This window comes from Rhodococcus sp. ACPA1 (assembly GCF_002300195.1).
In the GTDB taxonomy this organism is placed as follows: domain Bacteria; phylum Actinomycetota; class Actinomycetes; order Mycobacteriales; family Mycobacteriaceae; genus Rhodococcus_F; species Rhodococcus_F opacus.
Window position 1 is genome coordinate 633,385 of sequence record NZ_NSDX01000003.1, and the last position, 56,991, is coordinate 690,375.

General features: G+C 67.9%; 53 protein-coding genes (2 of these 53 cut by a window edge). 30 read left to right on the forward strand and 23 right to left on the reverse strand.

Annotated elements, in window-relative coordinates; translation table 11 throughout:
* The 4 genes from CJ177_RS13440 to styD all read right to left on the reverse strand — a co-directional run.
* Positions 1–253, reverse strand: the 5' portion of a protein-coding gene (locus CJ177_RS13440; protein WP_095868223.1) for a TetR/AcrR family transcriptional regulator. It extends 317 nt beyond the left edge of the window; 253 of the gene's 570 nt are visible here — the first part of the coding sequence; the start codon lies at positions 251–253; its stop codon lies beyond the left edge, outside the window.
* Positions 254–305: 52 nt separating this feature from the next.
* Positions 306–626, reverse strand: coding sequence for a multidrug efflux SMR transporter (locus CJ177_RS13445; RefSeq protein ID WP_005250819.1), 321 nt, complete (start codon positions 624–626; stop codon positions 306–308).
* A 66-nt stretch (positions 627–692) separates the two neighbouring features.
* Positions 693–1,808: an NDMA-dependent alcohol dehydrogenase gene (locus CJ177_RS13450; protein WP_005250820.1), complete on the reverse strand. Its 1,116-nt coding sequence runs from the start codon at positions 1,806–1,808 to the stop codon at positions 693–695.
* Positions 1,809–1,847: 39 nt separating this feature from the next.
* Positions 1,848–3,335, reverse strand: a complete 1,488-nt coding sequence (gene styD / locus CJ177_RS13455) for a phenylacetaldehyde dehydrogenase StyD (RefSeq protein WP_095867902.1) — start codon at positions 3,333–3,335, stop codon at positions 1,848–1,850.
* A 170-nt stretch (positions 3,336–3,505) separates the two neighbouring features.
* Between styD and CJ177_RS13460 the strand changes: the two genes are divergently transcribed.
* Both CJ177_RS13460 and CJ177_RS13465 read left to right on the forward strand, forming a co-directional pair.
* Positions 3,506–4,171 (forward strand): XRE family transcriptional regulator, encoded by a 666-nt coding sequence (locus tag CJ177_RS13460; protein WP_005255983.1) that lies wholly within the window; start codon positions 3,506–3,508, stop codon positions 4,169–4,171.
* A 57-nt stretch (positions 4,172–4,228) separates the two neighbouring features.
* Positions 4,229–4,840 carry a transcriptional regulator gene (locus tag CJ177_RS13465; RefSeq protein ID WP_061697901.1) on the forward strand — a complete coding sequence of 204 codons (612 nt, stop codon included), beginning with the start codon at positions 4,229–4,231 and terminating at the stop codon, positions 4,838–4,840.
* 71 nt (positions 4,841–4,911) lie between these two features.
* On the opposite strand, the gene CJ177_RS13470 is transcribed toward CJ177_RS13465, so the two are convergent.
* Positions 4,912–6,264, reverse strand: a complete 1,353-nt coding sequence (locus CJ177_RS13470; protein WP_005250824.1) for an ammonium transporter — start codon at positions 6,262–6,264, stop codon at positions 4,912–4,914.
* Positions 6,265–6,456: 192 nt separating this feature from the next.
* Here CJ177_RS13470 and CJ177_RS13475 point away from each other — a divergent pair, with 192 nt between their 5' ends.
* Complete coding sequence (locus CJ177_RS13475) at positions 6,457–7,008, forward strand: HutD family protein (protein ID WP_061697902.1); 552 nt, start codon at positions 6,457–6,459, stop codon at positions 7,006–7,008.
* 45 nt (positions 7,009–7,053) lie between these two features.
* Here CJ177_RS13475 and CJ177_RS13480 read toward each other — a convergent pair whose 3' ends face one another.
* From CJ177_RS13480 to CJ177_RS13500, 5 genes are read right to left on the reverse strand one after another with little or no spacing between them, the layout of a single operon-like run.
* Positions 7,054–7,629, reverse strand: a complete 576-nt coding sequence (locus tag CJ177_RS13480; RefSeq protein ID WP_005250826.1) for a TetR/AcrR family transcriptional regulator — start codon at positions 7,627–7,629, stop codon at positions 7,054–7,056.
* A complete protein-coding gene (locus CJ177_RS13485; protein ID WP_061697903.1) occupies positions 7,626–8,624 on the reverse strand; it encodes a heme-dependent oxidative N-demethylase subunit alpha family protein in 999 nt (332 codons plus the stop codon). Before CJ177_RS13485 ends, CJ177_RS13480 begins: the two co-directional genes overlap by 4 nt.
* Positions 8,621–9,598 carry a PDR/VanB family oxidoreductase gene (locus CJ177_RS13490; RefSeq protein ID WP_061697904.1) on the reverse strand — a complete coding sequence of 326 codons (978 nt, stop codon included), beginning with the start codon at positions 9,596–9,598 and terminating at the stop codon, positions 8,621–8,623. Before CJ177_RS13490 ends, CJ177_RS13485 begins: the two co-directional genes overlap by 4 nt.
* A complete protein-coding gene (locus CJ177_RS13495; RefSeq protein ID WP_061697905.1) occupies positions 9,595–10,131 on the reverse strand; it encodes a dimethylamine monooxygenase subunit DmmA family protein in 537 nt (178 codons plus the stop codon). Before CJ177_RS13495 ends, CJ177_RS13490 begins: the two co-directional genes overlap by 4 nt.
* Before the next feature lie 6 nt (positions 10,132–10,137).
* On the reverse strand, positions 10,138–10,521 hold the full coding sequence (locus tag CJ177_RS13500) for an ethanolamine utilization protein (RefSeq protein WP_061697906.1): 384 nt from the start codon (positions 10,519–10,521) through the stop codon (positions 10,138–10,140).
* A 315-nt stretch (positions 10,522–10,836) separates the two neighbouring features.
* Here CJ177_RS13500 and CJ177_RS13505 point away from each other — a divergent pair, with 315 nt between their 5' ends.
* From CJ177_RS13505 to CJ177_RS13530, 6 genes are all read left to right on the forward strand, one after another.
* Complete coding sequence (locus CJ177_RS13505) at positions 10,837–12,030, forward strand: FAD-binding oxidoreductase (RefSeq protein ID WP_061697907.1); 1,194 nt, start codon at positions 10,837–10,839, stop codon at positions 12,028–12,030.
* A gap of 45 nt (positions 12,031–12,075) precedes the next feature.
* Positions 12,076–13,437, forward strand: coding sequence for a type III glutamate--ammonia ligase (glnT, locus tag CJ177_RS13510; RefSeq protein ID WP_061697908.1), 1,362 nt, complete (start codon positions 12,076–12,078; stop codon positions 13,435–13,437).
* Positions 13,438–13,461: 24 nt separating this feature from the next.
* On the forward strand, positions 13,462–14,358 hold the full coding sequence (locus tag CJ177_RS13515; protein WP_061697909.1) for a glutamine amidotransferase family protein: 897 nt from the start codon (positions 13,462–13,464) through the stop codon (positions 14,356–14,358).
* A complete protein-coding gene (locus CJ177_RS13520) occupies positions 14,346–15,044 on the forward strand; it encodes a protein glxC (protein WP_054245623.1) in 699 nt (232 codons plus the stop codon). Before CJ177_RS13515 ends, CJ177_RS13520 begins: the two co-directional genes overlap by 13 nt.
* A 10-nt stretch (positions 15,045–15,054) precedes the next feature.
* A complete protein-coding gene (locus CJ177_RS13525) occupies positions 15,055–16,371 on the forward strand; it encodes an FMN-binding glutamate synthase family protein (RefSeq protein ID WP_005250836.1) in 1,317 nt (438 codons plus the stop codon).
* Between the two features lie 105 nt (positions 16,372–16,476).
* Positions 16,477–17,706, forward strand: a complete 1,230-nt coding sequence (locus CJ177_RS13530) for an allantoate amidohydrolase (protein WP_061697910.1) — start codon at positions 16,477–16,479, stop codon at positions 17,704–17,706.
* A gap of 37 nt (positions 17,707–17,743) precedes the next feature.
* On the opposite strand, the gene CJ177_RS13535 is transcribed toward CJ177_RS13530, so the two are convergent.
* Positions 17,744–18,337: a TetR/AcrR family transcriptional regulator gene (locus tag CJ177_RS13535; RefSeq protein WP_025433327.1), complete on the reverse strand. Its 594-nt coding sequence runs from the start codon at positions 18,335–18,337 to the stop codon at positions 17,744–17,746.
* 80 nt (positions 18,338–18,417) lie between these two features.
* Between CJ177_RS13535 and CJ177_RS13540 the strand changes: the two genes are divergently transcribed.
* Together CJ177_RS13540 and CJ177_RS13545 are read left to right on the forward strand one after the other, a co-directional pair.
* Complete coding sequence (locus CJ177_RS13540; protein WP_095867903.1) at positions 18,418–18,804, forward strand: DUF1304 domain-containing protein; 387 nt, start codon at positions 18,418–18,420, stop codon at positions 18,802–18,804.
* Positions 18,805–18,830: 26 nt separating this feature from the next.
* Positions 18,831–19,838, forward strand: coding sequence for an NADP-dependent oxidoreductase (locus CJ177_RS13545; RefSeq protein WP_095867904.1), 1,008 nt, complete (start codon positions 18,831–18,833; stop codon positions 19,836–19,838).
* Positions 19,839–19,891: 53 nt separating this feature from the next.
* Here CJ177_RS13545 and xylB read toward each other — a convergent pair whose 3' ends face one another.
* From xylB to CJ177_RS13565, 4 genes are read right to left on the reverse strand one after another with little or no spacing between them, the layout of a single operon-like run.
* A complete protein-coding gene (gene xylB / locus CJ177_RS13550; RefSeq protein ID WP_095867905.1) occupies positions 19,892–21,274 on the reverse strand; it encodes a xylulokinase in 1,383 nt (460 codons plus the stop codon).
* A complete protein-coding gene (locus CJ177_RS13555; RefSeq protein WP_061697913.1) occupies positions 21,271–22,194 on the reverse strand; it encodes a carbohydrate kinase in 924 nt (307 codons plus the stop codon). The genes xylB and CJ177_RS13555 overlap by 4 nt, the downstream gene beginning before the upstream one ends.
* Positions 22,191–23,672, reverse strand: coding sequence for a mannitol dehydrogenase family protein (locus CJ177_RS13560; protein WP_095867906.1), 1,482 nt, complete (start codon positions 23,670–23,672; stop codon positions 22,191–22,193). Before CJ177_RS13560 ends, CJ177_RS13555 begins: the two co-directional genes overlap by 4 nt.
* Before the next feature lie 10 nt (positions 23,673–23,682).
* A complete protein-coding gene (locus tag CJ177_RS13565) occupies positions 23,683–24,687 on the reverse strand; it encodes an NAD(P)-dependent alcohol dehydrogenase (RefSeq protein WP_095867907.1) in 1,005 nt (334 codons plus the stop codon).
* A 150-nt stretch (positions 24,688–24,837) separates the two neighbouring features.
* On the opposite strand from CJ177_RS13565, the gene CJ177_RS13570 reads away from it, so the two are divergent.
* Genes CJ177_RS13570 through CJ177_RS13590 form a run of 5 tightly spaced genes read left to right on the forward strand, consistent with a single transcriptional unit; the run spans position 24,838 to position 30,215 of the window.
* Complete coding sequence (locus CJ177_RS13570) at positions 24,838–25,860, forward strand: sugar-binding transcriptional regulator (protein ID WP_095867908.1); 1,023 nt, start codon at positions 24,838–24,840, stop codon at positions 25,858–25,860.
* A 52-nt stretch (positions 25,861–25,912) separates the two neighbouring features.
* A complete protein-coding gene (locus CJ177_RS13575) occupies positions 25,913–27,238 on the forward strand; it encodes a sugar ABC transporter substrate-binding protein (RefSeq protein ID WP_095867909.1) in 1,326 nt (441 codons plus the stop codon).
* On the forward strand, positions 27,235–28,200 hold the full coding sequence (locus CJ177_RS13580; RefSeq protein ID WP_005250846.1) for a carbohydrate ABC transporter permease: 966 nt from the start codon (positions 27,235–27,237) through the stop codon (positions 28,198–28,200). The genes CJ177_RS13575 and CJ177_RS13580 overlap by 4 nt, the downstream gene beginning before the upstream one ends.
* Positions 28,200–29,078 (forward strand): carbohydrate ABC transporter permease, encoded by an 879-nt coding sequence (locus CJ177_RS13585; RefSeq protein WP_005250847.1) that lies wholly within the window; start codon positions 28,200–28,202, stop codon positions 29,076–29,078. The genes CJ177_RS13580 and CJ177_RS13585 overlap by 1 nt, the downstream gene beginning before the upstream one ends.
* Positions 29,079–29,129: 51 nt before the next feature.
* The gene (locus tag CJ177_RS13590) at positions 29,130–30,215 is read left to right on the forward strand and encodes an ABC transporter ATP-binding protein (RefSeq protein WP_095867910.1); all 1,086 of its coding nucleotides are present in this window, start codon (positions 29,130–29,132) and stop codon (positions 30,213–30,215) included.
* A gap of 8 nt (positions 30,216–30,223) precedes the next feature.
* Here the strand turns inward: CJ177_RS13590 and CJ177_RS13595 are convergent, their stop codons facing one another.
* Both CJ177_RS13595 and CJ177_RS13600 read right to left on the reverse strand, forming a co-directional pair.
* Positions 30,224–31,633, reverse strand: a complete 1,410-nt coding sequence (locus CJ177_RS13595) for an FAD-binding protein (RefSeq protein WP_095867911.1) — start codon at positions 31,631–31,633, stop codon at positions 30,224–30,226.
* A 9-nt stretch (positions 31,634–31,642) separates the two neighbouring features.
* On the reverse strand, positions 31,643–32,839 hold the full coding sequence (locus CJ177_RS13600; RefSeq protein ID WP_005250909.1) for an Ig-like domain-containing protein: 1,197 nt from the start codon (positions 32,837–32,839) through the stop codon (positions 31,643–31,645).
* A 260-nt stretch (positions 32,840–33,099) separates the two neighbouring features.
* Here CJ177_RS13600 and CJ177_RS13605 point away from each other — a divergent pair, with 260 nt between their 5' ends.
* Positions 33,100–33,555, forward strand: coding sequence for a MarR family winged helix-turn-helix transcriptional regulator (locus tag CJ177_RS13605; RefSeq protein ID WP_005250910.1), 456 nt, complete (start codon positions 33,100–33,102; stop codon positions 33,553–33,555).
* Positions 33,552–34,976 (forward strand): MFS transporter, encoded by a 1,425-nt coding sequence (locus CJ177_RS13610; RefSeq protein WP_005250911.1) that lies wholly within the window; start codon positions 33,552–33,554, stop codon positions 34,974–34,976. Before CJ177_RS13605 ends, CJ177_RS13610 begins: the two co-directional genes overlap by 4 nt.
* A gap of 8 nt (positions 34,977–34,984) precedes the next feature.
* Here CJ177_RS13610 and CJ177_RS13615 read toward each other — a convergent pair whose 3' ends face one another.
* Positions 34,985–35,563: a TetR/AcrR family transcriptional regulator gene (locus CJ177_RS13615; protein WP_095867912.1), complete on the reverse strand. Its 579-nt coding sequence runs from the start codon at positions 35,561–35,563 to the stop codon at positions 34,985–34,987.
* Positions 35,564–35,633: 70 nt separating this feature from the next.
* Between CJ177_RS13615 and CJ177_RS13620 the strand changes: the two genes are divergently transcribed.
* Complete coding sequence (locus tag CJ177_RS13620) at positions 35,634–36,104, forward strand: group II truncated hemoglobin (RefSeq protein WP_095867913.1); 471 nt, start codon at positions 35,634–35,636, stop codon at positions 36,102–36,104.
* Between the two features lie 25 nt (positions 36,105–36,129).
* Here the strand turns inward: CJ177_RS13620 and CJ177_RS13625 are convergent, their stop codons facing one another.
* From CJ177_RS13625 to mdlC, 3 genes are read right to left on the reverse strand one after another with little or no spacing between them, the layout of a single operon-like run.
* On the reverse strand, positions 36,130–37,587 hold the full coding sequence (locus CJ177_RS13625) for an aldehyde dehydrogenase family protein (protein WP_095867914.1): 1,458 nt from the start codon (positions 37,585–37,587) through the stop codon (positions 36,130–36,132).
* 27 nt (positions 37,588–37,614) lie between these two features.
* Positions 37,615–38,976 carry an aromatic acid/H+ symport family MFS transporter gene (locus tag CJ177_RS13630; RefSeq protein ID WP_082764969.1) on the reverse strand — a complete coding sequence of 454 codons (1,362 nt, stop codon included), beginning with the start codon at positions 38,974–38,976 and terminating at the stop codon, positions 37,615–37,617.
* A 47-nt stretch (positions 38,977–39,023) separates the two neighbouring features.
* Positions 39,024–40,610, reverse strand: a complete 1,587-nt coding sequence (gene mdlC, locus CJ177_RS13635; protein ID WP_095867915.1) for a benzoylformate decarboxylase — start codon at positions 40,608–40,610, stop codon at positions 39,024–39,026.
* 120 nt (positions 40,611–40,730) lie between these two features.
* Here mdlC and CJ177_RS13640 point away from each other — a divergent pair, with 120 nt between their 5' ends.
* Positions 40,731–41,645: a LysR family transcriptional regulator gene (locus tag CJ177_RS13640; protein ID WP_061046146.1), complete on the forward strand. Its 915-nt coding sequence runs from the start codon at positions 40,731–40,733 to the stop codon at positions 41,643–41,645.
* Here CJ177_RS13640 and CJ177_RS13645 read toward each other — a convergent pair.
* A complete protein-coding gene (locus CJ177_RS13645; RefSeq protein ID WP_025433304.1) occupies positions 41,613–42,743 on the reverse strand; it encodes a nitric oxide synthase oxygenase in 1,131 nt (376 codons plus the stop codon). The two genes, CJ177_RS13640 and CJ177_RS13645, sit on opposite strands and share 33 nt — an antisense overlap.
* A 141-nt stretch (positions 42,744–42,884) precedes the next feature.
* Between CJ177_RS13645 and CJ177_RS13650 the strand changes: the two genes are divergently transcribed.
* The 10 genes from CJ177_RS13650 to CJ177_RS13695 all read left to right on the forward strand — a co-directional run bounded on the left by CJ177_RS13650 (position 42,885) and on the right by CJ177_RS13695 (position 53,923).
* On the forward strand, positions 42,885–43,859 hold the full coding sequence (locus CJ177_RS13650) for an LLM class flavin-dependent oxidoreductase (RefSeq protein WP_095867916.1): 975 nt from the start codon (positions 42,885–42,887) through the stop codon (positions 43,857–43,859).
* Positions 43,860–43,972: 113 nt separating this feature from the next.
* A complete protein-coding gene (locus CJ177_RS13655) occupies positions 43,973–44,989 on the forward strand; it encodes a LacI family DNA-binding transcriptional regulator (RefSeq protein ID WP_005250920.1) in 1,017 nt (338 codons plus the stop codon).
* Complete coding sequence (locus tag CJ177_RS13660; RefSeq protein WP_095867917.1) at positions 44,990–45,994, forward strand: 2-hydroxyacid dehydrogenase; 1,005 nt, start codon at positions 44,990–44,992, stop codon at positions 45,992–45,994.
* Positions 45,991–47,208: a D-mannonate dehydratase ManD gene (gene manD, locus CJ177_RS13665; RefSeq protein WP_095867918.1), complete on the forward strand. Its 1,218-nt coding sequence runs from the start codon at positions 45,991–45,993 to the stop codon at positions 47,206–47,208. Before CJ177_RS13660 ends, manD begins: the two co-directional genes overlap by 4 nt.
* A gap of 5 nt (positions 47,209–47,213) precedes the next feature.
* On the forward strand, positions 47,214–48,749 hold the full coding sequence (locus tag CJ177_RS13670) for a mannitol dehydrogenase family protein (protein WP_095867919.1): 1,536 nt from the start codon (positions 47,214–47,216) through the stop codon (positions 48,747–48,749).
* 49 nt (positions 48,750–48,798) lie between these two features.
* Positions 48,799–50,178 carry an MFS transporter gene (locus CJ177_RS13675; RefSeq protein ID WP_005250925.1) on the forward strand — a complete coding sequence of 460 codons (1,380 nt, stop codon included), beginning with the start codon at positions 48,799–48,801 and terminating at the stop codon, positions 50,176–50,178.
* Positions 50,175–50,789, forward strand: coding sequence for a bifunctional 4-hydroxy-2-oxoglutarate aldolase/2-dehydro-3-deoxy-phosphogluconate aldolase (locus CJ177_RS13680; RefSeq protein WP_095867920.1), 615 nt, complete (start codon positions 50,175–50,177; stop codon positions 50,787–50,789). The genes CJ177_RS13675 and CJ177_RS13680 overlap by 4 nt, the downstream gene beginning before the upstream one ends.
* Positions 50,789–51,727 carry a sugar kinase gene (locus CJ177_RS13685; RefSeq protein ID WP_095867921.1) on the forward strand — a complete coding sequence of 313 codons (939 nt, stop codon included), beginning with the start codon at positions 50,789–50,791 and terminating at the stop codon, positions 51,725–51,727. The genes CJ177_RS13680 and CJ177_RS13685 overlap by 1 nt, the downstream gene beginning before the upstream one ends.
* Positions 51,728–51,762: 35 nt before the next feature.
* Positions 51,763–52,833 (forward strand): L-idonate 5-dehydrogenase, encoded by a 1,071-nt coding sequence (locus CJ177_RS13690; RefSeq protein ID WP_179443221.1) that lies wholly within the window; start codon positions 51,763–51,765, stop codon positions 52,831–52,833.
* An 88-nt stretch (positions 52,834–52,921) separates the two neighbouring features.
* Positions 52,922–53,923, forward strand: a complete 1,002-nt coding sequence (locus CJ177_RS13695) for an MDR family oxidoreductase (RefSeq protein ID WP_061046153.1) — start codon at positions 52,922–52,924, stop codon at positions 53,921–53,923.
* A 21-nt stretch (positions 53,924–53,944) separates the two neighbouring features.
* Here CJ177_RS13695 and CJ177_RS13700 read toward each other — a convergent pair whose 3' ends face one another.
* A protein-coding gene (locus CJ177_RS13700; protein ID WP_095867923.1) for a carboxyl transferase domain-containing protein crosses the window boundary here: on the reverse strand, positions 53,945–56,991 show its 3' portion. The gene runs 175 nt beyond the window's last position; 3,047 of the gene's 3,222 nt are visible here — the last part of the coding sequence; its start codon lies beyond the right edge, outside the window; the stop codon is at positions 53,945–53,947.

Consider the following 56,991-nt stretch of genomic DNA (forward strand, 5'->3'; position numbering starts at 1 on the left):
ACAGGATGCGCAGCGCGTCGAGCCCGGTCGCGTCGCCGAGCGCCTCCGCGATCCGGCGGTCGGTGGCCTCGGAGATGTGCTCGTACGACGTCCGGAGGATCTCGTCCTTGCCGGCGAAGTAGTGACTCAGGGCGCCGTTGGTGTAGCCGGCCTCGGTGGCGATGTCGCGCATGTTGGCGGCGTCGATACCGCGGGCGGCGATCAGCCGCCAGGCGGCGGCGGTGATGCTGCGCCGACGCTCGTCGTGATCCACGAGCTTAGGCACGACGCGTACCTGCCCCACCAGCGATCATGCGACCACGGTATCAATGAGCTCCGCCGAGATTGAGAACGACCACTCCCGAGACGACGAGACCCAGGCCGAAGACCTTCGTCGCGGTCAGCGGCTCGCCGAGAAACGCCGCGCCGATCGCGACGATCGCCGCCGTCCCGAGCCCCGACCACATGGCGTAGGCGATGCCGACCGGCACCGTCTTGACCGCCTGCGACAGGAACACGAACGCGAGAATGTACCCGGTGAGGCACCCGACCGTCGGCCAGAGCTTCGTGAAGCCCTCGGTGGACTTCAACAGGCTCGTTCCGAATACCTCGGCGGCGATCGCGGCAATCAGGAACACGTACGGCATGGGGACAGGGAACCATGCCGGGAGCGGCGGAGCGTGCATCGCCCTACCGCTCCCGGCCGTGCCGATCTACGAGTACATGATGACGCCGCGGACGTTCTCGGCCTTCCGCATCGCCTCGTAGCCGTCGTTGATCCGATCGAGTGTGTATGTCCTCGTGATCATCTCGTCGAGCTTCAGCTGACCCTCCATGTACAGGCGGAGCAGATGGGGGATGTCGAACCGGATGTTCGCGTTGCCGAACCACGCGCCCTTGAGCGTCTTGCGCATCGCCGTCAGATCGAACAGATTCAGGTCGACGTCGTTCTGTGTGATGTCGCCGACCGACACGTGGACGCAGGTGCCGCCCTTGGCCACCAGGCTCATCGCCGGCGCGATGATGCGGCCACTCGCGTTCGCGACGGTGATGAGCACCTTGTCGGCGAGCTGGCCCCACGTCAGATCCTGGAGGAGCGGCAGCGCCTCGTCGATGCTCGCCGCGGTGTGGGTCGCGCCGAAGATCTTGGCCTGCTCCCGCTTGAATTCCGACGGGTCGACGACCACGACGTGCCGGGCCCCGGCGAGCGCTGCGCCCTGGACCGCCCCGCACCCGACGCCGCCCATGCCGATCACGACGACGGTCTCACCGGCCTGGACGCCGGCCGCGTACACCGACGACCCCCAGCCGGTCGTGACACCACAGCCGACCAGCGCCGCCTTGTCGAGGGGAATGTCCTTCGTGATCTTGACGCACGACGCCTCGTTGACCACGGTGTACGGCGAGAACGTCCCGATCAGGCACTGGATGGCGGCGTCCTTGCCGCGAACGTGATGCCGCGCCGTGCCGTCCGAGATCTGCCAGCCCTCGAGCAGGTGGGCTCCCAGGTCGCAGATGCTGGACTGGCCGGTCGCGCACTGCCGGCACCGGCCGCACGCGGGGATGAATCCGAGAGCGACGTGATCGCCCTTCTCGACGCTGGTGACACCGGGCCCGACCTCGAGCACGACTCCGGCGCCCTCGTGGCCACCGATGAACGGGTAGTACTCGAGCGGCACGCTGCCGTCCCGGACATGCTCGTCCGAGTGGCACATCCCCGACGCCGCCAACTGCAGCAGCACTTCACCGTGCTTCGGCGGGTCGAGTTCCAGTTCTTCGATCTGCCACGGCTGACCGGGCTCCCACAGCACTGCTGCCTGGGTCTTCATAAGTCCTGCTCCTGTCCGACGACGTCGATGCGGTGGGGATCAGAGGACGATCGTGACGACCTTCTCCTCGGTGTTGGCTTCGATTCCGGCCCAGCCGAGTTCGCGGCCGGTGCCGCTGGTCTTCATGCCGCCCCACGGCAGGGCGGGGTCGATCGGTGCCCAGCCGTTCACCCCGACCGCTCCGGCACGGACCTTGCCGGCGAGAGTGTGGGCGTGCGACACGTCGCGCGTCCAGATGGTCGCGGCCAGCCCGTAGTCGGTGGCGTTGGCGATCGCGATCGCTTCGTCGGTGGTGTCGAACGGGATGACGGTCCCGACGGGGCCGAAGATCTCTTCCTTCGCGATCTTCATGTCGTTGTTCGCGTCGGCGAAGATGGTCGGCTGGACGAAGAACCCGTCCAGGTCCGGGCGGCCACCGCCGGCGACGACGCGTGCGCCCTCGCTGCGTCCGGCCTCGATGTAGCCGAGGACGGCGTCGCGCTGCTTGGCGTTGACCAGGGCTCCCATGGTGGTGGCGGGATCGAACGGGTCGCCGAGGACCTGGGCGGACGCGGCGGCGGCGAGACCGTCGACCACCTGCGAGTACAGCGACCGGTGCACCAGGATGCGCGTGCCCGCGGCGCAGACCTCGCCCTGGTTGAAGAACAGCCCCATCGCGGTGCCGTTCAGGGCAGCCTCGAGGTCGGCGTCGGGAAGGATGATCTGCGGTGACTTGCCGCCGAGTTCGAGGGTGGTCCGCTTGAACGTGTCGGCGGCGCGCTTGGCGATGATCCGGCCGACGCGGGGGCTGCCGGTGAAGCTGATCTTGTCGATACCGGGGTGGGCCGCGAGCGCGTCGCCGGCGACCTCGCCCAGTCCGGGCACGATGTTGACGGTGCCTGCGGGCAGTCCGGCCTCCACCAGGAGACTCGCGAGGTGCAGGATCGACAGCGGTGCGTCCTCCGGCGGCTTCACCACCAGGGTGTTCCCGGCGGCGAGCGCGGGGGCGATCTTCCACGCCGAGATCATCAGTGGGGTGTTCCACGGGACGATCGCGCCGATCACGCCGACCGGTTCGCGGACGGTGTACGAGTGGGTGGGCTGGCCGAAGTAGCCGGCGGTCGGGATGGACTGGCCGGTGATCTTGTCGGCCCAGCCGGCGAAGTGACGGAACGTGCCCGCGGCCATCGGGATGTCGAGCATGGTGGGCTGGCCGACGGGCTTGCCGACGTCGAGGGCCTCGAGTCGGGCCAGGAGTTCGCCGTCGCGTTCGATCAGGTCGGCGATCTTGTTCAGGATTCGTCCGCGGGCGGCGCCGGGCAGTGAACCCCATTCACCGTTCAGCTGCGTGCGGGCGGCCCGGACCGCGTCGTCGATGTCCTGGGCGGTGCCGGACGCGATCTGGGCGAGGGGGCGAGCGGTGGCCGGATTCAGATCCGTGAACGTCCCGCCGTCCGACGCCGCGCGCCACTGCCCGCCGATGAACAACTCGGTCGCGGTTCCATCAGGAAGTCCTGTGGCACTGACGTTCTCGTGTACTGCGGTCATGGCGTCAACTCTCCCGGTGATGTTGTGATGGCTGTCACAAGCATGCGGGCGGAGGCGCGGCGTCGTCTTGCACGCATGCGCATGGTTGTTGCTCGTATGCGCACCGATTCGCCGTCCGGTGTAGTGAGTCGCGGTTTCCTGACAGTAAACGGCGCTGTTACGATGCGGACGTGACCACTCGACCCGAGACCGAGGTCCACCGCGACACGGGAGACCCAGCGCCCGTCGAGCGTGAGGTGCCGTCCGATACGCCGACCGGGCCCGATCTCGAGAAGGTGATCGCCAGGCAGGTCCGGTCGCTCCGCAAAGCCAGTGGACTCTCAGTGGGGGACATGGCGGCCAAAGTCGGAATCTCGAAGGCCATGCTGTCCAAGATCGAGAACTCGCAGACCTCGTGCAGTTTGTCGACGCTGGCGCGTCTGGCGGCAGGACTCGACGTGCCCGTGACCTCCCTGTTCCGGGGTGCCGACACCGCACGCGACGCCGTGTACGTCGAGGCGGGCCACGGTGCGGTCATCGTCGGACGGGGCACCCGGGTGGGGCATCACTACGAACTTCTCGGCGCCCTGCGCGGGCAGCACAAGCGGCTCGAACCCGTGCTGGTCACGCTCACCGACTCCAGCGAGACGTTTCCGCTCTTCCAGCACGCCGGCACCGAACTGCTCTACATGCTCGAAGGCGTCATGGTCTACGGGCACGGTGAAGCCGAGTACACACTGCGGCCGGGTGATTCACTGCTGCTCGACGGCGAAGGTCTGCACGGTCCCAACGACCTCGTGCGGTTGCCCATCCGGTTCCTCGCCGTCACGGCGTACCCGGACCATCACGAGGACTGACGGCAGAATCGGGATTTCGACCTTCCTTCGCCCCCGCGCCGGCGCGTAGAGTGGCGGATGGTTCGAAAGGTCGTGGTTACCGTGATAACGACAGTTCAGATAGCGTCCGAAGGCAAGGCCGCGCTGCCCTTCGACCGCCTCGAGCCGGTTCACCTGGCCACCGCGGGCACGATCGGCCTCTACTATTTCGACTACGGGACCGATGCGCGGATGAACCCGAACGATCCCGGCGATTTCTACGTCGTTCAGATCCCTCTGTCGGGTACGGCCCGAATCACCTCTGGCGCAGAGGAGTTCGATTCGACGATGTCGGTCGCGTCGATTCTGCAGCCGGGCCGCCCGGCAACCATGCAGTGGCACGAAGGGCAGACTCAGCTGATCATCCGACTCGCGCGCCGAAGCCTCGAGGAGCACTTGCAGGAGATTCTCGGGACTCCACTGAGTGAACCCCTGCGATTCGAGACTCGGATGGAACTGGAAAGCCCCGCAGTCCGCGGGTGGCGGGAGGCAGTCGAACTTCTGGAGCACGAAGTGGCGAATCATGCCTCCATTACTGCCGATTCGGCCGCAATGGAGGAATTCGACCTGATCGTGCTGAGCCAGTTCCTTTCCGCTCAGCCGAACAACTACAGCGCGAGGCTTCGGAATCTGGCTCAGAGCTTGACCTAGCTGGACACCGGCAGTGGCCCTGCCCCGCGGAGTGCTGCGGGGCAGGGCCACTGTCCGTGTCGGACGCTGGATCAAGCCTTGGCGGGGTCCACCGCCCTGGTGGTGATCGCTTCTGCCCCGAGCACCGCGTCGGCGCCGTGCTTCGAGGCACCGGTGAGGCCGACGGCGTCGAGCACGTACGCCGTCTCGCCGTGAACGGCCACGTCGAGGCCGTCGTATTCGCTGTCCTGGTCGGCCCGGATGCCCATGAACTTCTTCAGTGCCAGGGCGATCACCAGCGTGACCACGAAGGAGTACGCGAGAACGGCTGCCACGGCGACACATTGGCGCCACAGCACGTCGACGCCGCCGCCGTAGAAGAGTCCCGTCGCGCCACTGGGAGCGGCCGGATCCGCGAGGAAGCCAATCAGAACGGTACCGAGGATGCCGCCGACCAGGTGCACGCCGACGACGTCGAGTGCGTCGTCGTAGCCGAGCCGGTACTTCCAGGAGACCGCGAAGCAGCAGACCGCGCCGGCTGCGCCTCCCACGACGAGCGCGCCGAGGGGTGAGACGGCGCCACAGGCCGGCGTGATGGCGACCAGTGCCGCGATCAGGCCCGATGCGGCGCCCAGCGACGTGGCGTGGCCTTCGCGCAGTTTCTCGACCACCAGCCAGGCGCAGATGCCGGCACACGACGCGGCGACCGTGTTGAGGATGACGACGGACGCACTGTTTCCGGCGGAGAGGGCCGAGCCTCCGTTGAACCCGAACCAACCGAAGAACAGGATTCCTGCGCCGAGCATGGTCAGGGGAAGGCTGTGCGGGCGCGGCGAGACGGGGAACGTCTTGCGGGCCCCGAGGACCAGGACGACCGCGAGAGCTGCAACGCCGGCATTGATGTGCACGGCCGTGCCGCCGGCGAAGTCGACGGCGCCGAGGGTGTTTGCGATCCATCCACCGATCACCGACCCGTCCTCGGAGTCGAACGCGAAGACCCAGTGGGCGACCGGGAAGTAGACGAACGTGGCCCACAGTCCGGCGAACACCATCCAGGCACCGAACTTCATCCGGTCGGCCAGCGCTCCGGAGATGAGCGCGACGGTGATGCCGGCGAACAACAGCTGGAACCCGGAGACCAGCGCGGGCGGCAGTCCGGGTTCGGCGGGGGCCTCCAGCAACGAGCTGGAGCCGAAGTACTCGAGGGGGTCGCCCAGGACGCCGAGACCGCCGAGGGAGTTACCCAGCACGGCGGAGTAGCCGAACACGATCCACAGCACGCCGACGACGGCGAACGCGCCGAACGTCATCATGGCCATGTTGAGGGTGTTGCGTACGCTGACCATTCCGCCGTAGAACATGGCCAGACCGGGCACCATGAGGCTCACTGCCGTGAAGGCCGCCAGAATCCAGGCGGTATCGGCCGCAGCGACTGCTTCGTTCATAGTCGTCCACCTTGATCGAGGATGGCAGGACACATGTAGCGTCCGCCGTTGGGAATCAATGTCTATCGTCAGTGAACCAAAGTGGAGATTGCGAAAATAGTGCGCCGCGTGACGAATGCGTAAAGGATTGATGTACCTATTTGTTGATAAACAACGTATCGTGACAGTAGACAGTCTGCGTGAGGAGAATCTGTGACTGCAGTTCGCGAGGCCCGCATCATCCGGCGCTCGGATCGCCGGAACACCCCGTGGGCGAACGGTGCGGGGACGACCGCGGAGATTGCCACCGGTGCCGCGTCCCGGTGGCGGTTCAGCGTCGCGACGCTCGACGGGAGTTCGACGTTCTCGCCGTTCCCCGAGGTGGACCGCATCTTCACGGTGATCGGCGACCACCCGGTGTCCCTCGACTTCGGCGGTGCCCCGACCGAGATTCGGCGCCTCCGTCCGACGCCGTTCGCCGGTGAACGCGGTCCCATCTGTGCGGCGGCAGGGCCGACCGAGGCGTTCAACGTCATGGTCCACCGATCCACGACCGCCGCCGCGGTGGACGTCGTCGAATTCGGGCCCGACCACGAGGTGGCCGCCGACGGTCGGGTGGCCGTCCTCGTACTGGTCCTGGACGGACGACTGACGACCGACCTCGGACCCGTCGACGCCGGTGACTGCCTCCTCGTCGAGCAGGGATCGGTCGGCACGTCCGGGCCGGCGTCGGTCGTGATCGCCGAGATCCTCGCCCGCACGTGAGTGGCAAAGCGTGCCGGGGCACACTTTGCCACTCACGTGCGGGGGTTACCTCGCGGTCGACAGGATCCGGCGTAGCCGCTCGATCGCGCGTTCCGTCGCGGGACGATCCTTCGCGATCAACTGGTGCATGATGAATCCCTCGATCGCCGAGTACACCAGCAGGGTCAGGTCTTCGTCGGCGGTGATGCCCAGGCGGGTCAGCGCCTGGGACGTCGCCTCGATGTACGTGGCGTACAGCAGTTTCACGTGCGGGTCGAGGCGTGGCGTGCGCCGGGACTCGAGCATCAGCTCGTACTGGAAGACCTGGAGGTCGGGGTCGCGGGCGACGAGGTCGGTGAGGTGCTCGACGAAGTGGTCGAGCGACGATCCGGCGGCGATGTCGGCGAAGACGCTCGCGCTCTTGTCCAGTGCGTAACGGAGTGCGGCGTCGACGAGGGCGTCCGTCGACCCGACACTGTGCAGGACGCCCTCGTCCGCGACGCCGGCCTCACGGGCGACGGCCTGGGTCGTCAGACCGCGCAGGCCGTCGCGGGCGATCACGGAGACCGTCGCGAGAACGAGGTCGAGAGCCTGATCGCTCTGGGATGCCGGCCTCCGCGGCCGCCGGTCGGCCAGCGTCACGGTGCGACATTCCCATGGGTCAGCAGCCATCTCATGCCGGGTTCCCGGGTGCGGCTGATGCCCTTGTATTCGGCCATGTCCACCGGGAGGTCCTCGAGCACCCGGTACAGCCGCTCGCCCCACTCCGCAACGGACGCGACGTCCCGGAACGGGAGCAGATACGTCCGGATCAGGAACATGACGGTGCCGGAGTGTGCGAGCCGGATCAGATGCTGCACTTCGGTTCTCAGGAACAGGCGGTCCCCGACTTCGTCCAATGGCCCGTCGGCGAGGGTGCGCCGGTCCTTCCCCCACTCGGGATAGGTCTCGGTCGACGTGTCGAGTTTGCCGTCCACGGTCAACGACCAGTTGGTGCGCCGGTAGCTCTGGCCGGGCTCGAGCCGCATCAGGAAGTTGTGTGCGCGGGTGATGATCTTCTCGCTGTGAATTCGCGGGACGGGGCCGTGAATTTCGAGGAAGCTCATGCCCACGTCGAATCCGAAGGACCAGTCCGCCGCGAACGTCACGAGTCCGGCGTCCCCCCACAATTCGCCCTCACGCTGGTCGAGCAGCACGACGTCTTCCTGGATCTGGCCGCAGATGTACACCAGCGGCGGCGCCGGCAACGTATCGAGATCCCCGAACACGAAGCTGTGCTCGATCCCGAGGAGGTCGTTCTTCCAGAACCAGCTGCCCTCGTGCCGTTCGAGGATCATGGTGCGGGGGTATTCGTCGGCAAGCATGCGCATCAGCGTGAGCATCGCGTCCCACGCGGCGGGGACCATGTGGGGCAGGCACTGGTGCCGCGACGGATCCTCGGCCAGGATGCGCTCGCGTTCGGCGAGTTCGCGGTGGTAGTCGGCGTCGATGGCGATGCGGGTGTCACCCCAGCTACCGGTGGCGGTGCCGGTGGGGTTTCCGGCCGGTTCGACGTTGGTGCTGTAGCGGTACCGGTCGCTTGGAAAGGGGAACGGAAAGCGCGCGATGTGGTCGGCGCGCGAGTCGGTAGTTGTCACAGATCCAGCTCCAATCGGTCTCCTGCGGAACGTGATACGCACGGCATGATCGAATCTCCGGAGGCCTTCTCCTCCTCGGTGAGGAAGAGGTCGCGGTGTTCGATCTCGCCGCCGCGAACCGACAGCCGGCATTCGCCGCACACACCCTGCCGGCAGAGGTTCGGGACGTTGATTCCCTTGTCCAGCAACGCTTCGAGGAGGCTGGTTCCCGAGGGCACGGGCACGATCATTCCGGTGCGCCCGAGCGTGGCGGCAAAGGGCGCCCCCTCGGGCAGCGCTCCCGCCCCGAATGCCTCCGAGTGCACGCGCCCCGGCGGCCAGCCGCAGTCGCGGGCCCACTCGGCCACCGCCGCGATCATCGGCGCGGGACCGCACGTGTAGACGTGAGTACCGAGCGGCTGGTCCGCCAGCTTGGGGACGAGGCGGTCCGCGAGTTCTCCGGGCGTGGAGACCGTGATCATCCGGTCACCGCACAGCGCCGCCAACTCGTCGGCGTGCGCTCCCGACTGGTCGCGGAAAGAGTAGATCACTTCGAACGAACGACCCCACTCGAGCGCGGCTCGGACGTGCGACAGGATCGGCGTGACGCCGATTCCACCCGCGACCAGCAGGTGGTGCCGAGCATTGAGCACGGGCGCGAACGCACTCCGCGGAAGGCTCACACGGATGCGCTGATCCGGCTGGAGGTCGTGGACCCAGCGCGAACCCCCGTGGCCGTTCTCGTCGAGCCGGACCGAGATCGCGTAGTGGTCCGGCTCGATCGAGGGGCCGGTGAGCGAGTAGGAATTCTGCCGACCCTCGGCCCAGGTGACGGCGATGTGGCTGCCCGGGGTGAACGACGGCAGGGTGCGGCCTGCCGGGTCCGCGAGGACGACGTGACGGATACCCGGGCACAGCAACCGTGCCTCGCGCACTGTCAGAGTGAGCCCTCCGGTGATGCTCTCGTCCGCAACTGTTTCGAGGGCCGTGGTCATGGCAGTTCCTCCGAGTCGGCTCGATATCCCAGGTAGGCGCTGTGGCGTCGGGAGTAGTGGTAGTAGACGGTGAGTTCGGCGGAGCAACCGGCGCACGGTGTCCGGCCGCCGATGGCGACCGGCACCGAGGGCGACGTGGTGTGGCAGTGCGCGCAGAACACGTCGCGCACCGGGGCGTCGGGGTCGATGATCGCGGCGATCTCGGCGGGCAACGCGCCTGCGGAGATCAGCCGAGCACGCACCGCCCCCACCATGCGCTCGGGGCCCGCCACGACGAACCGGCACCCGATGCGCGCCTCGGACAGCAGTTCGCCGAGCCCGCCGAACCCGGATCCGGCCTCGTCGTCCACGATCACCGTGCGAGTGGAAACGGGCGCCACGCGCTCGGACAGCTCGCGGATGACCTGCGCGCTGACCGAGCGCTCCGAGACCAATACGTAGCGGGTGACGAGAGCGCCCGCTGCGAGGTCGTCGACGGCCGAGTAGTCGGATCGCCACCGTGGGACGCTGGTCGACCTCATCGATACCGCCATCGTGGATCAGGGAGCGAAGGAACGGTGGCCGACGAAGTAGGCCAGTGCGCGGTCGGGTGTGGTGAAACGGATACGCGAGCCCCTGGGGAAGAAGATCGCATCCTTCGCCTTCGCCACCTCGACCTGGCCGGTGTCGAGGTTCTCGAGGGTGAGCTCCCCTTCGAGGACGACCTTCATCTCGTCGTAGGCGTAGTAGTAGTCGAGCGGTGCGTCGGTGCGCTGGAGTTCGAAGTAGCCGGCCGACATCTCCGAGCCGTCCGGGTTGGCGAAGACGTCGTCGATGTATCCCTTGGTGCCCGGGTATTCCGAGACCGGCATCTGAGGCAGGTTCTCGTGGAATCCAGCGGTGACGCGGAACGGGACGGCGGTGGGCTTGTCGGTCGTGGTCATGGGTTCTCCCTGAAGGTGTGGTGAGTTGGGTCCGAGACCTCCCCTGTATGAAACGAGGAGTAGCAACAGGAAACCACAAGACGTATTTCGATGACGTAAATCAATCCGGCGAGGCCGGAAACGTGCAGATCAGCGCGAGGATAGATATTGAAAGAGCGTTTGAGCGACGTGATTTGGTGATGCACCAACAACGTTGCCGTAACACGATCGACATAGTAGAACTGTTTCATAGTGAACAACGGCGATTCATGAGGTGAAACGAACCGCTACTCAAGCCGACAGCGCCCGATCATCCGGCCGAATGAAGGAAGCAACGTGACACAGACAGCAAAGTTCGTGATCGTCGGTGGGGGACTCGAAGGTCTCGCCATCGCGTGGTCGCTCGCGGACCGCGGAGAGACCGACGTTCTGGTCCTCGAGCGTGGCACCCTGTGCTCGGGCATGACCGGCAAGTCCAGCGGCGTGGTCCGGTGCCACTACGGGACGCCGTCGCTGGCGGCGATGTCGTGGTACGGCGTCGACATCTTCACCAGGGCCACCGAGATCTTCGGCGACGACATGGCAATCCGTCAGTGCGGATACGTGGTCGGCGTCGGTGAGAACAACATCGACCCGCTCAAGGCGAACGTCGCGATGATGCAGGGCCTCGGTATCGACGTCGACTACATCGGCCACGACAAGATGGCCGAACTGTGGCCGGGGCTGCATCTCGACGACTTCGCCGCCTTCGCGTACGAGCCCCTCGGTGGCCGCGGTGAGGCGTACATGGCCGGTATGGCGTTCGGTGCGTCCGCCCGCAGGCTGGGCGTCACGATCCGTCAGAGCACACCGGTGACGTCGCTGCTACAGAACGCCGACGGCCGCGTCTACGGGGTCACGCTCGCGAACGGCGACGAGGTGCATGCCGAGCACGTGATCCTCGCGACCGGCCCGTGGGCGCCCGAACTCGGTGCCGGAGTCGGCGTCGACATTCCGGTGAAAGCGCAACGGGCGCAGCTCGTCCTGATCGACCAGGGAGTCCCCACCCCGGAGGTGCCGGTGCTGTCGGACCTGGCCGGACTGCAGTACATCTGCCGCGAGCCCAACGGCGAACTCCTCGTCGGGAACAGCGACCACGCCGCGCCGCAGTACATCGATCCCGACAACTACAGCAACCGCGCCGACGATTCCACCATCGAGAAGAACATCATGAAGCTGGGCAACCGCCTGCCCGACATGCCCGACCCGCGGATCACGTCGAGCTACGTCGGTGCGTACGACGTCACTCCCGACTACAACCCGATCATCGGACCGGCCCCGGTCGACGGTCTGTTCCTCGCCACCGGGTTCTCCGGTCACGGTTTCAAGATCTCACCGGCGGTCGGGCGCCTCGTCGCCGACATGCTCCTCGACGACGGCACGACCACCCTCCCGAACGTCGAGCCGTCCGACTTCCGCTACTCGCGCTTCGAGGAGGGCGATCTCCTCTTCAGCCTGCACCCCTACGAGGGCGCCGGCGAGATGCGCTGACCCACAGACCACCTCACCCGTAGACCACCAGTTCAGGAGCTCCCCATGGCTGTCGACACTGCTGACGCGTTCACCGCGCAGAACATCGTGACATCCCCACCGCAGACCTTGTCCGAGGTGGCCCGGGCCACCGGAACCACCTTCATCCTCGCCCTGTTCGTGACGCTGTCCGGAAAGCCGTGCGCCAAACTCGTCCCGATCGAGGCCGTCGAGCAGCTTCAGGACGACGGCGTGGGCTTCGCCGGGTACGCGGCGGGGCACATGGGGCAGGAGCCGAGGGACTCCGATCTCGTTGCCGTACCGGATGTCTCGTCGTTCACGCCGATCCCGTTCGTGAAGCCCGGACTGGCGATCGTGCACTGTGATCCGCACGTGGAGGGAAAGCCCTGGCCGTATGCGCCGCGGGTGATCCTGAAGGAGACGCTGAAGAAGGCGTCCGACCTCGGCCTGTCCGTCAACGTGGGCGCGGAGATCGAATACTTCCTCGTCCACCGCACCGGAGACGGCGCCCTCACCACCGCGGACACCGCCGACGTCAGCCGTCAGCCGTGTTACGACGCCCGCGACGTCACCCGAATGTACGACCATCTGACCGAGGTGTCCGCGGCCATGAACGCGCTCGGGTGGGGCAACTACGCCAACGACCACGAGGACGGCAACGGGCAGTTCGAGCAGAACTTCGACTACGCCGACGCGATGACCACCGCCGACCGGGTCATCACCGCAAGGTACCTGCTGTCGGTGATCGCCGAGAAGCGCGGCATGAAGGCCACGTTCATGCCCAAACCCTTCTCCGACCGCACCGGTTCCGGCATGCACCTGCACCTGTCGCTGTGGAACGACGCCGGCTCGGTGTTCCCGGACGGGGACGACCCCAAGGGGCTGGGACTGTCGAGGACGGCGTACGCGTTCATCGCGGGGATCCTCGAGCACGCGTGCGCACTGCAGGGTGTGATCGCGCCGACCGTCAACTCGTACAAGCGGACCGGCGCCACGTCGACGAGCAGCGGCGCGACCTGGTCGCCGCGGTACGCCACGTACGGCGGCAACGACCGCACCCACTACCTCCGGGTGCCGGACAAGAACCGGGTGGAACTGCGCGGCGGCGACGGCTCGGCCAACCCCTACCTCGCCGCGGCCGCCGCCATCGCCGCCGGCCTGGACGGCATCGAACGGGATCTCGACCCCGGCACCCCCGGATCCGGCGACAGTCCCAGCGACATGCTGCCGATGACGCTGCTGCACGCGATGGACGCACTGGAATCGGATCCGGTCGTGACGGGCGCCCTGGACGTCGCGGGCCCCGGGGTCGCCGAGTACTTCGCGACACTCAAGCGCGAGGAGTTCTTCGCCTGGCACAACACCGTCTCCCCCTGGGAACTCGACCACTACCTGACAGCGTTCTGACAGACCTCCCGAAAGGAGACATCCATGTGTGGAATCGTCGGACTTCACCTGCGTGAGCCGTCCCTCTACCCACAACTCGGCGCCCTGCTCACCGACATGCTCGGTCAGATGTGCGACCGCGGACCCGATTCCGCAGGCATGGCGATTTACGGGGACCGGGCCTGGTCCCCGGTCGGTGAGTCCACGGTCTCGCTGCTCGACTGCCCCGTCCCCGCAGCGGAACTCGCCGCAACGCTGTCGGCGTCCCTCGACACCACCGTCACCGGAATCGACCTGCACCCGACGACGATCCTGCACGGCGTCGTCGGCGCGGCAGACCTCGCGGCGGCCGTGCGCAGTGTGGTGCCCTCGGCCCGGGGCATCGGCTTCGGTGACGACCTGACCGTCCTCAAGGGCGTCGGAAACCCCATCGACCTGGCGAACCGGTTCGGGCTGCCGTCGGCGAGCGGCTGGCAGGGTGTCGCGCACACCCGCATGGCCACCGAATCCGCGGTGACCGCCGAGGGTTCGCACCCGTTCTCCGTCGGCCCCGACCAGTGCCTCGTCCACAACGGCTCGTTCTCGAACCACATGAGCATCAAGCATCAGCTCGAACGTGACGGCGTCGTGTTCGACAGCGCCAACGACACCGAGGTCGGGGCGCGGTTCGTCGCCAAGCAGCTCGCCGAGGGCATCGACCTGGAGAAGGCGCTGCTGATGCTGAACGAGACGTTCGACGGCTTCTACACCCTGCTCGTCTCGACGGCCGACTCGTTCGCCGTGGTCCGGGACGCCATCTCCTGCAAGCCCGCCGTCATCGCCGAGACCGACCAGTGGGTCGCGATGGCCTCCGAATACCGCGCCCTGGCGAACCTGCCCGGCGTCGACAACGCCCGAATCTTCGAGCCCGAACCGGAAGAGGTGTACGTATGGCACCGGTAGCCACCACCGAAGCGACTGTCCTGAACCTCGAGACGTCGAGTACCCGTGCCGTCAACGAGCGGCTCACCTCCCCAGAAGCCCCGAAGACGGTCACGGTCACCGGCCCGCAGGGCGCGCACGCGCTGGCCTGCGGCCTCGACTCCGACATCGACGTCACCATCGAAGGACACGTCGGCTACTACTGCGCCGGCATGAACCAGCATGCGACGGTAACCGTCACCGGCAACGCCGGAGTCGGGGTCGCCGAGAACATGATGTCGGGAACGGTGCACGTCAAGGGCGATGCGTCGCAGTCCGCGGGCGCCACCGCCCACGGCGGCCTCCTCGTGATCGACGGCAATGCCGCTGCGCGCTGTGGCATCTCGATGAAGGGCGTCGACATCGTCGTCGGCGGCAACATCGGCCACATGTCCGCGTTCATGGGTCAGGCCGGACGTCTCGTCGTTCTCGGCGACGCCGGCGAGGCCCTCGGCGACTCGCTGTACGAGGCCCGCATCTACGTGCGCGGCACCGTCGCCTCCCTCGGCGCCGACTGCATCAAGAAGGAGATGCGCGAGGAGCACCTGACGGAACTGCGGGAGCTGCTGGATCTGGCCGGTTTCGACGCCGACCCGTCCGAGTTCACCCGCTACGGCTCTGCCCGCAAGCTCTACAACTTCCACGTCGACAACGCCAGCGCGTACTAGGAGAACCGTCATGAACACCCCGAACCCGGCCCTGCGCGAATCGGCGACGTTCGACCGCGGCGTCATCTCCGAGATCCAGCGGGCCGCCGAGACCGGCATCTACGACATCCGCGGTTGGGGTGCCAAGCGCACGCTGCCGCACTTCGACGACCTGCTGTTCCTCGGCGCGTCGATGTCGCGGTACCCGCTCGAGGGCTACCGTGAGAAGTGCGACACCGACGTCGTGCTCGGCGACCGCAACGCCAAGTTCCCGCTGCACCTGGACATCCCGATCACCATCGCCGGCATGAGCTTCGGGGCACTGTCCGGGCAGGCGAAGGAAGCCCTCGGCCGCGGCGCCAGCGAGGTCGGCACGTCCACCACCACCGGTGACGGCGGCATGACCCCCGAGGAGCGGGGACAGTCGAAGAACCTCGTCTACCAGTACCTGCCGTCCCGGTACGGGATGAACCCGGACGACCTCCGCAAGGCCGACGCCATCGAGATCGTCCTCGGCCAGGGCGCCAAGCCCGGCGGCGGCGGAATGCTCTTGGGGCAGAAGATCACCGAACGCGTTGCCGGGATGCGCACCCTCCCCATGGGCGTCGACCAGCGGTCGGCGTGCAGGCACCCCGACTGGACCGGTCCCGACGACCTCGCCATCAAGATCATCGAACTCCGCGAGATCACCAACTGGGAGAAGCCGATCTACATCAAGGTCGGCGCCACCCGCACCTACTACGACGTGAAGCTCGCCGTGAAGGCCGGCGCCGACGTCGTCGTGGTCGACGGCATGCAGGGCGGCACCGCCGCCACGCAGGACGTGTTCATCGAGCACGTCGGCATCCCCACCCTGGCCGCGATCCCGCAGGCGGTCCAGGCGCTGCAGGAACTCGGGGTGCATCGCAAGGTACAGCTCATCGTGTCGGGGGGCATCCGTAGCGGCGCCGACGTCGCGAAGGCCATGGCCCTCGGGGCGGACGCCGTCGCCATCGGCACCGCCGCCCTGATCGCGCTGGGCGACAACAGCCCCCGCTACGCGAAGCAGTACGAGGAACTGGGCTCGGCGGCCGGGTTCTACGACGACTTCCAGGCCGGCAAGGACCCCGCCGGCATCACCACCCAGGACCCGGAACTGTCGAAGAACCTCGACCCCGTCGAGGGCGGACGGCGGCTCGCGAACTACCTGCGGGTGCTCACCATGGAGGCGCAGACCCTCGCCCGCGCCTGCGGCAAGTCGCACCTGCGCAACCTCGAACCCGAGGACCTCGTCGCCCTCACCGTCGAGGCGTCGGCGATGGCCCGCGTGCCCCTCGCCGGAACCACCTGGATCCCCGGCGCCCTGTAGGCGGCTCCGCCGCCCGTGCGTGCTTGAGGAGTCCAGGGACTCGCTAACCACGCACGGGCGCGAAGCGCCTACCGGCTTTGACACTATGAGTAGAGGACCGAGAACATGACTTCCTTCGATTCGCTCTGGGCGAGCATCCTCGATGTGGGACAGCACAAGTCGACCAGGGGATACCGAAGATTCGCGTGGAACGACGCCGACATGACGCTGCGCGAATGGTTCTCGGACTGTGCGCAGGCTCGTGGCATGAGCGTCGAGGAGGACCGCAACGGCAATCTGTGGGCGTGGTGGATGCCCGAGGGCTGGGACGGCGACCCTCGCGACGCGTTCGTCACCGGATCGCACCTCGACTCGGTACCCGACGGCGGCGCCTACGACGGACCGCTGGGGGTGGTGTCCGCGTTCGCCGCGATCGACCTCGTCCGCGAGCGGGGGATCACGCCGACGCGTCCGGTGGCGGTCGCGGCCTTCTCCGACGAGGAGGGCGCACGGTTCGGTGTCGCGTGCGTCGGCTCGCAACTGTCCACCGGGGCAGTGGCACCCGCCCGTGCCCTCGCGCTGCGGGACAACGATGGCATCAGCCTCGGCGAAGCACTGGTCGGCGCCGGCCGCGACCCGCACCATCTCGGCGAGGACCCCGACCTGGTCGACCGCGTCGGCGTGTACGTCGAGTTGCACGTCGAGCAGGGACGCGCCCTCGACCTGATCGACAGTCCCATCGCCGTGGCCTCGTCGATCTGGCCGCACGGCCGGTGGCAGTTCGTGTTCTCCGGAGAGGCCAACCACGCCGGCGCCACCCGGCTCGTCGACCGCCGCGACCCGATGCTCGCGTTCGCGTCCTCGGTCCACACGGCCCGGACCGCCGCGACGCTGCACGAGGCGGTCGCGACGTTCGGAAAGGTGCGGGTACTTCCCAACGGTGCCAACGCCATTCCGTCGGAGGTGCGGGCGTGGCTCGACGCGCGGGCCGCCGACGAGGAGACGTTGACGAAGCTGGTGCAGCAGATCACCGCCGAGGCGCAGGCCTACGCGGCCGCCGACGGTATCGGTCTGGAGGTCGACGCCGAATCGGTCACGCCGATCGTCGAGTTCCCACACTCGACCCGGGAACGACTGCGCCGCTCACTCGCCCACCTGGGTGACATTCCCGTCCTCCCGACCGCTGCCGGGCACGACGCCGGAATCCTGTCCGCGAAGGTGCCCACCGCGATGATGTTCGTCCGCAACCCCACCGGGGTGTCCCACTCGCCCGACGAGTTCGCCGAAGCGGACGACTGCAACCGCGGCGCCGAGGCGCTGGCAGACGTGATGGCGGACTGGGTCACCGCCATGTGAGTGGCAAGGTGTGTCCGGGCACTCTTTGCCACTCACGTCAGGAGGTGGGCCGCCACTCCTCCAGTTGCTCGACAGCGGTGTTCGCGACCGCGACGGCCTCGTCCCGGTTGACCCGCGACAGCAGGAGCGCGCTGACGGACAGTGACGTCAGGAGTCGGGTCCGGTGTGCCAGGGTGGTCGTCGACGCGTCCGGGTCGTGGGCCCGGAGAGCGTGGGCGAGCGCCCCGGACAGTTCGCGCTGGTATGCGTCGACGACGGACCGTTGCGTGTCGTCGTGCGCGGCGAAACCGGCGGCACTGTTGAGCAGCAGGCAGCCGCGTCCGGGGGTTTCGTCGGGGAGAGACGCGAGGGCGTCGGCGAGGCTGCGGTAGTAGCGCTCGGCGGCGTCGGGGCGGGTCGGCTCGTCGGTCAGGATGCGGAGCCGGGGGCGAACCACCCGGTCCAGGTAGTCGTGCACCGCGGCGTCGAAGAGCCCGCGTTTGCTGGTGAACGCGTTGTACAGGCTCGATCGATTCAGTCCGGTGACGCGTTCGAGGTCGGGTATCGACGTGGCTTCGAAGCCCTTGTCCCAGAACAGGTCGCGGGCGCGGCCGACCACTTCGGCCGTGTCGAAATCCTGCGTGCGCGGCATGACGATCCTCACTCCTTGTTGTGAAACGACCATTTCAGTATATATTGAAATGGTCAGTTCAGAACGAGGAGGAGTTTCGTATGGTCGCCGCGGGTCTTGTTCTTGCCGCACTCGCCAGTGCGCTGCACGTGTACATCTTCGTGCTCGAGTCCGTCCTCTGGACCGCTCCGCGCACCCGCGCGACGTTCGGGACCAGTGTCGAAGAAGCCGGCGCCACCAAGGAGCTTGCCTTCAACCAGGGCTTCTACAACCTCTTCCTGGCGATCGTGACGGCAGTCGGCATCGTCGCCGTGATCATCGGCGCGACCGCCGTCGGTGCGGCTCTCGTCTTCGCCGGCGCGGGATCCATGCTCCTCGCGGCCCTCGTGCTCCTGCTGTCGTCGCCCAACAAGGCTCGCGCGGCGATCACGCAGGGAACACTTCCGCTGCTCGCGGTACTCCTCCTCGCGCTCGGACTGGCGCTGTGACCCCAGAAGTATCGAAAGGAACACCCGTGACGACGAGCACCCAGATTCAGCTGATCAACCGGCCGGTGGGCTGGCCCACCCAGGACGACTTCCGCATCGCGACCGTCGAGCTGCCCGACCTCGGGCCCGACCAGGTGCGGGTGGCCAACGAGTTCGTCTCGGTCGACCCCTACATGCGCGGCCGGATGAACGACGTGAAGTCGTACATCCCGCCGTTCGCGCTGGGCGAGACGATGACCGGCGGAGCTGTCGGTCGCGTCGTCGAATCCACCGCCGCCACGCATCCGGTCGGCTCGGTGGTGGTTCACGACCTCGGGTGGCGGGACGTCGCGCAGGGTGACGCCTCGGCGTTCCGCGTCGTCGAAGAGATTCCGGGAGTCTCGATCTCGGCCTATTTGGGGATTCTCGGACTGACCGGGCTCACGGCCTACGTCGGACTCGTGCACATCGCCCACCTGAAGCCCGGCGACTCCGTGTTCATCTCCGGCGCCGCGGGTGCGGTGGGGACCGCCGCCGGGCAGATCGCACGACTCGAGGGCGCGTCGCGCGTCATCGGATCCGCCGGGTCCGCGGAGAAGGTCGCACTGCTGACCGACCGTTACGGATACGACGCCGCATTCGACTACAAGCAGGCGCCGGTGCGCGAGCAGCTTCGCGGACTCGCCGGTGACGGCATCGACGTCTACTTCGACAACGTCGGCGGCGACCATCTCGAGGCCGCACTCGACGTCATGCGCAACGGCGGACGCGCCGCCCTCTGCGGTGCCATCTCCGCGTACAACGCCACCGAGCGCACGCCGGGCCCCGACAACCTGGTGAATATCATCAGCCGCGGGCTCACCCTCGAGGGCTTCACCCTCGGCAACTACACGCACGTCTTCCCCGAGTTCGCCGCCAAGATGGGACCGTGGCTCGCGTCCGGCGACGTGGTTCACGACGAGACCGTCGTCGACGGCATCGAGAACTCGGTCGACGCGTTCCTGCAGCTCATGCACGGCGGAAATGTCGGCAAGATGCTGGTGAAGGTGGCGTAGCCACCCGTGCGTGGTTGAGGAGTCCAGAGACTCGCTAACCACGCACAGGCGCGTCAGCGCCTCACGGAGGAATACCGTTCGCGCACTTCGGGTGCCGGGTCGGCCTCGTAACGCCGGGTGGACGTCTGATCCCACTTGGGTGGTTCCGGGGTCTCGGCCAGCGTCCAGGCCGCCTGCCTGCAGGCGCCGATCGCGACGTACTCCGCCGGTTGCGGCACCAGGACCGGAGCCCCGAAGATGGCGGGCGCGAGTTCGCACAGTGCCTGTGAGCGGGCGCCGCCGCCGACGAGGAGGATGCGACGCACTGTGACCCCCTGGGCGGTCAGGTGGTCGATGCCGTCCGCCAGGCCGCACAGCAGCCCCTCGACCGCCGCGCGGGCGAGGTGGGCGGGGGTCGAATTGGCCAGCCGGAGTCCGTGAACGGAGCCGGTGGCGTTCGGCCGGTTGGGGGTGCGCTCACCCTCGAAATACGGCACCATCACCAGGCCGCCGCTGCCGGACGGTGCGGACAGCGCCAGCCGCGACAGCTCGTCGTGATCGACCCCCAGCAGGGAGGCGGTCGCGTCGAGCACCCGGGCGGCGTTCAGGGTGCACACGAGGGGCAGTTGGCGTCCGGTGGCGTCGGCGAAGCCGGCGACGAAACCGCCCGGATCGTTCGCCGGTGTCACCGATACCGCGGATACGACACCCGACGTTCCGACGGACACGACGACGTCGCCTTCCTTGGCGTCGAGAGCCAATGCGGCAGCGGCATTGTCGCCGGTACCGGGACCGACGGCGGCGCCCCACCGGGTTTCGCCGGTCTTCTCGGCCGGGCGAGCCACGCGCGGCACGGCGGGGGAGCGTCCGCGCAGCGCCAGCGACAGCAGGTCGGGTCGGTAGGAATCCGTTGCCGCGGAGAAGTATCCGGTGCCGCTGGCGTCGCCGCGGTCGGTGGCCAGGGTGTCGAGATCGGCTCTGCCGGTGAGCTGCCAGCCGAGCCAGTCGTGGGGCAGGCACACCGCGGACGTCCGGTCGGCGTTCGCCGGTTCGGAATCGGCGAGCCAGCGCAGCTTGCTGACGGTGATCGCGGCGAGGGGCACGACCCCCACGGCGTCCGCCCACGCGTCCGGACCACCGAGGTCGTCCACCAGCTGGGTGGCGGCGTCGGCGGAGCGAGTGTCGTTCCACAGCAACGCCGGACGCACGACCGTTCCGGCGTCGTCGAGGCACACCATGCCGTGCTGTTGCGCCCCGACCGATACCGCGGCGACGTCGTCCAGTCCGCCGGCGGCGGCGATGGCGCTGTCGAGGGCCGCAGCCCACTCCTGCGGGTCGACCTCGGTGCCGTCCGGATGCGACGCCCTGCCCTCGCGGACGAGTTCACCGGTGTCGGCGTCGCAGACGATGACCTTGCACGACTGGGTGGACGAATCGATGCCCGCGACGAGGGTCATTGCCGGACACCTGCCGCGCGATCCAGTGTCTCGCGGGTGGGGAGGTCCGCCCCGGCACGCGCGACCGTGAGACCCGACATCAGCACGGCATTGTCCAGCACGTTCCGCACCTCCTCCGGGTCGATTCTGTGGAGGGCGTTGCGGCTCTCAGCGCCGAGGAAGCCGTGTGACCAGAACCCGTCGAGGAGTCCGGCCATGAACGCGTCGCCCGCGCCGACCGTGTCGACTACCTCGACGCTGCGGGCCGCGACCTCGACGAGTCCGGCCGCGCAGACCGCGAATGCGCCCTCGGCGCCCTTCGTCACCGCCACCATCGCCGGTCCGCGGGTCAGCCACTCGCGGGCGATGTCGACGGGATCCCGTTCGGGGTCGTACCAGCGGAGGTCCTCGTCGCTGACCTTGACGATGTCCGAGATCGACACGAGGTGCTCGATCCGCTGCCGGGCGCGTGCCTTGTCGGTGATCAACACCGGTCGCACGTTGGGGTCGTAGCTGATGGTCGCCGACGAGCGGCGGCGGTCGAGCATGTCTGCGACGACGTCGCAGCCGGGTTCCATCACGGCGGCAATGGAACCGGTGTGAACGAGCGGCGGGGTAGATGACCCGCTGGGGGCGGGAAGGTCCCACTCGATGTCGAACTCGTAGGTGGCGGATCCGGCGGAATCGAGGGTGGCGTGGGCCGTCGCCGTTCGCTGCGCGGTGACACTGCCGGGCGCGAGGCTCACCCCCGACTGCTCGAGGTGCCGAACGATCGCACCGCCCCTCGTGTCGTCGCCGATCCGGGTGACGAATTCGACCGGACGACCGAGCCGGCCGAGACCGACCGCGACGTTGAGCGGGCTACCGCCGACGTACTCGGTGGTGGTGCCGTCGCTCGCCGTGACGATGTCGATGAGGGCTTCACCGATGACCAGACTCATGACTGCACCTTCTCACGCAGAGCCTCAAGCGTCTTCCGTGCACCGACGCTGTGCAGCGAGTCCAGCGCCCAGAGATACGCGGTGACGAAGCGCGGATTCTCGGCCAGGTCACCGAAGACCGACTGGTTCTCGATGAAGGCCGTGCGATTCTCGTGCTGGCTGCGCGCGATCGGCACCAGGGAGTCCTTCAACTGGTCGACGACGTCGATGGGTTCGCCGTTCTCGTCGACTCCCTCGGCATACCGGGCCCAGCTCGCCACGATCGCGGCGGACAGTCGAACGGGCCGGTCGGCGACCAGGTTCTCGCGGATCACCGGCAGCAGCCACTTCGGGATGCGGTCGGAGGATTCGGCGCACAGGCGGGCGACGGTGTCGCGGATCTCGGGGTTGGAGAACCGTTCGATCAGGGTGCGTTTGTAGTCGTCGAGGTCGACCCCGGGCACCGGCGCCAGGGTGGGCGTGGCCTCGTCGTCCATGTACGCGAGCAGGAAGTCGGCGAAGAGCGGATCCTGCGCGACCTCGTGCACGAGCCGGTATCCCGACAGGTAGCCGAAGTAGCAGAGGCCCTGGTGGCTCGCGTTGAGCAGACGCAGCTTCATCAGTTCGTAGGGTTCGACGTCGTCGACCACCTGGACGCCGACGTCCTCGAATGCCGGGCGACCGAGCGGGAAGGCGTCCTCGAGCACCCACGACGTGAACGGTTCGGCGGCGACGGGCCACTGGTCGTCGATGCCGAACCGCGACGACAGCGCCTCGGTCACCTCGGGGGTGGTGACGGGCGTGATGCGGTCGACCATCGAGTTGGGGAAGGACGTCTCCTCGCGCATCCACGCCGCCAGTTCGGGATCCTTCAACTCTGCGTAGGCCAGGAACATCTTGCGGGCCACGTCGCCGTTGCCCTGAATGTTGTCGCAGGACATGATGGTCGGCGACGGCAATCCGCGCGCGCGGCGCCGGGCCAGGGCCTCGATGACGAGTCCGAACGTGGTCCGCGGGGCGGCGCCGTCGGTGAGGTCGTGCACGACGTCCGGGTTCTCGGCATCGAACTCGCCGGTGTCGTGGGTGAAGTTGTAGCCGCCCTCCGTGATCGTCAGCGAGACGATCTTCGTGGTCTCCGCGGCCATCTTCTCGATCACGGCCTCGGGATCGTCCGGAGCGAAGAGGTAGTCGACGATGGACCCGATGACGCTCACGTCCCAGGTGCCGTCCGGGTGTCGCAGCGCCAGCGTGTACAGGCCGTCCTGCGCGTCGAGGACGTCCTTCATCCGCCGGTCACCGGGCAGGACCCCGACCCCGCAGATGCCCCACTCGCGGGCCTCCCCGCGTCGCAGCAACCGGTCGACGTACATCGCCTGGTGCGCGCGGTGGAATCCGCCGACACCGAAATGCACTATCCCTACGGTGATGTCGCTTCGATCGTAATTCGGCACCTGCACGGTGTCGTCGAACTGCTGCAGTGCCTGCGCGCACAGTTGCATCGGTCTCTCCTCATTCCTGGACGCGTACGACGGCCTTGAGGCTGCCCGGCGTCCGGTCTGCGTTCAGTGCTTGCTCCGCCTCGGCGAGCGGAAATCTTCCGGTGACCATCGAATCGAGGTCGACCCGCCCCGACCGCGCGAGAGCGATCGCCGTCGGCCAGGTGTTGGCGTAGCGGAATACGCCGGTCAGCACCAGCTCTCGGTTCTGGATGGTCTGGACCGGCAGTGTCATCTCGGGGGCGCCCATGCCCACCAGAACCACGGATCCCGCGGGCCGGACGGCCTGGATCCCGGCCAGCACCGCGCTCGGGGCGCCGGACGCGTCGACGAACGCGTCCACGTGGAGTCCCGTGACGTCCTGCTCGCGGGGGTCGAGCACCGCGGTGGCACCGAATTTCGTTGCGACGTCGCGTCGCCGGGGATCGAGGTCCGAGACGACCACTTCGGTGGCGCCGAATGCGAGGGCCGTCTGCACCATGGCGATCCCGATCGGTCCCGCGCCCGCGATCAGGACGCGGGATCCGGCCGTCACGCCGGCTTTGCGGGTGGTGGCGATGGCCACGGACAACGGCTCGCACAGCGCGGCCGCGTCCTCGGACATCTCGTCGGGAATCTCGTGGGCGAACGCCGAGCCGATGGTCACGTATTCGGCCAGCGCCCCGTCGATCGGCGGGGTGGCATAGAACTGCATGTGCGGGCAGAGGTTGTAGAGACCGCGCCGCGATTCGACGCTGTCCGGGTCGGGGCGCTGCGGTTCGATGGAGACTCGCTGCCCGATACGCGCTGCCGGAACCCCGGCACCGACACCCACGACGGTGCCCGACGCCTCGTGGCCCAGCACGATCGGCTGGTCGACCACGAAGTCGCCGATGCGGCCCTCGCGGTAGTAGTGGGCATCCGATCCGCAGACGCCTACCGAGGCCACGCGGACCAGGACGTCGCCGGGGCCGGGAGTGGGGACGGGCCGTTCCCGGATTTCGATCACGCCCGGCTCCGAAAGCACGCTGGCACGCATCGTCCTGGGGATATCCGAAGGGAGTGTTGTGTGGGTCACACTTCGATGCTAGCGTATTGAGCAGATGAACGCATAGTGATCATTTGCTCACGGTTTCTCGAGGCTCCGAAGACACACACGACGGGCTCGGGATCATGGCGAGGAGAATCAGTGACGTCCCCCAATCCGACGGCCCAGACGCCGTCACTCATCGCGTCGCCGCCGCCGTCCACGACGGAGGATCTACGCCTCGCGTTGCGCGCTGCAACGCTGTACTACTTGGACGGAATGACGCAGGCCGAGGTCGCGACACGCCTCGGTGTCTCCCGCCCGACGGCGGGCCGGCTGGTGGCACGGGCCCGGACGCAGGGCCTGGTACGCATCGAGGTGCAGGCTCCCGCGCATCTGCGGGATTCGCTGCGCTCGGACGAGGAGCGCGCGCTCGAGGAGAAGTACAGCCTCGTCGAGGCGGTGGTGGTCGCCGATTCCGTCGACGCCGCCGGTCCGATCGACGACCACAACAGCTTCGCCGGCGTCGGGCGCGCCGCCGCATCCCTGCTGGTGCGCCGGATCCGGGAAGGCGACACCCTCGGATTCACGTGGGGGCCCGAGACGGTCGCCGTCGCGCAGGGCCTGCCGTCCGGGGCGGCCACGTGCGCGTCGGTCGTCCAGCTCGACGGCTCGGTGAGTGCGATCAACTATCAGACCGGAACGGAGTACGTCTTGGGGAGATGCGCAGAGCAACTGCAGGCCAACACCGTTCGGCTCCCTGTTCCGTTGTACGCGGACGCGTCGACCGTGGTATCCATGCGGGGCGACTCCGTCATCTCCAAGGCCCTCGAGGCCGGCCGCACCGCGGAGATGATGATGTTCGGCACGGGCGCCGTCTCCACGTCGACCACGTTGTTCGAGGGCAGCTTCATCGACACGGACATGCTGTCGGTGCTCACCGACCTCGGCGCGGTCGGCGAAGTCGGTGGACGCTTCTACCGGCTCGACGGAACCGAGGTCGCCGGCCCACTGGACGAACGGGCCATGTCCGTTCCCCTCGACGACATCCGCGCGTGCGGGGGATCGATCCTCGTCACGGGTGGCGTCGCCAAACATCAAGCGGCACTGGGTGCCCTCCACGGCGGACTGGCCAAGATGCTGGTCTGCGACATCGAATGCGCGCGTTGGCTGCTCGATCAGTAGCACCACGCAAGAGAGGTGAAGATCGGTGAAGAAACACAGGAAACCGGCGACGATGCTGGTAGCCGGAGCGGGAGCGCTCTGCCTCACGCTGAGCGGATGTGCGGGCGCCGGATCGCTGGGCGCGTCGGACCAGACCATCACCATCGCGATGGTCTCGAACTCACAGATGCAAGATGCCCAGAAGCTAGCCTCGCAGTTCGAGGAGGAGAATCCCGACATCGACCTGAAGTTCGTCACGCTGTCGGAGAACCAGGCGCGCGCGAAGATCACGGCATCCACCGCAACCGGTGGCGGCGAGTTCGACGTCGTGATGATCAGCAACTACGAGACCCCGCAATGGGCCAAGTACGGCTGGTTGAAGAATCTGTCGGAGTATGCCGAGGCGACGGAGGGTTACGACGAGGCCGACTTCATCCCCACCCTGCGCGAGTCGCTGTCCTACGAGGGGAACATGTACTCGGTGCCGTTCTACGGCGAGTCCTCGTTCCTGATGTACCGCAAGGACCTGTTCGAGCAGGCCGGAATCACCCTGTCGGAGAAGCCGACCTGGACCGAGGTCGCAGCGGCGGCAAAGCAACTCGACTCCGACGACATGGCCGGCATCTGCCTGCGTGGCAAGCCGGGCTGGGGTGAGTTGCTCGCACCCCTCGACACCGTCATCAACACGTTCGGTGGCCGCTGGTTCGACGAGGACTGGAACGCTCAGCTGACCAGCCCGGAGGTGGAACGCGCGGTGCAGTTCTACGTCGACCTGGTGCGCGAGTACGGCGAGCCGGGCGCCGCGACGAGCGGTTTCGGCGAGTGCGCCACGCAGCTCGCTCAGGGGCAGGTGGCGATGTGGTACGACTCGACGTCCGCGGTGTCCACGCTGGAGGATCCGGCGTCGAGCGCCGTTGTCGGCAAGATCGGCTACGCGCCCGCGCCGATCGAGGTGAAGGACAATTCCGGCTGGCTGTACAGCTGGTCGCTCGGAATTCCCGAGAGCAGCGAGAACCCCGATGCGGCGTGGAAGTTCATCTCGTGGATGACCGACAAGCAATACATACGCACGGTCGGTGAGGATCTCGGCTGGGAGCGGGTGCCTCCGGGTAGCCGGCTGTCGACCTATGAGATTCCCGAGTACAAAGAGGCCTCGGCGGCCTACGGTCCGCTGACGCTCGAGGCGATCGAGAACGCGACACCGGAGGCGCCCACCGTGCTACCGGTTCCGTACACCGGCGTGCAGTTCCTGGCGATCCCGGAGTTCCAGGATCTCGGAACCCGTGTAAGCCAGCAGATCAGTGCGGCGATCGCAGGACAGCAGACCGTGCCCGAGGCGCTCGCCCAGGCACAGCAGTACGCCGAGGTGGTCGGCGCGACGTATCGGGAGGAACGATGACAACCATCGCCGAGAAACCCACCGCGGACGGCACCGCCGACCGGGTGCGGCAACTGCGGGAGGCCAAGGACGACAGCGTCTCCCGCGCCGAGGGATGGCGTCGCCGAGGGCCGTTGCTGCCCGCTCTGATCTTCATGATCGTGGTGACCCAGATCCCGTTCCTGTTCACGCTGTACTACTCGACGCAGTCCTGGAACCTGGTCCGACCGGGGTCCCAGGCCTTCGTCGGCCTGCAGAATTACGTGGATGTGTTCCAGGACAGCCAGTTCCGTGAGGTCGCGGTCAACACCGTGATCCTGATCGTCGGGACCGTGATCATCTCGGTGGTGCTGGGCCTGCTGCTGGCACTGCTGCTCGACCGCGCCTTCCTGGGCCGCGGCATCGTGCGGACCCTGCTCATCACCCCGTTCCTGGTGACCCCGGTCGCCGGTGCGCTGCTGTGGAAGACCACGATGTTCGACCCGGTGTTCGGCATCGTCAACTTCGTGCTCTCCCCGTTCGGGGTGGGACAGGTCGACTGGGTCAGCAAGTTCCCGCTCGCGTCGGTCATGGTGAACCTGGTGTGGCAGTGGACCCCGTTCATGATGCTGCTGATCCTCGCCGGTCTGCAGTCGATGCCACGCGACATCCTCGAGGCGGCGCGGGTGGACGGCGCCAAGCCGTTCGCGATGTTCCGCGAACTGACGCTCCCGCATCTGCGCCGGTTCATCGAACTCGGCGCGGTCCTGGGCGCGATCTACCTGATCAACACGTTCGACGCCATCTACATGATGACCCAGGGTGGACCCGGCACCGCCAGTGCCAACCTCCCCTTCTACATCTATCAGCGCGCATTCCTCGGTTTCGACATCGGGCAGGCCGCCGCGATGGGCGTCATCGTCGTGATCGCAACCATCGTCGTCGCGACCCTGGCGTTGCGCCTGATCTTCAAGAGCTTTACCGGTAACGAGGAGGCAGCGTAATGAGTACCGACACTGCGGCGGCGCCGGTGGAGTCCACCCCCACCGCCCCGGAGACCAAGCGGGCGCGCAAGCACCGCAAGTTCAGCCCGTGGAGTGTGGTGGCGTGGATCGTGGCGCTCGGCTTCTTCTTCCCGGTGGCCTGGATGGTGCTCACCGCGTTCAAGCAGGAGGGCGACGCCTACACGACCCCGCCGAAACTGTTCTTCACCCCCACCCTGGACCAGTTCAAGGCGGTCCTCGACAGCGGCATCGGCACGGCACTGCTGAATTCGGCGTTCGCGACCGCCATGTCGACGATCCTCGTGCTGGTGCTCGGTGTGCCGGCGGCGTTCGCGCTGTCGCTGCGTCCGGTCCGCAAGACGAAGGACGCCCTGTTCTTCTTCATCAGCACGAAGATGCTCCCGATCGTCGCCGCGATCATCCCGCTGTACGTGATCGTCAACGACATCGGACTGCTCGACAACATCTGGGCCCTGATCATCCTGTACACGGCGATGAACGTCCCCATCGCGGTGTGGATGATGCGTTCGTTCTTCCTCGAGGTTCCGGGCGAACTGCTCGAGGCCGCGAGCATGGACGGCGCTAGCCTCTGGACGTCGGTGCGTGAGGTGATCCTCCCGCTCGTGTCCCCCGGTATCGCGGCGACCGCGCTGATCTGCGTGATCTTCTCGTGGAACGAATTCTTCTTCGCCGTCAACCTCACTGCCGTTCAGGCGCAGACCATTCCGGTGTTCCTCGTCGGCTTCATCACCGGTGAGGGCCTGTACTGGGCCCGGCTGTCGGCGGCGGCGACGCTGGCGGCGCTGCCGGTCATCCTGGCCGGCTGGGTCGCGCAGAACAAACTGGTCCGCGGCCTGTCCTTCGGTGCGATCAAATGATCACCCCGGCAACCACTTCCCCCGACTTCGGTACCCACAAGAGGAGCAATCATGGCTGACATCGCGTACAAGGGCGCATCCTGCATCTACGAGAACGCCGACACGCTGGCGGTCGATACTCTCGACCTCGACATCGAAGACGGCGAGTTCATCGTCCTCGTCGGCCCGTCGGGTTCCGGCAAGAGCACCGCACTGCGGATGCTCGCCGGCCTCGAGGACATCGACGAAGGCACCATCGAGATCGGTGGCAAGGACATGGTGGGTGTGCCGTCGAAGGACCGTGACATCGCGATGGTGTTCCAGAACTACGCCCTCTATCCCAACAAGACGGTGGGCGAGAACATGGGCTTCGCTCTGAAGATGCGCGGAGTCGGTGTGGAGGAACGGAAGAAGAAGGTGGCCGATGCCGCCAAGCTGCTCGACCTGACCGACTACCTCGACCGCAAGCCCGGCAAGCTGTCCGGCGGTCAGCGCCAGCGCGTCGCGATGGGTCGAGCGATCGTGCGGGAGCCGCAGGTGTTCTGCATGGACGAGCCGCTGTCGAACCTCGACGCCAAGCTGCGCGTCCAGACCCGCACGCAGATCGCGGCGTTGCAGCGCCGGCTCGGCACCACCACCGTGTACGTCACCCACGACCAGGTCGAGGCGATGACCATGGGCGACCGGGTGGCAGTCCTCAAGAACGGCAAGCTGCAGCAGTTCTCGGCTCCCACCGAACTCTACGATCGCCCGAAGAACGCGTTCGTCGCCGGCTTCATCGGTTCGCCCGCCATGAATCTGATGACCATGCCCATCGTCAGCGACGGCGTGCGCCTGGGGAACTCGACGCTCGCGCTCGAGCGCGACCAGCTGTCGGCGCTGCACGCGGCCGGACTGGAGACCGTCACGGTCGGTGTGCGCCCCGAGCAACTGGAGTTGTCGACCGGGGACGGTGGCATCGAGGTGATCGTGGACCTGGTCGAGGAACTCGGGAGTGAATCCTACGTCCACACCCACATCGCCGGTGACGGTACGCAACTGACCGCCCGGTCACTGACCCGCACCCCCGCGCGGCTGGCCGACACAGTGTCCCTGCACAAGCGGGACGGAGCGGTCCACCTGTTCCACCCGGAGACGGGGGAGCGGATCGGCGACTAGGACATGTCCTAGAGCGGATAGTGCGTCAGCACCCCCATCGGATCGTGCCTCTGCCGCAGTTCGCGCAGTCGGCGAAGGTTTCCGCCGTAGGCCGCGTCGATCTCGGCGCCGGTCTCGGGGAAGCCGGGCCGGACTTCGACGCTGTAGACGCCGATCGTGTGGGGTGCGAGCGCGTCGAGGGTGCCGCCCGCCCACGACAGGCAGGCGGCGCCGTCGTAGGGGTCGGACCAGATGGCGTTGAGCGGGATGTTCCACTCGCCGCTTCGGCCCCAGAATGCGGTGTCGCCGTCACCGACGTCGGCGAGGGCACCGCCGGTGTGCTGGAAGTCGATACGACATTCCCGCGTCGGCGCTCCACGGATCTGGGTGGCCAGGGCCTCCGCGAGTTCGGAGTCGAGGGTCGGTCCGGTGAAGACGGCCTTCCCGAAGAACGACCCTCGGCGCTCGCCCGATTCGGGCAGCCGGATCGGTTCGGGCTCTTCGCCGTCGGCGCCGGGTGGCGCGAATTCGGGTAGCCCGGTGAGGTACGTGCCGGACGTCTCGGATCGGTACAGCACGGTGCCCGACACGTCGGCGACCGTGGCGGCGGCGGCCCGGGCGCGGTCGATGGCGGATTCGTCCCCGCTCGCGCACGCGGTGTACACGAAGAGGACGGGTTCGTCGGAAGACAGTGCGCTGTAACCGAGTACCGCGCCCATCGTCGTGTCCCGCGGAAGCGTCGGTGCGACGCGGAAGTAGGTGGCGAGCGCTTCGAGTCCGAGCACCATCCGGTCGACCCACACCGGACCCACCGGGTGTGTGCGCAGCACCGCCGACGTCACGACGCCGAAGCACGGTGCGCAACCTCGGACCGCCCACCACAGGTCCGCCTCGTCGCCGGTGCTGGCATCGGACAGGTGGACGACCTCGCCGGACGGAAGCACCAGTTCGGCCTCGACGAGCTGATCGACCGTCAATCCGAGACTGCGCGTGAGGTATCCGACGCCGCCGCGAGTGACGAGTCCGAAGCCGGCGTGGCCCACGATCCCCACCGGCACCACCCGGCCGGTGGGTGCGAGGACGTCCAGCATGGTTCCCACGGTGGCGCCGCCGGCGACGACCACCCGGTCGTCTTCGGGTTTCGCCGTGTGCAGGTGCGCCGACAGGTCGAGCATGACGGCGTCGTCGGCGACGCAGTTGGAACTCAGCCCGCCGCCGCGGACGGTGACGGTGCCGCCCGTCCGGTGTGCGACCCTCATGACGGTGGAGACCTCCTCCACGGACACCGGTTCGACGACGCAGGACGGACGGCGTCTCGCGGCCTCGGGAAAGAACACTCTGCCCAGCGCGGTGCGGTAGTCGTCGGTGTCCGGCAGATGAACCCGGTGTGGGAGAACCGCCTTCAACTGCGCGACACATTCCGCGGATGGTGAATTCACGAGCGCCTCCTATCCCGTTGCGTTACCTGCCTGCCACTGATCCCACGGGACCTCCCAGTCACCGTACGTGTCCCACACGGGCAGGAGCGGTCCGCCCGAGTTGGTGATCTCGACGACGTCGCCGATACCGAAATGGTCGAACATCCACTGGGCGTTGGCGGGTGCCAGGTTGACGCAGCCGTGGGAGACGTTGCTGCTGCCCTGATCGCCCACCGACCACGGCGCCGAGTGGACGAACTCGCCGTCGTTGGAGATCCGCAGGTTGAGATCGACCTTTTCGCGGTAGTAGTCGGGATCGCCGGCGCAGACCCCGTACGTGCAGGAGTCCATGATGATGCTCTGCTGCTTGTCGGAGATCACGTGCGGACCCTCGTGCGAGGGGTGGTCGGGTGTGCCGAGACTCATCGGCATCGCGTTCTCCTGGACGCCGTTGTGGAAAACGGTGAGCATTTTGCTCGCCCCGTCCGCCTTGGCCACCCACGAGTCGTGCACGGTGTAGTCGGCGGAGTTGTTCTCGGCGCCGAAGACGCCGTCGCCCAGATCGACGCCGTACACGTCGGCCTCGATGTGGATCTTGGTACCGGGCGCCCAATATCCCGCCGCGCGATAGTGCGCGTTCTGGTCGTCGGTCCAATACCAGGCGCCGGGCTGCGGCGGTGTCGTCGTCACATGCAGCCGCTGCTGCACCTCGGCCTTGTTCACGACCGGTGCGGTGAATTGGAAGACCATCGGCTGGCCGACGCCGATACCGGTGTCGGCGACGACTTCGGGTGCCGGGACGACGTTCGCGTAGGCGGTGGTGCCGGGCGTCAACGTCGTGACGGTGAAGGTCTGCTCGCTCGGGGCGCCGTCGGGGTTGACCGCGTCGGCGACGACTGTGTACGTGGACCCGTAGCCCAGCGGTTGGCTGCTCGTCCAGTTCGTGCCGTCGGGCGTGAGACTCCCGGCGACCGGCGTGTTCTGCGCCGCGGGATTCGTGACGGTCACGGCGGTCAGCCGGCCGCCTGTCGCGGTGACCACGATCGGGGTGGTCGGATTGATCGGCGCCCCGTCGGCAGCGGGGACGGCAATCGAGGCGGGCGCGGACTGTGACGTGGTCGGGGGTTCCGACGTGCCGGTGTCTCCGATGGTGCACGCCGTGGCCAGGAACGTCAGGGCCACCACCGCAACAATGCCGGCTGTCCGTGTGCGAAGAGTCACGACCACCTTCTTTCGGATCTGGGATCAGCGCTCGCCGTCCTCATACTGCCAGCGATAGCCTCGGAGTTTCCTGTGAGACGCGTGCCCAGCCCGCCCCACCTGCAGGAATTCGAGCGCGCGACGCCTCCCCTCGACGCATTAGACAGCAGTGCTGATGAAATTCGGCCCCGGAACGGCCATTATCCGCTGTGGATGGATCATTGAGCTATGCAAATAAAACAGCTAGACTGGCTAATGAACCTGACCAGCGAGAGGGAGGCAGCCACATGGACCAGAAGGTCGATCAGCTCCGCGAGGACGTCGTTCTGTTCAACCGACGCATTCGGACCCAGCGCGCCGGGCACCTGCTCACCCCCTCGCAACTCCAGGCCCTCGCGCACCTCGACCGGGAAGGACCGATGAGCGCACGTGCTCTCGCCGATCTCGAGCAGGTGGCGCCGCAGTCCATCGCGCGGACCGTCTCGATGCTCGAGGAGTCCGGAATGGTCTCCCGGACCGTGGACCCCCAGGATGCGCGCGCGAGCATCGTCGCGGTCACTGCGCAGGGGTTGCAGACGCTCGTCGACGACCGGTCGCGGCGAAGCGAGTGGCTGACCGCCGCGCTCGCCGCCGAATGCACCGACGCCGAGCGCGACCTCCTCTTCATCGCCGGACGGCTGCTCCGTCGGCTCGCTGGAACCCCCGAGCCGGCACCGCAGCAGGAGTCACTGATGAACTCGTGAGCGCGACCGTCGCCGATACCGGCCTCGCGCAGAAGTCCCCGTCCGTACCGTTCCGGGTCAGCGGCTCCGTCGCCACCGGGAGCATCCTCCAACCGCTGAACTCGTCGATGATCGCGGTGGCGATCGTCGGCATCGCCGCCCAGTTCGGCTCCTCGTCCGGGATCACATGGGTGATCTCGGGGCTCTACATAGCCACGGCCGTGACCGCCCCGATGGCAGGCAAGCTCGGCGCGCTGCTCGGAGCCCGGAAGGTCTACCTCGGGGGCCTCGCTCTGGTAGCGCTGGGCTCGATCGCCGGGCTGCTCGCACCCAGCGTCGGCTGGCTCATCTTCTCCCGCATCCTCGTCGGAATCGGAACCGCCACACAGTATCCCAATGCGATGACGATGATTCGCGGGTACGCGGAACGACACGGCGCGCAGCCGCGCACCGCGATCACGACCCTCGCGATCTGCAGCCAGGCGGTCGTGGCACTGGGCCCGACGCTCGGCGGACTGCTGGTCGGGGCGTTCGGCTGGCAGTCGATCATGTGGATCAACCTTCCGATCGTCGTGTTCAGCGCGGTGGCGGTCACCAAGTTCGCGAAGGTCGGCTTCGTCGGCGGCATGTCGGTCAGCGGTCGTCAACTGCTGCACGCGCTCGACGTGGCCGGGGTCGTCCTGTTCCTCGGGCTCGTCTCGTCGACGATGCTGTTCCTGCTGTCGCTCACCACCGATCCCGTCTGGTGGCTGATTCCCGTGTGGGCGCTGGTGTTCGCCCTGTTCGTCCACTGGGAACGACGCGCGGACGAACCGTTCATCGACGTTCGGGCCCTGGCCCGGAACCGTGCGCTCAGCGCCACACTCGCCCGCACCCTCCTCACCTACACGGCGTTCTACTGCGTCTTCTTCGGAATCCCGCAGTGGTTGCAGTATTCCCGCGGAATGAGCGCCACCGATGCCGGTCTGACGATGCTGCCCGTCGCTGTGGTCGGCATCGGCTCCACGCTGTTCGCGTCACGGACGTATCGGCGGTACGGGGTGCGCCGAACGCTCACCGTCGGAACGTGTGCGCTCCTGGTGGGTGGGCTGCTCCTGGCGTCGGTCGAGAGCAGTACGGCCCCGATCGTCGTGCTCCTCCTGGTGGCCGCAGTACTGGGGATTCCCAATGGATTCAACAATATCGGCAATCAGAATCTGATCAGCTCGGTCACGTCCGTCGAGGAAGTCGGCACGGCGATCGGGATGTACCGCACCGTGCAGTACATCGGAGCGAACCTGTCGGCCGTCGTGCTGCAGACCACCGCCGGTCACGTGATCGGCGACGACGGACTGCACCGCACGGGGTGGTTCATCGCCGTCGCGGGCGTTCTTCTCCTCATCGGCGTCCTGATGTCACGGAACATGGGGGACCGGCGGTCGACGAACGCGGCGACGGCGTAGTAAGAGCGTCAGGTCGGCGGCACCCCGCCGACGGCCCGCCAGATCAGTGTCGCGGTCCGGGCAGGCCAGTCGGCGGGTGGGCGGTCACCGGCCAACGCACGGCCGTACCAACTGCCGGTGGTCATGGTGACGGCGACGTCGAGATCGGCGTCGGCGTCGATCAGCTTCAGTTCGGCGGCGCGGTCCAGGATGGCGCGGATGCGGCGCCGGCGCGGCGCCACCACCCGGGCGCGGTACTGCGCGCGGACGTCGGCGTCCGTCGTGTCCTGCAGCATCGTGCCGACGAGCGACAACCGGCCGCTTCGCGACACTCCACGCTGGAAGTCGGTCAGCTCGCGGACCAGATCCCCGAAGGGATCGGCCGACGACCGCCCCGACTGTTCGTCGGCCAGCTGCGCCACGACGGCCGCGGCGAGCTCCGACTTCGACGCCCACCGCCGGTACAGCGCCTGCCGGGTGGTGCCGGCCTCCGCGGCGATCGCGGCGATCGACATCGCGTCGTATCCGGCCCGGGACAATTGCCGGCCCGCAACTCTCAGCACACGAGTGTCGATATCGGTGTCGCGACTGCGCCCGGCCACACTCATGCTCGATCCTCTTTTCAATCCAATACTGGTGTGTATTGTAATGGACAGACGACGGAAATCGGGAGCTCACATGAGTGATCAGGAAACACCGTCCCTGTACGAATGGGCGGGCGGTGAGCAGTCGTTCCGGCGGCTGATAGACGCCTTCTACGACCGGGTGGAGGGCGACGAACTGCTGTCGCCGATGTTCCCCGGCGGAGTGCACGAGGAGCATCGCCGCAACGTGACGCTGTGGTGGTGCGAGGTGTTCGGCGGCCCGCCGGGCTACACCGAACAACTCGGCGGCTACGAACGAATGTTGCGGCACCACATCGGCCTCGCCATCAGCCCGGAGCAGCGGCACCGCTTCGCGGCAACGATGAGCCTCGCCGCCGACGACGCCGGCCTTCCGTCGGACCCCGAATTCCGTTCCGCGTTCATGGCATACGTCGAGTGGGGGACCAGACTCGCGCTGCAGAACTCGAGCCCCGGTGCCGAGGTGGTCGAGCACGCACCCGTCCCGCACTGGGGTTGGGGCGTGGCCCCGCCCTACCGCGGCTGAGTAGGGCAGGGTGTCAGCTGGCCGATCAGAACGGGTACTGCTGAATCGGCCCCTGGATGGTCGCCCACTGGAGTTCGGTGAACGCCTCGAGGTTCGCTGCGGCGCCGCCGACTCGTCCGCCGTTTCCGGAGGATCCCATTCCGCCGAACGGGATGTGGGCGTGGTCGCCGACGGTCTGGTCGTTGATGTGCACGAGCCCGGTCGGAATCTGCTGCGCCACTTCCCATGCCGCCATCGCATCCGAGCCGAGGACGCTCAGCGACAATCCGTACTCGGTGTCGCGCGCGATGTCGACGGCCTCGTCGATCGTCGAGTAGCGGAGCACGGGAGCGACGGGGCCGAACACTTCCTGGCAGAACGCGGGTGTGTCGCGCTGCACGTGGTCGAGGACGGTCGGGCGGTAGAACAGCCCGTCGTGGGTGCCGCCCTCGACGAGGGACACTCCGGCCGAGACGCTCTCGGTCACCAGTCGGTGGATATTGTCGCGTTGCACCGCGTCGATGATGGGGCCGAGTGCCACCTCGCCGGTGTACGGGTCGCCGACGGGGAGCGCTCGCGCCTTCTCGGCGAGCACCGCCACGTATTCGTCGGCAACCGATTCGTGGACCAGGTGCCTGCCCGCGGCCATGCAGATCTGGCCCTGGTGGAGGTATGCGCCCCAGGCTCCGGCCGACGCAGCCTTGGTGACGTCGGCGTCGGGAAGGACGATGAGGGCGTTGTTGCCGCCGAGTTCGAGGTGTGCCCGCGTGAGGTTCGCGGCCGCGGCCTGGCCGACCTTCCGTCCCGCCGACGTGGAGCCGGTGAACGCGATGACGCGGGTGTGCCGGTCGGCGACGAGGGCGGCACCGGCGTCGGCGCCGCCGGGCAGCATCTGGAAGACGCCGTCCGGTACCCCGGCGGCCGCGAACACGGCCGCCAGCACCACACCGCCGCACACCGCGGTCCGGGTGTCGGGTTTCAGAACCACCGAGTTGCCCAGTGCCAGTGCGGGTGCCACTGCGCGGATCGAGAGGATCAGGGGGAAGTTGAACGGAGCGATCACGCCGACGACACCCGCCGCGATCCGACGGCTGAAGCTCAGACGTCCGTCGGCGGACGGGAGCACCTCACCCTTGGGATGCGAAGGCAACGCCGACGCCTCGTAGCATTCCTGCGCTGCGACGTGCGTCTCGAGGCTCGCTTTCGCGCGAATCGATCCGGCCTCCCGGACGATCCACGTCTCGATCTCGGAGGCGTGCTCCTCGAAGAGCTGACCGGCGCGGCGCAGGATCGCGGCCCGATCCTCGAAAGGCGTTTTCTCCCAGCGGCGCTGGACCTCGGCGGCTTTGGTGCAGGCCGCGGCGACGTCGGCGGCGGTCGCGGTGCCGACGTGACCGAGGGTGCTGCCCGTCGCGGGCTCCACGACCTCGGAGAACGCGCCTTCGGCGGCGGTCCAGCTGCCGGTGAAGACCTTCTTCTCCCAGTCGATGTCGAGCAGGCTCATGGTCGATCCTTCTTTCGGTGAGGTCGGTCAGGACGCGAGTACGGGTGACGGTGCCGCGGATTCGGTGCGGGGCGAGCGGAATTTCCGCTTGGCGACGATTGCCACCGCGACCGCGCCGACGACTCCCGGTACGGCGACGGCGAGAAAGTTCTGCTGGAACGGTAGATGAAGAGCGAGGAGCGCGCCGCCGAGGGTGGGGCCACCGATCGCACCGATCCGTCCCATGCCCGCAGCCCACCCGACGCCGGTCGACCGTACCTCGGTCGGGTAGAACTCGACGGCGAACGCGTGGATGATGGCGAGCGCGCCGATGGTCGCCGCACCGGCGACGAACAGCAGCACATTGAGCAGTGCGGCGGCCGGGTCGAAGGACAGTCCCACCAGCGACAGGGATGCCAGGGAGAAATACGTGATCAGGGTGTTGCGGTAGGACCAGCGGTCGGCCAGCCAGCCGCCGAAGATCGCGCCGGCGATGCCCCCGAGATTCAGCACCACCAGGGTCCACAGCGCGGAACTCAAAGCGTAGCCTGCGGTCTGCATCAGTTTCGGTAGCCAAGTGTTGAGCCCGTAACTCAACAACATGCACATCGCGAAGAAGATCCAAATCAGAAAGCTGTTCAGGGCGTTTCCGTTGGTAAAGAGCTGCGCGACAGGTGCCTTCCGAACTTCCGGACGTGGCGTGGCCACTACGTCGCTCAGGTCGCGACCCGGGTCGACCTTGGACAGCACAGCCTCTAGCTTGTCCTGACGACCGTTGATGGCGAGGAACTCCGGCGACTCCGGCAGGTACTTCAGCAGAACGGGTAACAACAGGAGCGGCAGACCGGCGACGTAGAACACACCGCGCCACGTCCAGAGCGGCTCCACGTTGATTGCGAAGACCGCGGCGGCGATGCCACCGACGGAGTAGAACGACGACACGAACGTGACGAGCAGTGCCTTCGACGTTCGTGGGGCGAGCTCGGCGATCAGTGCCGTGAAGTTGGGTACGAGCGCGCCGAGCGACACACCGACGACGAGGCGGAGAATGCCGAGTTGCGCCGGGGCGCCGGCGAAGGCGCAGCTGAACGACGCCACGCTCGCCACCGTCACGCAGATGAGCATGAGCGGACGACGGCCGTACCGATCGGCGAGCGGGGCGACGAACAGTCCGCCGATCAGCATGCCGACGAGCGCCGTGGATCCGAGGGTACCGGCGGTGACCGGGTCCATGTTCCACTCGTCCATCAGATGGACGATCACGGTGCCGTACGAGACCATGTCGTATCCGTCGATGATCATCAGCAGTGAGCACAGGGCCACGACACCATAATGGAACGGCCGCAGTCGGGCGTTGGAGACGATCGAGGTAACTGTGTTCTGGGACAGCGGGTTCTGGGACAAGGGCATACTCCCGATGCGGGGCAGCGTTGCTGCCGTGGGAACGAGTGGGGCGATCACGGCTCGGTGAGGTCGGTCTCGACCTCGATCACGGCAGGCTTTCCGCTGCCGAGGGCGGTCTTGAAGGCGCGGACGAAGTCGTCGCCGGTCCGTACCGCGGTGGCCGTCACGCCGTACCCCGCAGCGATGGCGGTGAAGTCGATCCCGGGAACGTCCATGCCGGGGGTCTCGCCGGATCCCAGCACCGTTGAGAACCAGCGCAGTGCGCCGTAGGTCCCGTTCTTGAGGATGACGATGATCACCGGAATGTCGTACTGCGCGGCCGTCCACAGGGCGGTGATGCCGTAGTTGGCCGAGCCGTCTCCGATCAGGCCGATCACCTGACGGTCCGGATTCGCCAGCTGGGCGCCGACGGCGGCGGGCAGTCCGAATCCAAGCCCGCCCGATGCGGGGAAGAGGTAGCTGCCTTGGCGGGAGACGTCGAGCTGCGACCAGAACGCGCCGGTGGTGGACGTCGACTCCTTGACGTACACGGCGTCGTCCGGCGCAGTGCCGCGCAACAGTTCGAACAGCTCCTCCGGATGCACGCGCTCGGACGACGTCCTGGCCTGCGGGATGTCGGGCCGCGGCGGCAGGACCGGGCGGCGGCCCGGCGTCACGCTGTCGGCGAGGCGGGACAACGCATCCCGCACACCGCCGACCAGTGCGTCACCCATCGGGGCGCGGGCGGCCTCGCCGGGATCGCTGGTGAGGTGGATGAGCCGGGCGCCGTCGGGCAGGTACTCGCCGGGGACGAATTGGTGGTACCGGAACACGGGTGCTCCCGCGACGAGGATCAGATCGTGCCCGACCAGTGCGTCGGTGATGCCCTGGACGGCGGCGGGCAGGACCCCGCGGAAGCTGCGGTGGCGGGTGGGGAACGGGCATCGTGACGGGGACGGCGCGATCCAGACGGGGGCGCCGAGTGCGTCCGCGAGGCGGACCGCGTCGTCATTGGCGTACTCGGCATCTACTTCCGGTCCGAGTACGAGGACCGGATTCTCGGCGCGGTCGAGGGCGTCGACGAGGGTGGCGAGTTGATCCGCACTGAGGGAACCGGCAGTGGTTGTGACGCGGGTGAGGAGATGCTTCGTCTCGGCGGGTGCTTCCTGCGCCCAGTCGTCGTACGGCACCGACACATAGACCGGACCCTTCGCGGGCAGGTTTGCGATGTGGATGGCCTGGCTGATCGACCGCGGCACGTCCTGCGCGCACGCCGGCTCGCAGGACCACTTGACCAGGGGTTTCGGTAGCGACTGCGCGTCCACGTTGGCGAGCATCACCTCCTGGCCGATGGTCGAGCGGACTTGTTGCCCGGCGGTGATGATCAGCGGGCTGTGGGAGTAGACCGAGTTCGTGAGCGCGCCCATCGCGTTGCCGGTGCCCGCGGCGGCGTGCAGATTGACGAAGGCCGCGCCGCCGCGGGCCTGGGCGTACCCGTCGGCCATGGCCAGGACGGCGCCTTCGTGCAGGCCCAGGATGTAGCGGAAGTCGTCGGGCATCCCGGCGAGGAAGGGGAGCTCGTTCGATCCAGGGTTGCCGAAGATCGTGGTCAGGCCATGCGCCCGCAGTAGGTCATAGGTCGCTTCGCTGACGTCGGCCATCAGGTTTCTCCATTCTTCGCATGGTTCTCGCGGTGTGACGTGAACCACGGTAGGGAGCCGCGTCCTATAGGTCCAATGAATGCTGTCGATCAGCACATAGACAGGGTCTATATTACCGATATGGCCGACGTGGACCTCAACCTCATCAGGACCTTCGTGCTGCTGTATGAAACGCGGAGCGTCACCCGTACGGCGGAGCTGCTGTTCATCACGCAGCCGTCGGTGAGCCATTCGCTCCGCCGACTGCGGCGGCAGTTCAACGACGACCTCTTCATCCGGTCGCCGGACGGCTTGGCGCCCACCGTTCTGGCGGCGAGTATGTACCCGCAATTGCATCAGGCGCTGGAGGTTATCGACGAGACCGTCTCCGGTGTCGGTCAATTCGACGCCGAGACGTCGGACCGAACCTTCCGGATCTGCGCCACCGATCTTGGGGAGATCTCACTACTCCCCGGGGTACTCGCGGCGCTGGAAACCCGCGCTCCCCGCTGCGCCGTGCAAGTAACGCCGCTCGATTTTGCCAGTGCCGCAGAGGAACTGCGTCAAGGTCGTGCTGACGCCGTCATCTGCACACCGCGCATCGACGCGCCGGATCTGCGCCGCGACCCCTTGTTTCGGGAAGGCTATCTCGGCCTGTGCGCACTCGGGCATCCGCGGATCGGAGTCGAACCCGGCCTGGACGATTTCCTTGCCGAACGGCACATCGTCGTCGACGCCGCCGCCGGGCACGTGGACGCTGATCAAGCCCTCGCGAGGATGGGGCGTCGCCGTGACATTGCCGTGCGGGTACCGCACTTTGCGGTGCTGCCGGAACTGGTGGCGCAGACCCGGCACCTCGCCGTGGTGCCGAGCCGGGTCGCGGAACTGTTCACCCGGTCCTCGCCCGTCCGCACGTTCGCGCTCCCTGTCGAGATCCCGAACGTCGAGGTTTCGCTCTTTACCGTGCGGCGGGCTCTCCCGTCGCCGGGCGTCGATTGGTTGCGGGAGCTGATAGCCGACGTCCTACAGGCTCCCGCCGGCGATCGGACATCCTGATGCCGTGGGGGCTGGGAGGAAGTTCGGGCGGATGTCCATGTCGGGGGCGTCGTAGAGCCGGTGGAAGGTGGGGGTCAGCGCCGCCGACATCGGCGGGTTGATCCACGACCAGTCGGTCGGGCACTTCCGGCCGAGTGACTCTTCGCGTTCGACGTGGCTGATGAACTGCTTGGCAACGGTGTGATGATCGACCATGTGCACGCCGGCCTGCCGGTAACTGTGGATCACGGCGCGGTTCAGTTCGACCAGTGCGCGGTCGCGCCACAGCGTCCGCTCCGATGTCGTGTCCAGGCACAGCCGTTCGGCGATCGCGGGCAGCATGTCGTACCGATCCTCGTCACTGAGGTTGCGGGCCCCGACCTCCGTGCTCACGTACCACCCGCTGAACGGGGCGAGCGGGTAGGTCAGCCCGCCGACCGAGAAGCTCATGTTCGACACGGCGGGAACGGCATGCCACTTGAGACCGAGATCGGCGAACCAGGCGTAGTCCGGGTGCTCGATCTCGACCTCGAGCACCAGCTCGGATGGAATCTCGTACCAGCGCAGCGTCTCGTCGGGTGTGCTGACCAGCAGTGGCAGCACGTCGAACGGCGTGCCTGCGCCCCGCCACCCCATCTTCGTCACCGCCTCGGTGATTCCGACCTGGGCGGGGTCCCCGGTCACCGTCCCGTCCGCGTGGCGGTAGCCCGCGTACCGGATCAGTTGCGGGCTGACGATCTTGTACTCGCGTCCGTCCGCCAGCGGTAGGGGACCGACCGTGATGACCGAGCGCAGGGCGCCGCCGTTCGTCGCGACGCGCAGGTGCTCCCAGCACGCCTCCGCAATCTCGTCCGCGGTGGTGACGTGCCGGGCATCGATCAGCTTCAGCGTGCGCCAGTGCTTGCGACCGACGCACCGGGCGTGGTTCCGCCAGGCCAGCTGCGAGCCGACTTCCAGTTCCTCCACGGTGTGCTCGTAGCGGCCCGTCTCCGCCAGCGACTCCAGTGCGTCCGCGAGGCGGGCCGTGGGCAGGTGGGCCAGCTCGGGCTCGCTGAAGAACTCTGCGCACTCCCGCATCTGCGCTGCGGACCGCGACGTGACGTCCAGCGAGTACGACATAGTCCCTGTGCTGCTCACCATTGACCTCCCGGCGATCGTGGATCCTGCGGCGGTCAGTATGTCAGCGAAGCGGGCACACTCGTCCACCGAGTGCGGGTGGGGTGAGGAAATACCGTCGGCCGGCGGACCGTTGCCCCGGGGGTGAAGCTGTCGATTCTGGACCGGTCCCGCACGCGCCGGGGTGCGCCGGACTCTGCCGCGCTGACCGGGACGATCGAGCGAGCGGTGCATGCCGAGCAACTGGGGTTCGATCGGTTCTGGGTGGCCGAGCACCACGCCGTGCCGGGCATCGCGAGTGGATCGCCGCCGGTTCTGCTCGCTGCCCTCGGCGCCCGCACCGCCCGGATCCGGCTGGGCTCCGGTGGTGTGATGCTGCCGAATCATCAGCCTCTCGTGGTGGCCGAGCAGTTCCTGATGCTGGAGGCGATGTACCCGGGCCGGATCGACCTGGGCGTCGGACGGTCGCTGGGATTCACGAAGCCGGTACGCGAGGCACTGCGCCGCGACCGTAACGCCCCCGACACGTTCGCCGGCGACCGCGACGAGGTGCGGAGCTACCTCGAGGGCGAGGGCGCCGTGACGGCCCGGCCTCACGTGACGAGTCCACCGCCGATGTTCGTTCTCGCTACCCGGCGCGGGCTCGACTTCGCCGCGAAGGCGGGTCTGCCGGTGGTGGTCGGTGGGCCGATCCTCGGAGCGCCGGGCGCCCGCCTCCCGGAACTCGACCGGTACCGCGACAGCTTCGTCCCGTCCGCGGGGAATCCGTCCCCGTACGTGATCGTCTCACTCGAGGTCATGATCGCCGAGGACGCAGATCGATCCCGTGAGCTGCTGCTTCCGGAGGCGTGGGCGCTGGCGCAGTCGAGCCGGACCGGCGAGTTCCCGCCGCTCGAATCGGTCGCGGACATCCGGGGTCGGGCGTGGACTCCGCGGCTGCGCGAACAGGTCGACGCTTCGATCGCGTCGTCGATTCACGGCACCGCCGAGCAGGTGAGGGTCGCGCTCGAGGCCCTCGCCGCGCGTACCGGCGCGGACGAACTCCTGGCCTCGACGTCGACGTTCGACCGGGCCGCGCTGTTCGAATCCGATCGGCAGTTGTCACTCCTGGACGTGTGAACACGCACGACGCACACCGTTTGCTGCAAGCCTTGCGCAACTATTGACAACCTTGCGCAAGCCGGTGGATAGTGTGTGTCGGCAGTCACATCGAACAGCGAGGCGGTAGCACCGTGGCACCCACCTTGACCGAGGTCGCACAACGCGCAGGGGTATCCCTGTCCACCGCGTCGCGGGCGTTCAGTGCCCCGGACCGGATCGGACCGGACACGCTCGCACGGATCATCGCGGTCGCCGACGAGATCGGCTACCGGGCGGCGTCACCGACCCGCACCGACGTCGTGCGCCCCACCGCCACCACCGTCGCGGTCGTGGTGCCCGACATCGGACACACGGTGTTCGCGAGCTTCGTGAAGGCGGCCCAGGCGCAGGGGTGGCACCGGCGCCAGACCGTGCTCCTCACCGACACCGACGGCAGCGCCGACCGTGAGCGTGAGGTTCTCGGCGAGTTGCAGGGGCGCGTCGACGCGCTCGTGGTCTGCGCTCCACGGCTGCCCGCATCGGACATCGTGCAGCTCGCCGGCGACACCCCCCTGGTGCTCGTCAACCGCTCGTCACCCGAATGCGATTGCATCGTGGCGGATTCGGAAGACGGAATTCGCCAGGCCATCGACTACCTCGTCGCCCTCGGGCACGAGCACCTCGCCTATGTCCAGGGCTCGCCGCAGTCCTGGTCGAACCAGCGCCGGGTCGCCGCGGTCGAGGAATTCTGCAAGGCCAGGGATGTGCAGCTGAGTCTGCTCGGCTGGCAGCAGGAAACCCTCGCGGGCGGTCACGCCGCAGCGGCGAGCGTGATCGCGACGGGCGCGAGCGCCGTGATCACACACAACGATCCGATGGCCATCGGAGTGATGAACGGCGTCCGCGCAATGGGCTTCTCGGTGCCGGCCGACCTGAGCGTCGTCGGCATCGACGACTCGCCGCTGGCCGAACTCGCCAGCCCCGCGCTCACGAGCATCAACGTGCCGATGGCACGAGCCGGCGTGCTGAGTCTGGACCTGGTGTTCCAGCGCGCGAACGAGCCGGACTCCGATATCCGAGAAATCCACCTCCCCACTCAACTGGTCGTCCGGGCTTCGGCCGGACCGGCGCACGATCGGGTGTTTCGCCCCGGAAAAGAGAGCCGCTAGATGAAAATCGTTGTTGCCGATAGCAACCTGATTCCGCACCGATCCCGGCTCGAGGCCGCAGTTCCGTCCGAATCGCAGCTGTCCTGGCACGGCAGCTTCGACGAGGCCGCCCTGATCGAGGATCTGCGCGACGCCGACGTCTATGTCGGGGGAAGGTTCACACCGTCCATGGCGTCGGCTGCCGAGAGGCTGCGCCTCGTCCACGTCGCCGGCGCCGGCACGGACAACATCAACTTCGATGCCCTGGCGCAGGACGTGCTGGTGGCGAACACCTTCCATCACGAGAAGTCGATCGCGGAATACGTCGTGGCGGCCGCGGTGATGCTCCGGCGCGGCTTCGTCGCCCAGGACACGGCCCTGCGGCGCGGGGTGTGGGCGACGTCGGTCTACGACGACCGCCTGTCTCAGTCGAACTCCCTGCAGGGCGCCCGAGTGGGCTTCGTGGGCTTCGGGCACATCGGCACGACCACCTGGAATCTGTTCCGCGCCTTCGGCGCAACCGGATCGGCCGTGACCGGACGCGGCAACGTCGACGCCGCGAGTGCGGGGCTGGAGTGGGCGGCCGACGTGTCCCAACTCGGGCGTCTCCTCGTCGAATCCGATGTCGTCGTGGTGTCCGCACCGCTCGACGACCGGACGCGGGGCATGATCGGCGCCGACGAATTGCGCGCAATCGGTAGCGACGGTGTGCTGGTGAATGTGGGCCGCGGACCTCTCGTCCAGGAGCAGGCACTGTTCGACGCACTGTCCTCGTCGACCATCGCCGCTGCGGCCATCGACGTCTGGTACGACTATCCCGGACCCGACGGTCGAGGGAGGCCCAGCGCTCTGCCGTTCTCCGAACTCCCCAACATTCTGATGACACCGCATTCTTCCGGAGTCTCACAACAGACTTTCGTCGGCCGCGTCGACGACATCGCCGACAACATCACTCGACTCGCTCGCGGTGAGCAACTGCGCAACGTCGTCGCACCCGCGGTCGGCTCGAAAGGATCACGGGCATGACCGACAAGATCATCTCCGCGGACGTGCTGGTCTGCAGCCCCACCCGCAACTTCGTCACCCTCAAGATCACCACGGCCGACGGCGTCGTCGGCTACGGTGACGCCACGCTCAACGGCCGTGAACTGTCCGTCGCGTCGTATCTCCGGGACCATGTGGCGCCCCTGCTGATCGGGCGTGACCCGGCGCGGATCGAGGACACCTGGCAATACCTCTACCGCGGCGTGTACTGGCGGCGCGGGCCAGTCACGATGGCCGCGATCGGCGCCGTCGACGTCGCCCTCTGGGACATCAAGGGCAAGACCCTCGGCCAGCCCGTCTACCAGTTGCTCGGCGGTGCCGTCCGCGACCGGGTGCTCTCCTACACCCACGCGACCGGGTGGGACGCGCCCGCGTTGCTCGACTCGGTCGACGCCACGCGCGCGAAGGGCTTTCAGGCGATTCGAGTGCAGTCCGGGGTACCCGGCCTGGATTCGGTGTACGGCGTACACCAGGGCGCCGCCGGATACGAGCCCGCGAGTCGCGGCGCCCTGCCGGTCGAGGAAGTGTGGGACACCGACGCGTACCTCAACCATGCACCCCGGATCCTCGGAGCCGTGCGTGAACACGTCGGCCCCGAACTCAAATTGCTGCACGACGCACACCATCGGCTCACCCCGCAGCAGGCCGCGCGACTGGGGAAGTCGGTCGAACACGTGGACCTGTTCTGGCTCGAGGACGTCACGCCGGCCGAGAACCAGGATGCACTGCGTCTGGTGCGCAACCACACCACCACACCCCTGGCGATCGGGGAGGTCTTCAACACGATCTGGGATTGCCAGCACCTGATCACCGAACAGCTGATCGACTTCATCCGGGTGGCCATCGTCCACGCGGGCGGAATCAGCCACGTTCGCAAGATCTTCGCGCTCGCCGAGGTGTACCAGATTCGCGGCGGACCGCACGGCCCGTCGGACGTCTCGCCGATCTCCCTGGGTGCGAGTCTGCACCTCGGTCTCGCGACGCCGAATTTCGGAATCCAGGAGTACATGGGTTACGACCCGCTCGTCAGCGAGGTCTTCCCCCACGCGTGGTCGTTCTCGGACGGGCACCTCACTCCCGGCGACGTTCCGGGTATCGGAGTGAGCATGAACGAGGAACTCGCGGAGCAGTATCCGTACGAGCAGGCCTATCTCCCGGTCGCCCGGCGCCGTGACGGCTCCATGACGGATTGGTGACGCGCATGTCCGAACCGATACTTTCGCGCCGAAACGTTCCCGCTGCGGCATTGATCCACCGGCGGGTACCGGAGGGAACCGGGATCGTGCACCTGGGCCTCGGAAACTTCCACCGCGCACACCAGGCGGTGTACACCGCGCTCGCGATGGAACGCGAACCCGGACCGTGGGGCATCCTCGGTGTGGCGAGCCGCTCGAGCACCGTCGCCGACGCGATGAACGCGCAGGACCTCCTGTACAGCGTCGTCGAGATCTCGCCGGACGGTTCTCGTGTGAGCGTCCCGGGTTCACACACCGGAACCCTGGTGGCCGAACAGGACCCGGAGTCCGTCGTCCGTGCGATCGCGGACCCGGCGACGAAGATCGTCACGATCACGGTGACCGAACACGGGTACACGGTGTCACCCGAGACCGGTTCCCTCGACCTCGATTCCGACGTCGTTCGCCGCGACCTCACCGAGGTGCGGACACCTCGCACCACGATCGGGCAGATCGCCCGCGGACTGGCCCTGCGGGCGAGCACGCACGGCGCCCCGGCCACGATCCTCAGCTGCGACAACCTGCTGTCCAACGGGCGTCAGACCGAAAGGCTCGTCCGCGAGTTCGTCGGCACCTTCGCCCCGCCTCTCCGCGACGACCTGCTGTCCTGGATGAACTCGTCCGTGACGTTCCCCAACTCGATGGTGGACCGGATCGTGCCGTCCGGCTCGGACCGCTACAACGAGGCGGCGCTGGCACACCTCGGCGTGCGCGACACGATCGCCGTCCCCGCGGAGCCGTTCACGATGTGGGTCATGGAGGAGCGGTTCGCCGCCGGCCGTCCCGTGTGGGAGCACGGTGGCGCGCTGTTCACCGACGACGTCGAGCCGTACGAGCTGATGAAGGTCCGACTGCTCAACGGGACGCATTCGCTCATCGCCTACCTCGGCGCACTCGACGGGCGCGCCACCATCCCCGAGTCCGTTGCGCAGCCGTTCGTCGAGGACGCCGCGCGGCGGATCCTCTGCGACGAGTACCTGCCGACGGTCACCGTTCCCGCATCGGTGGACACGGACGACTACATCCGACAGCTGTTCTCGCGTTGGTCCAATACCGCTCTGGGACATCGCACCTCACAGGTCGGCTCCGACGGATCGGTCAAACTGGCGCAGCGCATCCCGATCCCCGCGCTCGAACATCTCGGCCGCGGTACCGTCCCGCAGTACCTTTCTCTGACGGTGGCGGCATACCTCTGCTGCATCGCCCCGCCGCCCGGGTTCGATCCCGGCCCCCACGCACGATCCATGACCGACCCCGCTCGACCGCGCCTGGCAGGAATGGCCGACAACGCCGCTTCCACTACAGAATTCGTTCGCTCCGTCTTCGTCGACGGAGGTCTGTTTCCCAGCACTCTCGCTTCGCACACCGACTTCGTCTCGCGGATCGCCGACTTCGTCGACATCATCGTCCGCCACGGACCGGCAGTCGCCGCCGGCGAAGCATCCGACTCGGTCCCGGACCTCGGGACGACCCCGTCGCTGCAGTCCAGCGCGACCATCTGACTCCCTCACCCCTGCCCGGACATGCCGGGAACCACCAATGGAGGAATCCATGGACACTACACTCGACCCCACGGTGAACCCGAAAACTCCCGGCCGCGCAGGCGGTACACCCCAGGCAGACCCGTCCGCGGTCCGCCGGGCGGCGTGGGCGGGGCTCATCGGCACCACGCTCGAGCAGTACGACTTCGTCATCTACGGCACCGCTTCGGCGTTGATCTTCAACACCCTGTTCTTCCCGAACATCTCGCCCGCGGCGGGCATCCTCGCAAGCTTCAGCGCCTACGCCGTCGGATTTCTCGCCCGGCCGCTCGGCGGCTTGTTCTTCTCGCGGTACGGCGAGCGTCTCGGCCGCAAGTGGGTGCTCGTCGCGACGCTGATGCTGATGGGCGGCGCGACACTGGGGATCGGTCTGCTGCCCACCTACAGTCAGGTGGGGCTGCTCGCACCGGCGCTCCTCGTCGCGTGCCGATTCTTCCAGGGCTTCGGCGCGGGAGCCGAACAGTCCGGTGGTGCAACCCTTCTGACGGAGACAGCGCAGATAGGCAGGCGAGGGCGGCTCGCCGCCCTGGTGATGACCGGAGCCGCGCTCGGCACGGCGCTCGGCGCAGTCGCGTGGATCGCCGCGCAGCTCCTGCCGGAAGAGCAGCTCATGTCCTGGGGTTGGCGTCTCGTCTTCATCAGCAGTCTGCTCGTCACCGTCGCCGCGTTCGTCATCCGTCGCAAGCTCACCGAGAGCCCGGTGTTCCAGGAACTCAAGGAGCAGCACCAGGTTCCGAAGACGCCCGTGAAGGAGATCTTCGCGAACGGCAAGAAGCCGCTGTTCATCGTCATGTTCATGACCATCGGCATCAGCGCGCAGTCGTACACGTACCAGGTGTTCATGGCGTCGTACCTGAAGAACGACGTGCACGTCGACCCCACGTTCATTCCCAAGGTGCTCCTGGTCGGGGCCATCTGCGGCGGCATCGCGGCATACGGGTTCGGCCGCCTGTCCGACCGGGTGGGCCGCAAGCCGGTGTACATCTCGATCGTGATCGCCCTGATCATCCTGCCCGTGCCGACCTTCCTGGCCCTGAACACCGGCTCACATCTGCTGATCACGATGGCGATGATCGTCGGCTTCATCCTGGCCTGCCAGGGCGCCGTCGGCGTCACCATGAGCTACTTCCCGGAGATCTTCGGCTCCCGCTACCGCTACGCCGGCGTCACGCTCGGCCGTGAATTCGCCTCGATCTTCGGCGGCGGTGTCGCACCACTGATCTGCGCGGCGCTCGTCACGGCCTTCTCCGGCTCGTGGATCCCCGTGGCCGTCTACATGATCCTGATGGCCGTGACCGTTCTGATCGCCTCGGCGATGGCACCGGAAACCCGCGACCGCGACCTCACGCTGGCCGCCAACGCCACCGACCGTGAGGTGACGGCGGCATGACGACCTCCGTCATCGCGGTGCTGCGCGCCGCGCACGCCGACCGGTACGCCCCGGTGGTCGGCGTCCTCGCCGAGAACGGCGTGCATGCCGTCGAGCTGACGATGAGCACGCCGGGAACCCTCGAGTCCCTGAGCAGCATCCGGCTCGACGCACCCGACGGCGTCGAGATCGGGGTCGGGACGGTCACCACCGTGGACCAGGCCCGCGCCGCCCTCGACGGGGGAGCCGACTTCCTCGTGACGCCGACGACCAACCTCGACGTCATCGCCACGGCCGTGCGTGCCGGAGTTCCGATCTACCCGGGCGGATTCACCCCTACCGAGCTGTGGACCGGATGGAATGCGGGTGCGACCGCCGTGAAGCTGTTCCCGGCATCGGTGGTCGGGCCGGAGTACATCGGGCACCTGCGCGGGCCCTTCCCCGACATCCAGGTGGTCCCGTCGGGTGGGGTGGGCATCGACGACGTCCCCGCGTGGTTCGCGGCCGGAGCGGCGGCGGTCAGCCTCGGCGGCCCGCTGATCGGGGACGCTCTCCGCGGCGGCGACCTCGGGCAGCTGGCCGAACGATGCCGGCGCCTCGGCGACGTCGTCGCCGGACTGGAGGTCGTGTGATGACGGTGCTGACGTTCGGCGAGACGATGGCCCTCACCAGGGCGGTGGACACCGGTGCCCTCGCCCACACATCGACACTGCACCTGGGCATCGGCGGCGCCGAATCGAACTTCGCGATCGCCTTGCGGCGACTCGGCGTCGACGTCACCTGGATCGGACGCGTCGGCCAGGACAGCCTGGGCGACCTGATCGAACGGGATCTACGGGCCGAGGGAATCACCGCCGACGTCATCCGCGATCCGGACGCTCCGACCGGACTGATGGTGAAGGAGCGGCGAACCGCCACCGCCACCCGCGTCTGGTACTACCGGACCGGCAGCGCGGGGTCGCGGCTCACGATGTCGGACATCGCGGACGACCGCCTCGAGTCGGCGTCCCTGCTGCACGTCACCGGCATCACCCCCGCGTTGTCCGACACCGCCAGGAAGACCACCCTGCACTGCGTCGAACGGGCACGCGTACTGGGCATTCCGGTGTCGTTCGATCTCAACTACCGCCGAGCGCTGTGGTCGCCGGACGACGCGGCCCCCGTCTTCCGTGAGCTGATCGCGTTGTCGGACATCGTCTTCGCGGGTGAGGACGAGGCTGCGATCGCGGTGGGGGAGGGCACCCCCGCCGAACTCGCCGCCCGCATCCGCGACCTCGGACCACGCGAAAGCATCCTGAAACTGGGCGACCAGGGATGCCTCGCGATGGTCGACGGAGAAACGTACTCCCTGCCCGCGGTGCCGGTGAGCGTGATCGACTCCGTCGGGGCCGGAGACGGTTTCGTCGCCGGGTACCTCGCGGAACGACTGGCCGGTGAGGCACCCGCCGACCGTCTGAGAACCGCTGTCACGGTCGGGGCGTTCGCGTGCACCGTGTCCGGCGACTGGGAGGGCATGCCACGCCGGGACGAACTCGGGCTCCTCACCACCGCGGAACCCGTCACCAGATGACAGGCTCCGACCTCCGACAGAACTGGACTTCACCGATGAACACCAGCCCGACCACCGCTTCACACGCCACCGAGGTTCCGACGCACGCACAGGCGGTCGTCGCCCACGGTGCGCAGGACCTGCGCGTGGAGGAGGTGCCGATCGCCGCACCGAAGCCGGACGAAGCGGTGATCCGCATCGCCTACGGCGGGATCTGCGGATCCGATCTCCACTACTGGCAGCACGGCGCCGCCGGCGAGTCGATCCTTCGCGCACCGATGCGGCTCGGACACGAGGCGTCGGGCACCGTCCTGATCGGCGCGACGGACGGAAGCGGTCCCGGCGCCGGCACCCCCGTCACCATCCACCCCGCGACCCCCGGTGGCGACAGCGCGAAGTACCCAGCCGATCGCCCCAATATTTCCCCCGGATGCACGTACCTGGGTAGTGCGGCGCACTTCCCGCACGCGGACGGGTTGTTCGTCAGCCACGTCGCCGTCCCGACTCGCATGCTCCGGGTTCTTCCCGACGGCCTCGATCTTCGTCTGGCCTCACTGGCCGAGCCGGCGAGCGTGGCGTGGCACGCGGTCGCGCGGGCAGGGGAGGTGAAGGACCGGTCGGTCCTCGTCATCGGTGCCGGACCCATCGGCGCGCTCGCCGTGGCAGTGCTGAAGCGAGCGGGCGCCGGGAAGATCACCGCGGTGGACATGCACGAGTACCCGCTGAGGATCGCGCGCGCAGTGGGCGCGGACGCGACACTCACCGCCACCGATGCCGACGCCGTCGCGGCGGTGGAAGCGGACGTCACCATCGAATGCTCCGGCAACCATCGCGGTCTGGCATCGGCGATCCACGGCACGGCCCGCGGCGGCCGGGTCGTGATGGTCGGTCTGCTTCCCTCGGGGGATCAGCCGGTACCCGTGTCGATCGCGATCACCCGGGAACTGGATCTGGTCGGCTCGTTCCGGTTCAACGACGAGATCGACGAGGTGGTGGCCGCCCTCGCCGACGGCTCGCTGGTGGTGGATCCGATCGTCACGGCGGAGTACGACGTCGCCGATGCGCTCACCGCGTTCGCGTCGGCCAGGGATGCGTCCTCGTCGAGCAAGGTGCTCTTGCGGTTCTGATCCGGGGAACGTCGCCCCGGCCTCGTCTGCGGGGCACGGCTGTCGCATGATGGTCTCGACGCACCCCCGAGGTCAGGAGAGCAAGCTGATGAAGGAATTCACCGCCTGGATCGCTCGCGAGAACGAGGGCGCCATCGGCCTCTCCCAGGAGACGGTCGCCGAGTCGTTCCTGCCGCAGGGCGAGGTCACGATTCAGGTCGAGTACTCCAGCGTGAACTTCAAGGACGCACTGGCGCTCACACCGAAGGGTGGGGTGGTCCGTGAGTACCCCATCGTGCCCGGCATCGACGTGGCGGGCACCGTCGTCGAGTCGCAGTCCCCGGAGTTCTCCGTCGGTGACACGGTCGTCGCGCACGGTTACGACATCGGCACCGCCCGTCACGGCGGGTACGCGCAGTTCGCCCGCGTCCCGGCCGACTGGGTGGTGAAACTCGACGGCATGTCCACCCGCACCGCTGCCGCGATCGGGACCGCCGGTTTCACGGCCGCGATGAGCGTGGAGGCGCTGCTGTCCCGCGGAGTCGAGCCGGGCAACGGTCCGGTGCTCGTGACCGGTGCGAGTGGCGGCGTCGGCACCGTCGCCGTCGACCTGCTGTCCGCGGCGGGCTTCGAGGTCGTCGCGTCGAGCGGAAAGCCGGAGAAGGCGGAACTGCTCACCGAACTGGGCGCGAGCAAGGTGATCGGCCGCCTCCCGGAGCCCGACACGAAACCGCGTCCGCTCGGCAAGGCCCAGTGGGCCGCCGCCGTCGACTGCGTCGGCGGCGCCACCCTCGCCCACGTGCTCAGCACCATCGAGTACGGCGGCGCGGTCGCGGCGAGCGGGCTGACCGGCGGACCGAAGTTGGAGACCACGGTCCTGCCGTTCATCCTGCGCGGTGTCAGCCTGCTCGGGATCGACTCGGTGCAGTACCCGATCGAGCAGCGGCGCCGACTGTGGGGCCGTCTCGCGTCCGACCTCGCGCCGTCCCGGCTCGAGTCGATCACCCACGACGTTCCGATCGCCGACGTCGTCTCGGTGATCGACCAGGTGCGGGCCGGCACCTACTCGGGCCGGGCCGTCGTGGCCGTCGCCCCCGTGAGTACTTATTAACGTGCGGCGGTTAACAAGTACTCACGGGCGCCGGAGGCGCACGATCCAGGCACGGGAGTCGGCCGGATCGATCACGTCGTCGAGTTCGAAGATCGTCGCCGCGTTGAGGGCCTTCCCGTGCTGGTAGGCGGCGTCGACGAGTTGCGCGAACGCGGTGTCGCGCTCGGCGGGGTCGTCGATCGCCTCGAGCTCCTTCCGGAATCCGAGCCGCACCGCGCCTTCCAGTCCCATGGCCCCGATCTCGCCGGTCGGCCACGCGACCGTGAACTCGGACGCGTGGAAGGAGCCGCCCGCCATGGCCATCGCGCCGAGTCCGTACCCCTTGCGCAGGATGATCGTCCCGTACGGCACGGTCATCCGCGCGCCCGCGACGAACAGTGTGCCGAACCGGCGAACCGTGGCCTCCTTCTCCGAATCGGGGCCGACCATGAATCCCGGTGTGTCGCACAGCGAGACGACGGGCAGGCCGAACGACTCGCACAGCTCCAGGAAATGGGCCATCTTGTCCGCCGCGACCGCGTCGATCGCGCCGCCGAGGTGGTGGCTGCTGTTCGCGACCAGCCCGTACGGCGCACCCTCCACCCGGATCAGCGCGGTGACGATGCCGACGCCGTGGTCGCGGCGTAGTTCGAGGACCGAGCCGACATCGGCGATGGATTCCACGGCACTGCGAACGTCGTAGGCGCGCAACCGGTTCTCCGGGACGACGTGGCGTGCGAGCCGCTCGTCGGGGGCTTCCCAGTCGGGGAGCGCGCCCTGGAAGTACGACAGGTACTTCTTGGCCAGTTCGACGGCGTGCGCCTCGTCCCGGGCGAGCAGATCGATGACGCCGTTGCGCCGCTGCACGTCGACCGGCCCGATGTCCTCCGGCCGGTACACACCCAGTCCGCCGCCCTCCACCATCGCCGGGCCGCCCATGCCGATGTTCGCGTCGGGGGTGGCGATGAGGACGTCGCAGACACCGGCGAGGGCGGCGTTGCCCGCGAAGCAGCGGCCGGAGACCACCGACACCAGCGGAACCTTCCCGTTCAGTGCCGCCAGCGACCGGAAGGTGTTCAGGTCCAATCCTGCTGCCGGGCCGGCGTCGGTGTCGCCGGGCCGCCCGCCGCCACCCTCGGCGAACAGGACGACCGGGACCTGCTTGCGGCCGGCCAGTTCGATCACCCGGTCGGTCTTCGCGTGATTCCGCATGCCCTGGGTTCCGGCGAGCACCGTGTAGTCGTACGACAGCACGACCGCCTGGGCCTCGCGCGAACCGAACACCTCACCGTTGACGGTGGCGAGCCCGGCGATCAGACCGTCGGCGGGGGTGTTCTCGATCAGGTCCTGCTCGGATCGGCGGCTGCGCTGCGCGGCCAGGACGAGTGGTCCGTATTCGACGAAGCTGCCGGGGTCGACCAGATCGTCGATGTTGGCACGTGCGCTGCGCCGCCCGAGCTTCGTACGCTTCGCGATCGCGGCGGGCCGGGCGGCGTCGAGGGTCACCTCGTGCCGCTGCCGGATCTCCGCCAGGTCCGCGCGCTCACGATCCAGATCGGTTGCGCTGTCGGCGACGTCGCCGGCCTCCGATCCCGTGCGGCGGATCACGACCAGCGGGTCGCCGGCGTTGACGTTCTGCCCGGGCGCCACCAGATTCCGCTCGACCACCGCACCGGCGGGCGCGGCGATCACGTGCTGCATCTTCATGGCCTCGAGCACCACGAGCTGAGCACCCGACTCCACGGTCGCACCTTCTCCGGCAGCCTCCACGACGGTCCCGGCCAGGTGGGCGCGCAGCACGTCCTCACCCGCCCGCAACTCGAATGCCTCCGACGCCACCTCCGCCGGCTGGTGCACGTGCGCGGCGTCGACGAGCGCACTCATCCGCTCGGCGAGATGGTCGGTGCCGACGATGCCGTCGGCGAAGCCGGGGTCCGCCAGAATCGACCGGAGGAAGCCGATATTGGTGGGGACACCCTCGACGACGAACTCGGCGAGCGCCGCACCGGCCTTGCGCACCGCGGCCGAGAACGACGGGCCCCGCGAATGCACGATGACCTTCGCAAGGAGCGAGTCGTACCCCGGGCTCGGTGACAGTCCGGGCCGCCCGTACGTGTCCACGCGCACACCCGGTCCCGTCGGCGGGGAGAAGACAGACAGGGTGCCCGCGGCGGGGACGGCCTGACCGTCGGGGCGCATCGTCTCCATGTTGACGCGGGCCTGGACGGCGATTCCGCGCGCGGCAGTGGGAGTGCCCGACGTGTCGAGCCCCACGGCGCTGACGCCGTCGGGCAGCGAGAGTTCTCCGTAGTCGGCTCCCCGAGCGATGTCGATCTGCACGGCGACGAGGTCGATCCCCGTCACCTCCTCGGTGATCGTGTGCTCCACCTGGATTCGGGGATTGACCTCCAGGAACACGAAACCGTTCCGCGACACCAGGAATTCGACGGTGGCGAGTCCCCGGTACCCGACACTGGCGCACAGCCGGGCCGCGGCCTCGTGCAGTTCGCTGCGCAGTCCCGGGTCGAGCCCCTGCGCGGGGGCGATCTCGACGAGTTTCTGGTGGCGGCGCTGCACGCTGCAGTCGCGATCACCGACGGCCAGGGCCCGCGTCACGCCCGCCTGCGGCGCCGCCACCACCTGCACCTCGATGTGCCGGGCGCCGTCGAGAAGAGCCTCGGCGAACAGTGCGGGGTTGCCGAACCCGAGTTGCGCCTCGGACGCGCACAGCCGGTACTCCTCCTCGATCCGGTCCGCGCTGCGGACGGCACGGATGCCGCGACCGCCGCCGCCCGCGAGTGCCTTGATCATGATGCCGCCCGGGTGTTCCGTGAAGAACGCGCGGACGCCGTCCAGGTCGGTGGGACCGTTGGTCGCGGCGAGCACCGGCACCTTCGCGGCCACGGCGGCCTCGCGTGCCGACGACTTGTCGCCGAAGATGTCGAGCACTTCGGGGCTCGGACCCACGAAGACCAGTCCCGCCTCGGCGCAGGAGCGTGCGAAATCGGCGTTCTCGCTGAGGAATCCGTATCCGGGATGCACTGCCGTGGCACCGAACTCCGCTGCCGCGTCGAGAACGGCGCGAGGGT

What these genes read in the sequence shown, in the direction of transcription:
- CJ177_RS13445 (WP_005250819.1), bottom strand. Translation starts at nt 626, where the DNA reads ATGCCGTACGTGTTCCTGATTGCCGCGATCGCCGCCGAGGTATTCGGA.
- CJ177_RS13450 (WP_005250820.1), bottom strand. Translation starts at nt 1,808, where the DNA reads ATGAAGACCCAGGCAGCAGTGCTGTGGGAGCCCGGTCAGCCGTGGCAG.
- styD (WP_095867902.1), bottom strand. Translation starts at nt 3,335, where the DNA reads ATGACCGCAGTACACGAGAACGTCAGTGCCACAGGACTTCCTGATGGA.
- CJ177_RS13465 (WP_061697901.1), top strand. Translation starts at nt 4,229, where the DNA reads ATGGTTCGAAAGGTCGTGGTTACCGTGATAACGACAGTTCAGATAGCG.
- CJ177_RS13470 (WP_005250824.1), bottom strand. Translation starts at nt 6,264, where the DNA reads ATGAACGAAGCAGTCGCTGCGGCCGATACCGCCTGGATTCTGGCGGCC.
- CJ177_RS13490 (WP_061697904.1), bottom strand. Translation starts at nt 9,598, where the DNA reads ATGACCACGGCCCTCGAAACAGTTGCGGACGAGAGCATCACCGGAGGG.
- CJ177_RS13495 (WP_061697905.1), bottom strand. Translation starts at nt 10,131, where the DNA reads ATGGCGGTATCGATGAGGTCGACCAGCGTCCCACGGTGGCGATCCGAC.
- CJ177_RS13500 (WP_061697906.1), bottom strand. Translation starts at nt 10,521, where the DNA reads ATGACCACGACCGACAAGCCCACCGCCGTCCCGTTCCGCGTCACCGCT.
- glnT (WP_061697908.1), top strand. Translation starts at nt 12,076, where the DNA reads ATGGCTGTCGACACTGCTGACGCGTTCACCGCGCAGAACATCGTGACA.
- CJ177_RS13515 (WP_061697909.1), top strand. Translation starts at nt 13,462, where the DNA reads ATGTGTGGAATCGTCGGACTTCACCTGCGTGAGCCGTCCCTCTACCCA.
- CJ177_RS13520 (WP_054245623.1), top strand. Translation starts at nt 14,346, where the DNA reads ATGGCACCGGTAGCCACCACCGAAGCGACTGTCCTGAACCTCGAGACG.
- CJ177_RS13525 (WP_005250836.1), top strand. Translation starts at nt 15,055, where the DNA reads ATGAACACCCCGAACCCGGCCCTGCGCGAATCGGCGACGTTCGACCGC.
- CJ177_RS13530 (WP_061697910.1), top strand. Translation starts at nt 16,477, where the DNA reads ATGACTTCCTTCGATTCGCTCTGGGCGAGCATCCTCGATGTGGGACAG.
- CJ177_RS13535 (WP_025433327.1), bottom strand. Translation starts at nt 18,337, where the DNA reads ATGCCGCGCACGCAGGATTTCGACACGGCCGAAGTGGTCGGCCGCGCC.
- CJ177_RS13540 (WP_095867903.1), top strand. Translation starts at nt 18,418, where the DNA reads ATGGTCGCCGCGGGTCTTGTTCTTGCCGCACTCGCCAGTGCGCTGCAC.
- xylB (WP_095867905.1), bottom strand. Translation starts at nt 21,274, where the DNA reads ATGACCCTCGTCGCGGGCATCGATTCGTCCACCCAGTCGTGCAAGGTC.
- CJ177_RS13555 (WP_061697913.1), bottom strand. Translation starts at nt 22,194, where the DNA reads ATGAGTCTGGTCATCGGTGAAGCCCTCATCGACATCGTCACGGCGAGC.
- CJ177_RS13560 (WP_095867906.1), bottom strand. Translation starts at nt 23,672, where the DNA reads ATGCAACTGTGCGCGCAGGCACTGCAGCAGTTCGACGACACCGTGCAG.
- CJ177_RS13565 (WP_095867907.1), bottom strand. Translation starts at nt 24,687, where the DNA reads ATGCGTGCCAGCGTGCTTTCGGAGCCGGGCGTGATCGAAATCCGGGAA.
- CJ177_RS13575 (WP_095867909.1), top strand. Translation starts at nt 25,913, where the DNA reads ATGCTGGTAGCCGGAGCGGGAGCGCTCTGCCTCACGCTGAGCGGATGT.
- CJ177_RS13580 (WP_005250846.1), top strand. Translation starts at nt 27,235, where the DNA reads ATGACAACCATCGCCGAGAAACCCACCGCGGACGGCACCGCCGACCGG.
- CJ177_RS13585 (WP_005250847.1), top strand. Translation starts at nt 28,200, where the DNA reads ATGAGTACCGACACTGCGGCGGCGCCGGTGGAGTCCACCCCCACCGCC.
- CJ177_RS13590 (WP_095867910.1), top strand. Translation starts at nt 29,130, where the DNA reads ATGGCTGACATCGCGTACAAGGGCGCATCCTGCATCTACGAGAACGCC.
- CJ177_RS13605 (WP_005250910.1), top strand. Translation starts at nt 33,100, where the DNA reads ATGGACCAGAAGGTCGATCAGCTCCGCGAGGACGTCGTTCTGTTCAAC.
- CJ177_RS13615 (WP_095867912.1), bottom strand. Translation starts at nt 35,563, where the DNA reads ATGAGTGTGGCCGGGCGCAGTCGCGACACCGATATCGACACTCGTGTG.
- CJ177_RS13620 (WP_095867913.1), top strand. Translation starts at nt 35,634, where the DNA reads ATGAGTGATCAGGAAACACCGTCCCTGTACGAATGGGCGGGCGGTGAG.
- CJ177_RS13625 (WP_095867914.1), bottom strand. Translation starts at nt 37,587, where the DNA reads ATGAGCCTGCTCGACATCGACTGGGAGAAGAAGGTCTTCACCGGCAGC.
- CJ177_RS13630 (WP_082764969.1), bottom strand. Translation starts at nt 38,976, where the DNA reads ATGCCCTTGTCCCAGAACCCGCTGTCCCAGAACACAGTTACCTCGATC.
- mdlC (WP_095867915.1), bottom strand. Translation starts at nt 40,610, where the DNA reads ATGGCCGACGTCAGCGAAGCGACCTATGACCTACTGCGGGCGCATGGC.
- CJ177_RS13640 (WP_061046146.1), top strand. Translation starts at nt 40,731, where the DNA reads ATGGCCGACGTGGACCTCAACCTCATCAGGACCTTCGTGCTGCTGTAT.
- CJ177_RS13645 (WP_025433304.1), bottom strand. Translation starts at nt 42,743, where the DNA reads ATGTCGTACTCGCTGGACGTCACGTCGCGGTCCGCAGCGCAGATGCGG.
- CJ177_RS13660 (WP_095867917.1), top strand. Translation starts at nt 44,990, where the DNA reads ATGAAAATCGTTGTTGCCGATAGCAACCTGATTCCGCACCGATCCCGG.
- manD (WP_095867918.1), top strand. Translation starts at nt 45,991, where the DNA reads ATGACCGACAAGATCATCTCCGCGGACGTGCTGGTCTGCAGCCCCACC.
- CJ177_RS13670 (WP_095867919.1), top strand. Translation starts at nt 47,214, where the DNA reads ATGTCCGAACCGATACTTTCGCGCCGAAACGTTCCCGCTGCGGCATTG.
- CJ177_RS13675 (WP_005250925.1), top strand. Translation starts at nt 48,799, where the DNA reads ATGGACACTACACTCGACCCCACGGTGAACCCGAAAACTCCCGGCCGC.
- CJ177_RS13680 (WP_095867920.1), top strand. Translation starts at nt 50,175, where the DNA reads ATGACGACCTCCGTCATCGCGGTGCTGCGCGCCGCGCACGCCGACCGG.
- CJ177_RS13685 (WP_095867921.1), top strand. Translation starts at nt 50,789, where the DNA reads ATGACGGTGCTGACGTTCGGCGAGACGATGGCCCTCACCAGGGCGGTG.
- CJ177_RS13690 (WP_179443221.1), top strand. Translation starts at nt 51,763, where the DNA reads ATGAACACCAGCCCGACCACCGCTTCACACGCCACCGAGGTTCCGACG.
- CJ177_RS13695 (WP_061046153.1), top strand. Translation starts at nt 52,922, where the DNA reads ATGAAGGAATTCACCGCCTGGATCGCTCGCGAGAACGAGGGCGCCATC.